Origin of the sequence: Bradyrhizobium sp. WSM1417, from assembly GCF_000515415.1 — a bacterium.
Taxonomy (GTDB): Bacteria; Pseudomonadota; Alphaproteobacteria; order Rhizobiales; family Xanthobacteraceae; genus Bradyrhizobium.
The window spans coordinates 4567951-4625621 of sequence record NZ_KI911783.1; the positions used below are offsets into that span (position 1 = coordinate 4567951).

Sequence of the window (57671 nt, forward strand, 5' to 3'; positions counted from 1 at the left end):
ACTCAGGCGCTATCCTCCACTAATGAACAGGGATCCTGGGGTTTTACAGCCTTAATCACTTGAAGACGTCCTCCTTGGCGCGCTCGGTGAGCGCGATTTCGTGGCCGTTGCGGGTGATTACGCTGTTGTTCTTCAGATTGGTTAGCATCGGCGAGATGCTCGCCATCGGGACCTCGCGGCCCTTGATCTTCGTCAGGAAGGTCTGGATCTCGGCGGCCGTCCACCAGACGTCGCCGCAGTTGCGCATGAGCAGCATGGTCAACTGCTCTAACGTCTCGTTGCCGGTCATGACGTCGCGCACGACCCTGACCAGGCCGGCGCCGCCGTCGTCATCATCCCCGCCGCCTTCTTCGCCCTCGACGTGGTCTTCCTCTTCTTCCTCAGCGGTGGCGAAGTCGCGCTCGGCCTCGACCAGGTCACGGTGGGTGAACTCGCTGGGGTGGAGGCGGGTGGTGATGCCGTAGGAGCCGGAGGAGAGCAGGGCGTTCATCTCGGTCGAGGCCGTGCCCATCTGCGGCGGCAACACCGTCATCGGCAGCGAGGCCTTCTCGGTCGCGCCCGACAAGCGGAGCAGCACCTTCTCGGCGGTGTAGAGGTCGCGGTCCTCCTCGCACAGCGCGGAAATCTGCGACCAGATTTGTCGCCGCCGGTTCCGCACACTGTTGAGGTCAGGGGTGCCCATTCCCCCTATGTACCACGAAACAAAGGTTTTGCAAAACCTAAGCCTTTGTTTTCAGATAAGTTTTAGGAACAAAAGTAGAACATTAAGTATATTCGGTTCTATGCTACCGTCTCGCGGCTGACGCCCAGCCGAGCCAAAGAAGAGAGAGCGCGAATCACCGCACACCGGCTGGCGAGTGGTCAACAAGAAGGGCGGCCTTTCGGCCGCCCTTGGACAAACGACCATTGTGACGCACGTCGCCCCTCACGAACACCCCGTCGTGCTGCCGCACGTATCGCACTTCATGCACGTGCCATTCCGCACGAGCGTGAAGTTTCCGCACTCGCTGCACATCTCGCCTTCGTAGCCTTTTGCCTTCGCTTCCGCGCGGCGCTCGGCCTTGCTGGGCACCGCGACTTGTGCGCTGCCGGCCTTGCTCCACTGCAGGGCCTCGAGCTTCTCGGTCGGCGAGAGGTCGTGGGCCACTTCCTGCTTCAGCGCGACCGCGCCTTCCAGGACGTCGCCGGCACGGCCTGCGCCGTGGGAAGCCAGCGAGGTCACCTTGGAGCCGCCCGCCGGCGCGCTGTCGTTGCCTTGCGCGACCGCGGTCGAGCCGCCGCGCATCACCACGAGGTTGTCGGTGCGGGAGCGGGTGAGGCCGCGCGACACCAGCTTGGAGGCGCGCTGGCCGTGATCATCAGGCTCCTTGCCTTCCTCGACGCCCTTGCCGAGCACGTCGAACCCGGTCTCGCTGGGATCGACATGAGCGAGGTCGAAGCGGCTGAGATAGCTCACAGCCAGTTCGCGGAAAACGTAGTCGAGGATCGAGGTCGCGTATTTGATGCTGTCGTTGCCCTGCACGGGGCCCGCCGGCTCGAAGCGGGTGAAGGTGAAGGCGTCGACATATTCGTCGAGCGGCACGCCGTACTGGAGGCCCAGCGACACCGCGATGGCGAAGTTGTTGATGAAGGAGCGCAGTGCCGCGCCTTCCTTGTGCATGTCGATGAAGATCTCGCCGATACGGCCGTCGTCATATTCGCCGGTGCGCAGATAGACCTTGTGGCCGCCGACGACCGCCTTCTGGGTGTAGCCCTTGCGACGATCCGGCATCTTCTCGCGCTCGCGCATCACGATGATGCGCTCGACCAGCTTCTCGACGATCTTTTCCGAGACCTGCGCGGTGCGCGCCGCCATCGGCTTGTCGTAGAGATGCTCGATCGCATCGTCCTCGTCCTCATCGTCGGCGATGAGCTGCGAGTTGAGCGGCTGGCTGAGCTTGGAGCCGTCGCGGTAGAGCGCGTTGGCCTTCAGCGCGAGCTTCCACGACAGCATGTAGGCGGACTTGCAGTCCTCTACAGTTGCGTCGTTCGGCATGTTGATGGTCTTGGAGATCGCACCCGAGATGAAGGGCTGCGCCGCCGACATCATGCGGATGTGGCTCTCGACCGAGAGATAGCGCTTGCCTACCTTGCCGCAAGGGTTAGCGCAGTCGAACACCGGATAGTGCTCGGCCTTGAGGTGCGGGGCACCTTCCACCGTCATCGCGCCGCAGATGTGGACGTTGGCCGCCTCGATCTCGCGCTTGGTGAAGCCGACGGCCTGGAGGAGGTCGAAGCCCGGCGCGGCAATGGCTTCAGCGCCGATGCCGAGCTGGTCGCGAATGAAGTCTTCGCCAAAGGTCCATTTGTTGAAGGCGAACTTGATGTCGAACGCGGTCGGCAGCGCCTTCTCGACCTTGGCAATGGCTTCGTCGGTGAAGCCCTTGGCCTTCAAGGTCGAGGCGTTGATGCCGGGCGCGTTGGAGAGCGAGCCGTGGCCGACGGCGTAGGCCTCGATCTCCGCGATCTCGCTCTCGCGATAGCCGAGCGCGCGAAGTGCTGCGGGGACCGCGCGGTTGATGATCTTGAAGTAGCCGCCGCCGGCGAGCTTCTTGAATTTCACCAGCGCAAAGTCGGGCTCGATGCCGGTGGTGTCGCAATCCATGACGAGGCCGATCGTGCCGGTCGGCGCGATCACCGTGGTTTGGGCGTTGCGATAGCCGTGCTTCTCGCCGAGCTCGAGCGCCGCATCCCAGGCCGCTTGCGCATGGGTGACGAGGTCTGTCTGCGGACAGGACACCAGGTCCATCGGGACGGGATTGACGCTGAGCGCCTCGTAGCCGTTGGACTGGCCATGGGCGGCGCGGCGGTGGTTGCGGATCACGCGCAGCATGTGCGCGGCGTTCTTCTTGTAGCCGGGGAAGGTGCCGAGCTCGGACGCCATCTCGGCCGAGGTCTTGTAGGTGATGCCGGTCATGATCGCGGTCAGCGCGCCGGCGATGGCGCGGCCTTCCTTCGAGTCATAAGACAGGCCCATGGTCATCAGGAGGCCGCCGATATTGGCGTAGCCGAGGCCGAGCGTGCGGAACTCGTAGGAGAGCTCGGCGATCGACTTCGACGGGAACTGCGCCATCATCACCGAGATTTCGAGCACGATGGTCCAGAGCCGGCAGAGATGCTCGTAGCCTTCGACGTCGAAACGCTTGGAGGGGATATCGTAGAACGTCAGCAGATTGGCGGAGGCGAGGTTGCACGCCGTGTCGTCCAGGAACATGTATTCCGAGCACGGATTGGAGGCGCGGATGTCGCCGGACGCCTTGCAGGTGTGCCAGTCGTTCATGGTGGTGTTGAAGTGCAGGCCCGGGTCGGCTGACGCCCAGGCGGCGTAGCCGATCTTTTCCCAGAGGTCGCGCGCCTTCAGGGTCTTGGTGATCTTCTTCGTGGTGCGTCCGACCAGATTCCAGTCGCCGTCGGTCTCGACCGCGCGCAGGAAGTCGTCCTTGAGCGAGACGGAGTTGTTGGAGTTCTGGCCGGAGACCGTGAGGTAGGCTTCCGAATCCCAGTCGGTGTCGTAGACGTCGAACTGGATGTCCTTGTAGCCCTGCTTGGCAAACTGGATGACGCGCTTGATGTAGTTGTCAGGCACGAGGCTGCGACGCGCCAGCTTGATCTCGCGGCGCAGCGCCGGGTTCTTCTCGGGATCGAAGCAATCGTCGCCCGAGCCTTCGCAATTGACGCAGGCCTTCAGCACGGCCTTGAGGTGCTTCTGGTTGATCTTGGATCCGGTGACGAGAGCCGCGACCTTCTGCTCCTCCTTCACCTTCCAGTCGATATAGGTCTCGATGTCGGGGTGATCGACGTCGACCACGACCATCTTGGCCGCGCGGCGCGTGGTGCCGCCCGACTTGATCGCGCCCGCCGCGCGGTCGCCAATCTTGAGGAAGCTCATCAGGCCGGACGAGCGGCCGCCGCCGGAGAGGCGTTCGCCTTCGCCGCGCAGGCGCGAGAAGTTGGAGCCGGTGCCGGAGCCGTATTTGAACAGGCGGGCTTCGCGGACCCAGAGGTCCATGATGCCGCCCTCGTTGACGAGGTCGTCACCGACGCCCTGGATGAAGCAGGCGTGCGGCTGCGGATGCTCGTAGGAGGATTTCGACCGGGTCAGCTTGCCGGTGAAGGGGTCGACGTAATAATGGCCCTGGCCGGGGCCGTCGATGCCATAGGCCCAGTGCAGACCGGTGTTGAACCATTGCGGCGAGTTCGGCGCGACCATCTGCATGGTCAGCATGTAGCGGAGCTCGTCGTAGAAGGTCTGGGCGTCCTCGTCGGAGGAGAAATAGTTGCCCTTCCAGCCCCAATAGGTCCAGCAGCCGGCGAGACGGTCGAACACCTGCTTGGCCGAGAGCTCGCTGACGAAGCGCTCTTTCTCGGGCAGCAGGGCAAGCGCCTCGGTATCGGGCACGGAGCGCCACAGGAAGGAGGGGACGGACTCTTCCTCGACCTTCTTCAGGCGCGCGGCAACGCCGGCCTTGCGGAAGTACTTCTGGGCCAGGACGTCGGAGGCGACCTGCGACCACGCGGTCGGCACCTCGACATTGTCGAGCTTGAACACGACCGAGCCGTCGGGATTCCTGATCTCCGACGTGGTCAGCCGGAACTCGATGCCGGCGTAAGGTGACTGTCCCGAAGTGGTGTGGCGCCGCTCAATCCGCATGGTCTTGCCCCGTCCTATCTTTGACCGGACCGCCTCCGTTCAGGCGTGCCGGGTCATCATTTCATTTCGCGGCGCTTGAGGGCGGTCGGGCCCCTTGGCATCGCAGCTCAGCCGGTAGACCCGGCCCGTTTTCTCCCGACGCGATTGCTCGATGCGCGCACCGATCACCCGCCGGCACGTCCAGACCCATCCGCCCCAAAGGGATGAGCCCGACATGCGTTCAACGCCCCACAACGTCACGTCTTCAACCATTGCCATCCGGGCCTGTTTCCAGCCCGTTCAGGCGCCCGAAAAATCCGCTCTCGCCGGGCAGACAAGCCCGTATCCCGCTGCCTTTGTCTGGCTTGGCGGAGTGCTGTTTTGCAGACCCTTTGGGGGAGTGCCGGCGGGACGCAAACACACTCGCGCCGAACGGATCGAAAACTAGGACTCTCCGTTACGCCCGTCAAGAACTAGTGCGAGTTCCTGAATCAAATACTAAATATGGTGGATTGCGGGGGATAACAGGGGGAAGCCCGCGCCTGTTGTTGAGCCAAGTATCAGTGAGTCCTCAGGGATTCCCAACCGAAAAAATTTGCATCTTGGAGTGCTGGCGAGGCTTCACCCCGCTGTTCACAGGGCAGGTATATTTTTGAATCGCGGGCTTGCCTCCGGGGGACTCACGTAGGGCTACGGAAGGTGAGGGCAGGCATGCCCGCCGGGGTGGTGGTGGGAGGCCCGAATCCGCGCCAAGCTCGGTCAAATTTTGCCGGACTACCCTCATGCTTGATTCGACTCGGCCGGTGCTGCGACCGCGCATCGCTCCGGCCGGCCTGATGTTCCTCGCCATCACCTCGGTGGGCTGGGGCTTCAACTGGCCGGTGACGAAATTCCTGCTCTCCGAGCTGCCGCCGCTGACCTTGCGCGGGGTCACGGGCGTGCTGGGCGCGGTGCTGCTGGCGGCGCTGGCGCTGATCCGCGCTGACAGCCTCAGGGTCCCGCGCGAGATCTGGCCGCGGCTCGTGACCGCCGCGCTCCTGAACGTCACCGGCTGGATGGTGCTGATGGGGCTGGCGCTGCTGTGGCTGCCAGCGAGCGAAGCCGCGCTGATCGCCTACACCATGCCGGTCTGGGCCTCGCTGATTGCCTGGCCGGTGCTCGGCGAGCAGCCGACCTTGTTGCGGACCATCGCACTGGTGATGGCCTTTGCCGGCCTTGCCTCGATCATGGGCGGCAACGGCTTTGCCGCCACCGCGGACAAGCTGCCGGGCATCATCATGGCGCTGTGCGGCGCGCTCGGCTTCGCGCTCGGCACGGTGTTTTCGAAGAAATATCCCATCCGTCTGCCGCCGATCACGGCCGCGGCCTGGCAGATCGGGATCGGCTGCCTGCCGATCACGATCATCGGCCTCGCCGTCGAGACCACGCATCTGGAGCTGGTGACGCCGGTCGGCTGGTGGCTGCTGGTCTATTCGACCGTGGTGCAGTTCTGCATCGCCTATGTCAGCTGGTTCGCAGCGCTCGCGCGCCTGCCGGCCTCCGTCGCCGCGATCGGCACCATGGCGGTGCCTGTGATCGGCGTCGTGGCATCCGCGATCGCGCTCCACGAGCCGCTGGGAGCAGGGCAGATCGCCGCGCTGGTGCTCACACTGGCGGCGGTGGTGCTGGCGACGCGGTAGGGGCTGGCCGCTCGATGTCCGGTTGCCTATCGCGCCGCGGGCGCCGGAGCGGCGTCGACAAAGCCAATGACTGACTTGAAGCGACCGTCATCGGCAATCAAGGCAAAGTCGGTGCCTTTGATGTAGAGCGGAGCATCCGGAGTGCCGCCCGCGACCCAAGAGAACCGCACATAATCATGATGAGTTTCAATCCCGCTCGCGAGATTGAGCCGATAGCCCGGGAACTGCCCCTGGGCCTTGGCGATCATGCCGTCGATGGACTCATGTCCACGCCCATCACGAACCCTATCGACATAGGTGCCGTCGTCAGTCCACGTCGCCGCTATGAGATCGCGACGTTGCTTCGTGTCCTGCTCGTTCCATGCTGCCAGATATCGCACGACGATGTCATTGACGCTGACCACTCTATTTCTCCCCTCGTCTGCGCGCTCGGCTGCAAGCACACCTGATGAAAAGCGCGCGCCCAATGCAGTCAACGCGATTGCGACCAGAACATTTCGCCTGTTCATTCCATTCTCCTTGAGACCCTCTGAGCTTACTCGCGGCGGGATCCTCACGTCGCCGGCAAGATGCGTCTTACGTCGGAGGGTGTCGATGACCTCGGAAGTCAAAATAGCTTTTCGGGGTGGGAGTATATGTGAACAGTGGTCGCGTGATCGGTGCTTCCTCCCTGTAGCGCCTCTGCAACCGTCAGCGAGAGCATCACCGGGTGTTTTTCTTGAAAGGCGCGGTTCTAAATCGATGGGCCATCTGCCTGGCATGCGGACCAGGCCGATCGATCAGCCCACTCTGGACGCGAGCGGAGCGCCGCTGGCCGACAGTTTGGCGTCATTGACCATGTCCTTCACAATGGCGATTGTGGCCTCGTCGGCCGGAAACAACATTTCGAGGGCAAGCTCCGACAGTGTGATGTCGGCGGGGGCGCCGAAAACGGTTGTGGTGTTCAGGAACGAGACTCTGCCGAACCCGGTCTGAACACGAAGAGGCGTCACATACCGCTGAGGGCCATCACTTGATGCGAGCGCCACGGCACCCTTCGGGGCCGGATACGACAACACCTCGGTCAGCAGCGCCTGAATGACGGGATCCGCTCTTGCCTCAATCTGCTGCTTCAGCACCGTGATGGTGTGGGCGCGCCACTCGACGAAATTGTCGATGCGCGGCCCCATCCCGTCTGGATGCAGGATGAGGCGCACGGCGTTGACGGGACCGCGAAGCAACTCCGGAGAACATCCCTCGTATAGCTGCGGCAGCGCCGCATTCGACAGAACGACGTTCCAATGTCGGTCCAACACATAGGCCGGATAAGGAAGATGGACCCGTAGGATCTGCTCCATCGCGGACGTCGCAGACGACATTTCTTCGAGACACCGTTCGGCGAACTCGGGCGCAAACCCTGCGGCCAACAGAAACGTGTTTTGATCCCGGAACGACAATTTCAGCTGCTCACCCAGGCGCAGGACCATTTCCTTGCTCGGATGAGAGCGACCGGTCTCGAGATAGGACAGGTGCCGCGTCGAGCTGTTTGCGGCCAGCGCAAGCGTGGTCTGCGACATACCCCGGCTGGCGCGCCACCTCCGTAGCAATACGCCAAATTCAACTGCGCGAACGGCCATGTTTCACCTTATGAACTGCCACCCCCGCCAGACTATTACCTCCCACGTCAAATTCGCACCGCAGGTCCGTGTTTCTTTTACCTGCGACGTTATCGACCGACCGCGGTCGCGTGAGGCACCCTTCCGCGTGCGCTAACGAGGGCGCGAGCCGTGCAGCGGCGCCAGCGTCGTTATTTCAAGGAGATGACTATGGAAAGCCCAAGCAGTCTGGCCGACCGCTACGTCGCCGTCTGGAACGAAACCAATGCAGAGCGGCGCAAAAGCCAAATCGCGGAACTATGGATCACCGGGGGCCGGCACTATGTGGGCGATCGGGAGGTCGAAGGGTACGAGGCGCTCGAGAGACGAGTGCGGGAGTCTCATGAGAAGAACGTCAGGGATAACGCCAACCGATTTCGGGCCGCTGATGATGCTCGCCGGGTGCACGACGCTGTGGTCTTTCACTGGGAAATGCTTCCCGCCAGCGGCGACGCCATTCTGGCCCGCGGGCTCGAATTTCTCATCGTGGATGGCAGCGGAAAAATCGTTGCCGACTATCAGTTCTTTCCGGCTTGAGGCCGACGGATCGTCCTGCGGGAGGCCATCCTCCATCCAGCAAGTGCCGCCTAGCGAACACCGAGGCAAATCATCGTGCCAGTCACTTATGTCATTAAATTCAACGTCGTGCCCGAGCAACGCTCGAGTTTTCTGCAACTGCTCGGGACGGTACTCGATGCGATGAGAGATGAGCCGACCTTTCACCAAGCGGTTTTGCATCGCGATACAGCCTCCGAGTATCGCTTCATGCTGTACGAGACGTGGGAGAGCCATGAAGAGGTTTTGAACGTTCAAATGAAGCGGCCGTATCGGGACGCATGGCAACATGCGCTTCCCGGATTGCTCGCGTCAGACCGCGAAATCGAAATCTGGGAGCCGCTGCGGAGCGACCATCCCTGAAGTTTTCTGACGCAGCCCGGCCTGGTGTTTGCAGGCACCGAACGTTGACTCTCATCGGCTTACAGCATTGATTCACATGAGGTCACGTCCCAGGTGAGAGCGGCTCCGGCGTTCGGCTCGGCAAGCCGAGAGCAAGTCAGGAACTCGTCCAAGCGTTGCGGATTAGCTATGTCGGCCAAACTGAGTGCCTCCTGCGAGACCGCTATGGCGAGCGAGCGCAATACATTCCTCGGCGTCGCGGCGTGCGACCTTGCTCTGCCTGTTCCCCTGCCTCCTGGCGAAGCCGACATCGTCATCTTCGGAGCTGCCGACGCAACGCCGCATTTGAAGGGCCGGACCAGCCATGCCGCGAATGGCCCAACGGCCATTCGCAATGCCTTGCGCGTTTACCAGACCGACCTTGCCAGGTGGGATTTCGACCAGGACGGAATCCTGCTCGACCCGGAGCAGATCCGGGTCGTCGATGGTGGCGATCTTGCCACGTCACCCGATGCCCCCGAGCAAAACCGGAAAGCAATCAGGACGGCCACCAAAAAGATACTGAAGTCCGGGGCGGTACCCATGCTGCTGGGCGGAGATGATTCCGTCCCCATACCGTTCTTCGAGGCGTTCGAAGACATGGGCAGGCTGACCATCCTGCAGATCGACGCGCATCTGGATTGGAAGGACCGGCGCGACGGCTCAGCACATACTTTTTCCAGCACGATGCGGCGCGCCAGCGAGTTGCCTTGGGTCGAACGCATTGTGCAGGTTGGTTTGCGGGGTGTCGGTGGCTCGGGCCCGCAGGAGCTCAGTTGCGCGCGGAATTGGGGCTCCAGGATTTTCACAGCACGAGACGTGAGAAGCCTGGGCGTTCAAGCTGTCCTCAGCGCAATCGAGGACAACGCGAATTGCCTGATCACGATCGACTGCGACGGCTTGGATCCGTCCGTCATTCCGGGTGTGCTTCTGCCGCAGCCCGGCGGTCTGTCTTATTTCGACGTCGTAGACCTGATCGCGGGCATCGCCTCGAAGGCCAGAATTGTCGGTCTCGATCTGGTTGAGTTGGTGCCAGAGCGTGATCTGCAGAACATTGGGGCGATCTGCGCAGCGCGGATCATCTGCAACGCCATCGGACATATCGCCAAGCAGAAACGCTAGCCGGCCGGCATGTCTCCGAGCGCCTTCCGGATCATCTCGGCGAGCTGGTTGCGGCGGTAGGGTTTTGTCAGGAGCATGACGCCGTCGTCGAGCTTGCCGTGATGGACGATGGCATTGTCGGTGTAGCCGGAGGTGTAGAGCACCTTCACCCCGGGGCGGATCGTCGCCACCTTATCGGCGAGATCGCGCCCGCTCATGCCGCCGGGGATGACGACGTCGGTGAACAGCAGATCGAACGGCTGGCCGGCCTGGATCAATTCGAGCGCGGCCTTGCCGTCGGGCGCGGCGACGGTCTGGTAGCCGAGACTCTGGAGCTGCACGGTGACGAAGTTGCGCACCAGCGGGTCATCCTCGACCACGAAAATGGTCTCGGCGCCGCCTTCGGCCTGCGGCGTCGTGGTGGGGGCCACCTCGGCCATGCCTTCGCCCGGCGGCAGATAGAGCTTGATCGTGGTGCCGTGGCCTTCCTCGCTGTAGATCTTGATGTGGCCGCCGGATTGCTTGACGAAGCCGTAGACCATGGAGAGGCCGAGGCCGCTTCCCTTGCCGACCTCCTTGGTGGTGAAGAACGGCTCGAACGCCTGCTGCTGCACCTCCGTCGGCATGCCGGTGCCGGTGTCGCTGACGGCGAGCATCACGTAAGGGCCGGGCCGCACGTCGGGATTGTTTTGCGCATACGCCTGGTCGAGCACGACGCGGTGGGCCTCGAGCAGCAGCTTGCCGCCGTTCGGCATGGCGTCGCGGGCGTTGATGGCCATGTTGAGCAGGGCATTGGTGAGGCGGGACGGATCGATGTGCGCGGTCATCTGCCCCTGTTCCAGCACGGTCTCGATCTCGATCTGCTCGCCGAGGGTAGGGCGCAGCAGTTTGGCGATGTCGGCGACCGCGGCGTTGATCTCGACGTTGCGCGGCTGCAGCGGCTGCCTGCGCGCAAAGGCGAGCAGATGCTGAATCAGCTCGGCGCAGCGTTCGGCGGCCTCGTCGATCAGGCGCGCCACGCGCTGCAGCTCGGGCTGCTGCTTCAGGCTTGCCACCAGCGTCTCGGTATTGCCGGAGATCACGGTCAGCATGTTGTTGAAGTCATGCGCGACGCCGCCGGTGAGCTTGCCGATCGCATCCAGCTTCTGCGACTGGTACAGCTGCCGCTCGGTCTCACGCGAGGTGGTCGCGTCGTGATAGACCAGCACCGCGCCGGAGACTTTGCCTTGCCCGTCCAGCATCGGCCGGCCGCTGATCATGAGATGGCGGGAAGGATTGCCGCTGTGCGGGCGGACGATCATCTCCATGTTCTCGAACGGCTCACCGCGCAGCACGCGTGCCGACGGCAGCTCGTCGGGCTTGAGCGGGGTGACGCCGTCGCCGTGAAGCACGCTGGACATCGCCCGCAGATTGCGCAGGTTCATGCCGGTCCGGTGCAGCAGCATGCGCTCGGCGGCCGGATTGGACAGAAGGACATTGCCCTCGGCATCGATGACCAGCACTGCCTCCGCCATGCTGTGAAAGGTGCTCTGGAGCACGTTGACCGACAGGCGCAGCTCGTCATGCGCGGTAACCAGATGCTCGGTGCGCTCGGCCACTGCGGCCTCGAGCTGCTGATTGGCAGCCGTGGTCTCCAAGAGCGTGCTCTTGAGTGCGCCCTCGCTGCGCCGGCTCTCGCGCATCATCATCACGACCAGCAGCAGGATCACCAGCGCGCCCGCGACATCGATGCCGAGCAGCACGATGCCGGTGCGGCGCGAATCCTGGGAGCGTGCCGCGAGCAATCGTTCTTGCTCTGCGCTCAAATGATCGAAATTGCCCATCACCGTGTCCATGAGGCCACGGCCCTCGCCCTTGCCCTGGACCGCGGCAATGCCGGCCTGGTCGTTTCCGGCGCGCAGGCGCATCACTTCTGCGGCGATCTCGATCCGGCGCAGCGCCAGCGGCTCGGTGCCCTCGAGCAGCGCGACGTGTTCGGGAGTGTCGCGCACGCTGCGCTTGAGGTCGGCGAGCGCCGGTGCGATCCGGGCGTGCACCGCCTGGAATTCCTCGCTGAAGCTCGGGTTGCGATAGATCTCGTAGCCGCGTGCGGCGCTCTCGGCGCTGCGCATCAGCACGCGCAGGTCGGAGATCTTCTTCAGCACCTGGACGGTGTGATTGACCCAGGCCGCGTCGGACCGTGACTTGACGTCGAGGCCGATCGAGGCTGCGGTGATGATCAGGAGGATGGCAAGTCCAGCACCGAGAATGACGCGCTGCGTTGGGATCAAGGGGCTTCTTTCTTGTCCTTCGGCTGCGAGCCATCGCCCGGCGCGGCGATGCATTCCCGGATCGTGGTCAGCAGCGCGTCCGGCGTGAACGGCTTGCGCAGGCAGCGGGTCGCGCCGAGCTCCAGCGCCATCCGGAGGAAGTCGGGAGAGGGCGAGGCGGATGAGGCGAAGGCGTAGCCGGACATCGCGATCAGCGGAACCGCCGGCGCGCGCTCGTGAAAGATGCGAATGGACTCGAAGCCGCGCATATGCGGCATGAAGATGTCGACCAGCATCACGTCGAAACTCTGAGTTTCGAGCGCAGCCAAACCCGTTTCTCCGCCGTCAGTCAACGTGACGTCGAAGCCCTGGCGTTGGAGGAGGATCTCGATGGTCGCACCGACCATCGGATCGTCATCGACCACGAGAATACGCGGCATGACACTTCCCAGTCATCGAAGTCCCCATAGCCAAGTTGATACAGGTGAATCGCGCGTCGGGTCAATTTGGGATTGGATAAGGGTAGGTATGCACGGTGCGGTGAATAAAGGTCCGCTCGCATCGGTTGTACGCGACAATCGCCGATGGCGAACACGAGGCGAGCGAAACAGGTGAGCCACCCGCATGCGAAAAAGGCGCCGCACCGCTGCGACGCCTTCTTCTTCAGTTGCAGGTCGTGTTACGGGCAGGGATGACGCTGGCCGTCATAGCCGAGATAGGTGCCCGACGCCGGATCGTAGGACTTGTAGCGCTGCGCGCAGTAGCCCGCGGAGTCGCCGCCGCTATCGGGGACCACGGCTACTGACGGCTCATCATAGTAGCTGTCGTCGCCATAGTAGTAGGGGTCGTTGTAATAGCCGCCGCCGTAATAGGCGTAGGATCCGAGGCCGCCGATCGCAGCACCCGTGGCGAAACCAGGCCAGAAGCCGCCGCCGTGACGATGATGCCAGTGACGACCACTCCAATTGCCGCTACCGCCCTGCCAGTTGCCGGCAGTCGCGACGCTGCGTGTACCGCTGTAGGACGGCGAGAAGGCCTGTCGGCTCGCGCCGCCTACGAAGCTCCCACCGCTGGGACGTACCGCTGCGCCGGCGGCGAAATTGCCACCGCCGCCGCCGATCCGCGCGCCGCCGAAATTGCCGCCGCCCATGCGGGCGCCGCCACCGCCAAAGTGAGCCCCGCCACCACCGAAGTGAGCGCCACCGCCACCGCCGCCGAAGTGGGCACCGCCACCTCCGCCGCCAATATGTGCGCCGCCTCCGACAACCGAGGCCCGACTTTGTGCAAAGCTCGGCGTCGCCAACGGGATAACCAACGCGACCGCCGCAGCCGTGCTCAAGACTTTCAGACTTTTCATGATCAAAACTCCTTTTCCCGGAAGCAAACCCCATGAATGGGCTGGAGTTCCTGGGATCACGGGGGTTTGCGTGCGAGGCAGGCTCTCATGGCGACGCTGTATCCGGCATGAACGGATCGCGTCCGATTTGCGGCAGCGTTCCGTGCCGGGAGACCGCATCCGCAGCGGGGCAGCGCCGCCCGCGCCGAACTGGACATTTCGACGTCCGGATGGCATCAGGACCCGACGAAGCAGGGCCCTTGCCGCATGAAACAATTCTTCCTCAAGTTCTTCACCTGGTGGAATGGCCAGACGTTTGGCACCCAACTCTGGACCAAGCGCTACGGCGAGCTGGTCGGCCAGGACGAGCAGGGCAACCTCTATTATCGCACCCGCGGCGGGGTGATCGACCCGGCGCTCGGCTTCGAGCGGCGCTGGGTGGTCTATAACGGTTACGCCGAGGCCAGCCGTATTCCGCCGTCCTGGCACGGCTGGATGCATCACACCGTCGACGTGCCGCCGACGCAGGACAACTACCAGCCGCGCGAGTGGGAAAAGCCGCACCAGCCCAACCTCACCGGCACGGCCAACGCCTACCGTCCCTCGGGCTCGACGCTCGCCAGCGGCAAGCGGCCGAAGGCGACCGGCGACTACCAGCCCTGGACGCCGAGCTAGGCTTCCGATTCCCGTCTCAACCCTTGTCGTGGGAGTGGATGCACCCGCATCCGCCTCGCGCTGCTGTGGACAGCGGGAACAGCGGGGATGAGTCCTGCGCGGGCATTGCAGCCACGCGGGCGATGCGGCTCAATGGTCGCATCTTACGGAGATGGGAGACCATCGCGTTCGGTTCGGGCAACAGTTCGCGACTGTCCCGAAATGCAGCGGCCGCCGACCAGGACTCGATCGGGAGATAGGCCCCCGGTCTGGAAGCTCCAAAATCGCCCGATGAAATGTGCAGCCGCCGTAAGACAGGAAAGGCCGCTCGGGAAACCGGGCGGCCTTTTTCTTTGATCTGCTTTTCGGCTGGCGCGGCCTCTCAAACATAAAGCCGCGGTGAGTTGCCGACCGGCATCATCTCATAGGGCGCCTTCCAGCCAGGCAACGCGGCGACACGCCGGCGCCAGGCATCAATGGCCGGAAAAGCCGCGGCAAGATCGAAACCTGTCTCCTCGGTTGGATAGTACAGGTAACCCAACAGGGAGAAGTCGACGATGGTCGGCCGGTTGCCCAGCATGAAGCTGCGGTCGGAGAGGTGCCTGTCCACGATCGCGAAGGCGCTTTCGGTCCGGGCTCGCAGATAGGCGAGCACTGCGGGATGAGCGGGCTCCGGCATGAAGCAGCGTTGAAACCGATGCTGGGCAAAGCTCGACGTGAATTTGTGGTTGTCGAACAGCAGCCAGCGCGTCGCCTCGAATGCTTCCTCGCGCGTCGGGCCGAACATGTCGTGAGTCTCGGCAAGCCAGGCCAGGATCGCACCCGACTGACTCATTCGCCGGCCGTCGGCCTCGAGGACGGGGACTTCGCCCATGGCGTTGGTTGCGGTCCGCCAGTCCGGTGTGCGGGTTTCGCCGCCGGCGAAGTCGACGCCGACCGGCTCCCAGTCGAGGCCGGCGCAGTTGAGGAACAGCGCGACCTTGAAGGAATTGCCAGAAGCTCCGACGCAGTGCAGCCGGTATCGCGTCATGCTCAAGTCCTCCCGCGCGCCCGACCGGATGGAGGTGCAGGAGCGCGACGTAGATTGTCGCGAAGAGCTGCTGACAGCGTCGTGTCAGCAGTGCGGGTCTATCGGGGCTATAAAGCAGCGCCGCGTTGGGGACACGCCGGCGGAGGCTACATCATCCGCTCAGCCGCACGCTTCACCGCCTCTAGCCGCCGCGCCTGGCCCTGCGCGCCACGCTCTTTCAGCAGCGCCAGCACCTCGGCGGGCGCGGTATCGGGCGAGCCTGCGTTGAACGGCGGGGCCGGATTGTATTCGAGCTGAAGCTGGATCGCCTCCGCGGTGGTGCGATCGACCATGATCGACACCAGGGTCAGCGCGAAATCGATTCCCGCGGTGACGCCGCCGCCGGTGATGCGGTTGCGGTCGACGCAGACGCGCGTCTTGGTCGGCGTCGCGCCGAACTGAGCCGAGCATCTCCATCGCGCTCCAATGCGTGGCGGCGCGGTAGCCCCTCAGGAGGCCGGCGGCGCCGAGCGCCAGCGATCCTGTGCAGACCGAGGTGACGTATTTGGCGCCCTCGGCCTGCCGGCGCAGGAAACCGAGCACCTCCTCGTCATTGAGCAGATCGTTGGTGCCGCCGCCGCCGGGCACGCAGATCACGTCGAGCTGCGGACAGTCGGCGAAGGTCGTGGTCGGCGTCAGCGTCAGCACGGAATCGCTCGGCACCGGCTCGATCCGTTTCCAGATCAAGTGCAGTTTTGCGCCCGGGACGGAGGAGAACACCTGCAAAGGGCCCGTGAAATCGAGCTGGGTGACGCGCGGAAACACCAAGAGACCGATCTGGAGCGGGGATGACATGAGAGCCTCCAATTATGAGCTTGACGGACGCAGCCTGTCATGATGCCCTTCCGTCCAAAATGGCATATTTCCCTCGCTTTCGGACATGACCATGATTGGCATCCTGATTTTCCCGGACTTCCAGTTGCTCGATGCGGCCGGCCCGATCTCGGTGTTCGAGATCGCGGCGCGCTGCACGGGCAAGACGACGACCGGGATCCGCGTGCTGGCGGTGAACGCGGGGCCCGTGCGCAGCTCGTCCGGCGTCGAGATGATGGCGCGCGACTTCAAGTCGGCGAATGCGATCACGACGCTGGTCGTGGCGGGAGGCGCGGGCGTAACGGACGCCGCGCGCTGCGAGGTGACGCGCGCCTTCGTGCAGCGGCTGGCGCGGCGCGGCGTGCGGGTGGCGAGCGTCTGCTCGGGCGCCTATGTGCTGGCCGAGGCGGGATTGCTCGACGGCCGCCGCGCCACCACCCATTGGGGACGCACGCGGGATTTCGTCGCGCGCTATCCCAAGGTGAAGTTCGAGCCGGACCAGATTTTCACGCGCGACGGCGATGTGTGGACGTCGGCAGGCATCACGGCGGGCATCGACCTTGCGCTCGCGATGGTCACCGAGGACCACGGCGAGCAGATCGCGCAGGACACTGCGCGGCAGCTCGTGCTCTATCATCGCCGCAGTGGCGGCCAGTCGCAGTTCTCGTCACTTCTGGAATTGAAGACGCCGAACGGCCGCTTCGGCGTGCTGCTGTCCTGGGCGCGCGAGAACCTTGACGCCCGCTTGACGGTCGAAGATCTCGCCGACCGCGCTGGCATGAGTGCGCGGCATTTTGCCCGCGCCTTTGCCGCCGAGACCGGCACGACGCCCTCGAAGGCGATCGAGCGATTGCGCATCGAGGTCGCGCGCGAGCGCGTGCAGTCCTCGCGCGAGGCGATCGAGCTCGTCGCGGAGGCGACCGGTTTCCGCGATCCCGAGCGCATGCGGCGCGCTTTCATCCGCGCCTTCGGCCAGCCGCCCCAGGCGCTGCGGCGCGCGGCAAGGGCCGGGTAGGGAGACTTCATCGATTTTGAGAGGCCGCTTGAGCGGGTGAGCAGACTTGCATATTCCCCGGCCTTGCGTCACCCGTTGCAGGCGATCAGTACAACACGTACCGTCGCTGATCCCGATGCAAGGAACCCCAATGACTGATCGAGAAAAGATTCTGATTGCCCTTCGCGAAAAACCTCTGAAGACTTTCGACATCATGAAGCGCGTGAACATCAAGAACCAGGACGACTGCCAATCGCTCCTGTTGAAGATGCGCGACGAAGGCGCCGTGAAGTTCGATATTCACAAGGGACATTGGCGCGCTGCGTGACGACATTCGCTTGGTCACCAGCGGTTGACTTGCGGATTGGTTCAGCCCGATGCAGCCTTGCCGCCGGTCGCCGCGGCGCCCAAGGCCTGTGCGCGCGCCGTCAAGCGCCGCGCGATCGGCGTCAGCATGTAGGGCGCCAGGTGAATGGGAAACTGCGTCATCGCGAAGTAAAGCCAGGTGGTGGGCGGCAGCGCGCCGGCGGTCGCGGCGAGCATCAGGCCCAGATTGCGCTGTGACACCATCAGCCCGAGCGCCAGCGCGCGTTCATAGCCGATGCGGCGGAACAGCAGCGTGGTCACAGCGAGCAGCGTGAAATAGATCGCGAAGGCGAGAGCTGCGAAGCCGAGGGTGGAGACCGGTCGGGCGACGAGATCGCTCGCGACGTCGCCCATGATCGCGGTCGCGAAGACGAGCAGGATGACGATGTTGAAGCCGTCGATCGGCTGCCTGTGGCGCTGGATCGCGGCCGCGCCGAAGATCTGTCGGAGCACGGTCGCGGCCAGCAGCGATGCGGCGAGGATGCCGAGCAGCTTCAACCCGAGCGCAGGCGGCGAGATGCTGAGCATGTCGCCGAGGAACAGGCTCGCGAACAGCGAGGCCGTGAACGGCACCAGCGCGGTCGCGCTCACCAGCGTGACCAGCACCAGCGTGGCGTCGAGGCCCATCAGCGCCGCCAGCGCCGGCGCGGCCATCATCGGCGAGGCCATGCTCTGGAGCATCAATGCGAGCGCAAGGTCGGGCGCGCGCGCCGTGAGCCCGGTGACATGGACGATCAGCCCGACGATCACAGGCACGCCGATCATGGTCCAGACGGTCGCGGTCCCGACCAGCGCCGGCCGGCGCAGATGGCCTGAGAGCGCGGCGAGATCGACCCGCATGAAGGAGATGCAGAGCAGAACGAAGATCGCTTCGGTGACGTAGGGGCGCAGCAACGCCCCGAGCGACGGCACCGCGAGCGCGATGAATACGACGGCGGCCACCGCGCGGGTGCCTTGGCCGCCAAGCCATGTCAGCCCGCGCAGGGGGAGGGCGAATATGCTTTGAAGAACGGGCGGCATCGGGAACGGCGTTTCAGCCCAATCCTTTCAGCCACGCGCCGATCTCGCTCACGGCGACATTGGCCTCTCGCAGCAATTTTCCCATCGTGATGAAGCCGTGGAACTGACCGGGATAATGCTTGGTAGCCACGGGGACGCCGGCCTGCTTCAGGCGCTCGGCATATTCGTCGCCTTCGTCGCGCAGGGGATCGGCACCGGCGGTGAGCACATAGGCCGGCGGCAACCCGGCCAGGTTTGTTGCCCGTGCCGGCGAGGCGCGCCAGTCGTGGATATCGGCGGCGCCGTTGAGATAATGGTCGCGGAACCAGCGGATCACCGAATGCGTCAGCAACACGCTGGTCTCGGGTTCGCGGTGAGAGCCGTGCGTCATGGCGAAATCGGTCGCCGGATAGATCAGCAACTGGCCCGCGACCGCGGGACCGTTGCCGTCGTGCGCGGCGAGCGCGACGACTGCGGCGAGATTGCCGCCGGCGCTGTCGCCGCCAACCGAAAGCCGGGAGGCGTCGATGCCGAGCTCGCGCGCGTTGGTGGCGACCCATTTGGTCGCGGCGATCGCGTCATCGGTGGCGGCGGGGAATTTGTGCTCGGGCGCGAGGCGGTAATCCACCGAGATCACGATCAGCGCGCCGGCGTCGGCGAGCTGGCGGCAGACGACGTCATGGGAATCGAGATCGCCGATCACCCAGCCGCCGCCGTGGAAGAACACCAGCGCCGGGGACAAACCATCATGCCGGCGCGGCTCTTTCGGAACATAGAGGCGCGCGGGAATGGCGCCGTGCGGTGCCGGGATCGATAGCGGCGTGACGCGCGCGAGGTCCGGTGGCTCGGGATTGGTCGCAAAGCGCGCCTGCGCGTAATAGGCCCGCGCTTCCGGTGCGGTCAGGGTCTCGTAGGCGGGCCGGCCGGCCTCCTGGAAGGCCTTGTAGACGGCGGCGGCATCGGGATCGAGCACGACGGGCATGGGGGAGTGACCTTGCGGGTTTCGGATTGTTCGTTGGACGTCGTTTTCGGGGGCGATGCCCGCCTGACCCCTGAGAGGAGTGCTCGACTATCCCATCCGGGGGCCGATCTGGCCAGACCGGGCCGGGAAGGGCAGGGATGCCGCCCTTCCCCCGCCGTATTCGCCGTGTTAACCGGATGGCCTGCGAGCGGCGGTATCCCCTGTAGAATGTCCAGCAAGCCCGATTCGCTGTTGAAGCCGCGCGAGATGTTTCGAACATTTACCCTGACAGGCCTTGCGGCGCTTCTGGCCGCCACCGCACTGACGGCTGCGACGCCGGCGCAGGCGCAGATCGGCACGATCTTCTCCGATCCGCCGCCATTGCGGCCGCCCGGCACCATTCCGCGTGGCCAGCCCCAACCGCAGCCGCAGATCCCCGACGACGACGAAGAGGTGCCGGAGCTGCCGCCGCAGGGCCGTGTGCTGCCGTCGCGTCCGATGGCGCCGCCGCCGGGCCGGCAGGGCAATGTGATGCCGGGACCGGTCGAGACCCAGCCTCTGGCGCCGCCGCCAGGGTCTAGCGCCGCTCCGCCAAACCAGCCGCCGTCCGTCGCGGTCGCTCCACCCAATCCGCAAGGCGCGCCGGGTCAGCGCCAGCCGCAGCAGAAGGGCGGGCCGGGCGGCGCAGTCCCGCAGACGCCGGCGAGCCTTCAGCCGGGCGACGAGGTGGTCACCGAGCCGCCGGCCCAGAAGATCGTGAACAAGAAGGCGACCTTCTCCGGCCTCGACAAGATCACTGGGCGCATCATCAATTTCGACGAGGAGATCGGCGAGACCGTGCAGTTCGGTGCGCTGCGCGTCAAAACCGACGCCTGCTACACGCGGCCGGCGACCGAGGCCGCCAACACCGACGCCTTCGTCGAGGTCGACGAGATCACCTTGCAGGGTGAGGTGAAGCGCATCTTCTCGGGCTGGATGTACGCGGCAAGTCCGGGCCTGCACGGCGTCGAGCACCCGATCTACGATATCTGGCTCACCGACTGCAAAGAGCCGCAGCAAACGATTGCGACCGCGGCACCGGATCCCGGCACCAAGCCGGCACCACCGCCGCCGCCTGCCCAGAAGAAGGCTGCGCCGAAGCAGGTGCAGCAGCGTCCGCCGCAGCCGCTGCCGCCGATCCAGCAGCAGCAGCCGGCACCGCCGCCGCCACCTCCGCCGCCCGAGCAGCGGCCGGGTCTGTTCGGTATCCCCGGGTTTGGCCGCTAGGCCAAATCTCCGGGGGGTTGGCCGCTAATATCCCTGATTATTGGCGCGCGGCGATGATCTCGAGCGCGCGTGCACCCGGGATCGCTTCACCGGCGGAGAGCCTCAGGAAATCGCCGGGCTCGCCCGCGAGCGCCTTGTCGAGCAGCGCGGTGTAGCGCCGCCGCGAAATCTCGGCCGCGCCAAAACTCTTCAGGTGCTCCGTGACGTATTGGGTGTCCAGCAGCTCGAAGCCGCCATGGATGAGCCGCGCGACCAGATGAACCAGCGCGACCTTGGATGCATCGCGCGCGGTGTGGAACATGCTCTCGCCGAAAAAGGCCCGGCCCAGGCTGACGCCGTAAAGCCCGCCGACGAGGTCCTCGCCCTGCCAGGCCTCGACGCTGTGGCAATGGCCGAGCTCGTACAGCCCACCATAGAGGTCGCGGATGCGCTTGTTGATCCAGGTGTCCTCGCGCCCCGCCTGCGGCGCGGCGCAGCCGGCGATCGTGGCCTTGAAGGCGGTATTGACGGTCACACGGAATGCATCCGAACGCACGGTGCGCGCGAGCCGCGAGGCCACGCGAAATCCGTCGAGCGGGATGACCCCGCGCAACTCCGGCTCGACCCAGAACAGGGTCGGATCATCGGCGCTTTCGGCCATCGGAAAGATGCCGCAGGCATAGGCGCGCAGCAGCACGGCTGGCGTGATTTCAGACGGGGCAGAGTCGCGCGAAGTCATGGCTCGCCATAATAGCAGGATCGCAACGCGGTTGCGATGGGCGTGCGGATCAGTTCGCTGCGGCAGCAGCCGGCTTGCCGGCGGCAGCCGGTACGCGGCGGAACGTCAACATGATGCGGGTTCCGGAATGGGTGGGGTCGCGCTCGACCGAAGCGTCGAGCTTGGTGGCCATGGCTGCGACGATGCGCTGGCCCATGCCGGTGGAGCGCGGATCGGCCTTGACGTTGTCGCCGACGCCATCGTCGCTGATCGACAGCAGGAGATCGTCGCCCTGCGAGGTCAGCTCGACATGGATCGGGCCGGCGCCGTCAGGGTAGGCGTATTTCACCGCGTTCATCACCAGCTCGTTGACGATGATGCCGACGGCGACCGCACGGTCCGGATCGATCTCGATCGGTTCGGCCTTCAGCGTCAGGCGCGACATCCGGTTGCCCTCGGCCGAACGCCTGAGATCCTCGAGCAGCGAATCCAGATACTGGTTTAGGACCACGCTCTTCAGATCTTGGGAGGTGTAGAGGCGGCGGTGCACCTGTGCGACCGCGGCGACGCGGCCCATCGCGTTGGTCAACGCAGCCTTGACCTCGTCCTGCGCAGCGGAGCTTGCCTGCAGATGCAGCAGGGAGGCGATGATCTGCAGCGAGTTGCCGACGCGGTGGTTGACCTCGCGCAACAGCAGCTCGCGTTCGGCTGCAAGAGCAGCGTAGCGGTCGCGCGAGGCGTGGATCTCGGCTTCGGCTTCCTCGCGCGCCTTCTGCAATTCGGCCTGGCGCAGCGCGCCCTCGGCCGCGACGTGAAGTAGGGGGATGAAGTCGCCCTTGACGTCCTTGACGAGATAATCGGCCGCGCCCGCTTTCAGCGCCGTCACCGCGATGCTGGAATCCTGCGACGCCGTGACGAAGACCACCGGCGGCGCGCCCGGTATCGCCATGATCTGCTCCAACGTCTCCAGTCCGTCGAGGCCGGGCATGTATTGGTCGAGCGCGACGACGTCGATACCGCCGTCAATGCTGTCCTGCGCGCCCGCGCGGCGGATGAGCTCGAGGCCTTCCTCGCCGCTCGCGGCGTGAACGACCTTGTAGCCGCGCCGTGTCAGGCCGCGATCGACCAGGCGCGCAAGCGCCCCGTCGTCGTCGATGTAGAGCAGTGTGGGCATGCGCTGGTTCATGGGGCGGCGGGCGGGACCTGGATGACCGAGAAGAACAAGCCGAGCTGCCGGATGGCATTGGCGAAATTCTCGTAGTTCACGGGCTTGGTGATGTAGACGTTGCAGCCGAGCTCGTAGCAGCGCTTGATTTCCTGGGAATCGTCGGTGGTAGTCAGCACCACCACGGGCGAGGCCTTCAGATATTTGTTCTCCTTGATCTGCTTGAGAATGTCGATCCCGGTCATGTCGGGGAGGTTGAGATCGAGCAGGATCAGGAGCGCATTACCTTTCTGAACGAGCCCGCTGCCGTCGGGTCCGAACAAATGTTTCATCGCGTCCGTGCCGTTGGCAAAGGAGATGATCTCGTTGTTGACGCCGGATCTTCGGATGTTCCGCTCGATCAGCCGCGCGTGCCCTTCGTCGTCCTCGATCATGATGATGCTGACGGGTTGAGTCATTGATCCGCGTTCCGGTTGCTGGCGTTCCAGGTGATGGGCAGCGTGATGGTGAAGGTGCTGCCCGTATTCAGTTCCGATGATACCGACATGGTGCCGCCGAGGCGACGCACAAGTGCACGCACATGCGCAAGACCGATGCCCTGACCGGGCTTGTCCTGGGTTCCGGCGCGGCGAAACAGGTCGAAGATCCGCTGGTGGTCCTTGGGGTCGATGCCGCGGCCGTTATCGCTGATCTCGAAGATAGCGTAGCCGAGCTTGGTGCGCCCGCGAATTCTGATTTCACCGGGGACGCCGGGCTTGAGATATTTGATGGCGTTGTCGATCAGATTGGAGAAGATCTGCTCCAGCGCCAGGCGGTCGCTGACGAGATTGGGCAGGGGTGCGACATGGATCTCCGCCTGCGCCTCGGCGGCCTGATGCGCCAGCGTCGATACGATCGCTTCGATCAGCTCGGCGGTGTCGATCTTTTCCGGCTGGAACTCGCGCCGGCCCTCGCGGGTGAGATTGAGGATCGCCGAGATCAGGCGGTCCATCTTGGCGATCGACGACTTGATGAAGCCCAGCGCTTCGGAGAAATCCGCTGAAAGCTGCTTGTCGGGACCTTCGAGCGCGATCTCGCCGTCCGGCAGCGGCGGCCCGTCGGCCGGGACATGGGTAAGGGTGCCGATACGGCGAAAAATGTCGCCGCCGAGCTCTTCGAGCTCGCTGGTGAAGCCCATGATGTTGACGAGTGGCGAGCGCAGGTCGTGGCTGACGATATAGGCAAAGCGCTGGATCTCGTTGTTGGCTTCGCGCAGATCGGCCGTACGTTCGTCGACCACGCCCTCCAGATTGACATTGGCATCGCGCAGGCGCGCCTCGGCATCGTCGCGGGCGCCGGCCGAGCGCCGCACCAGCCAGATCGAGATGAGGGCCAGCAGCACGACGAGGCCGCAGCCGATGCCGGTCATCGACGCGGCCAGGGTCTGGCTGCGGTCCGAATTGACCGTTCGGAGCCGGAACAGCCGTTCTTCTTCCTGGATCATCCCGGTCGCGACATTGGCGATCGCGGCCGTGGTGTCCGTGGAGGCGATCTCGCGGACCAGCGCTGCGGCCTTCTCCGGCTCGCCCCTCCGGATGAAGTCCATCTCCTGCGCGAACTGGCCGAGCCTGGTCTCGATCGCCGCGCTCAGCTTCTCGATGCTTTGGCGTTGCTCCGGATTGTCGCCGATCAGGCGCGTGAGCCTGTCGAGAGCCGGGATGATGGCCGCGACGGCCTTGTCATGGTCGAGCTTGAAATCCTCACCTTGTGTCAGAAGGTAGCCGCGAGCGGTGCTCTCGGCTCGGCGGATTTCCAGCAGGAGGGCGTTGATCTGGTTCTCCGCCTCGATGGTGTGAACCACCCATTTGCTGTCGTCTCTCGCCTTGTTGACGAGGTAGACGGAGCCGGCGCTGATCACGGTCAGCACCAGGAGTCCCGCTGCGAACAACAGGATCTGCCAAAATCTGCGCCGTCGCTGCGCGTCAGCGGTCACGACGGTCTCGCTCGATCAGGATTGCCGGACTTCAAAACGCCCCCTCGGAACTGTCCCCATCGTCCCAAACGCGATTGGGGCCAAAGGGTTCCATGGGCAGGGACGGCTACTTCGGGGCGGGCTCCGCCTTGCCGGCAAGATATTGTTCCAGCCAATGGATGTGGTAGTCGCCGTTGATAATGTCGTCTTCGCGTACCAGAGCGCGGAACAGCGGCAGGGTGGTCTCGATGCCCTCGACCACCATCTCGTCCAAGGCCCGGCGCAGCCGCATCAGACACTCGCCGCGGGTTTTGCCGTGCACGATCAGCTTGCCGACCAGAGAGTCGTAATAGGGCGGGATCGTGTAGCCCTGATAAACGGCCGAATCGATCCGCACCCCGAGCCCGCCGGGCGGGTGATATTGCGTGATGCGGCCGGGCGAAGGACGAAAGGTCTCCGGATTCTCGGCGTTGATGCGGCACTCGATCGCGTGGCCGATGACCTGGACCTCTTCCTGCTTCGCCGGCAGGTCGCCGCCGGCTGCGATGCGGATCTGCTCCAGCACGAGGTCGATGTCGGTGATGCTCTCGGTGACGGGATGCTCGACCTGGATACGCGTGTTCATCTCGATGAAGTAGAACTCGCCGTCCTCGAACAGGAATTCGATCGTGCCGACGCCGAGATATTTCATCTCGCGCATCGCCTTGGCGCAGGTTTCGCCGATCTTGGCGCGTGCAGCCGCGGTCAGCACTGGCGAGGGGCCTTCCTCCCAGACCTTCTGGTGGCGTCGCTGCAGCGAGCAGTCGCGTTCGCCAAGGTGAATCGCGCCGCCGCGGCCGTCGCCGAGGATCTGGATCTCGATGTGACGCGGCTTCTGCAGATATTTCTCGAGGTAGACGGAGGCATCGCCGAAGGCGGACTTGGCTTCGTTGGCGGCCGTCGACAGCGCGACCTGAAGATCGGTTTCGCTCTCGGCCACCTTCATGCCGCGGCCGCCGCCGCCCGCCGCGGCTTTGACCAGCACGGGGAAGCCGATCTTCCTGGCGATCGCCATCGCGTCGTCGTTGGGGCCGACCCCTCCGTCGGAGCCGGGCACCACGGGAATGCCGAGCTTCTTGGCCGTCCTCTTGGCCTCGATCTTGTCGCCCATCAGGCGGATGTGCTCGGCCTTCGGGCCGATGAAATGCAGATTATGCTCGGCGAGGATTTCCGCGAAGCGCGCGTTCTCCGACAGGAAGCCGTAGCCGGGATGCACGGCATCGGCGCCGGTGATCTCGCAGGCCGCGAGCAGCGCGGGCACGTTGAGATAGCTGTCCTTGGACGCCGGTGGTCCAATGCAAACGCTCTCGTCCGACAGGCGCACATGCATGGCGTCGGCGTCGGCGGTGGAGTGCACGGCGACGGTCGCGATCCCGAGCTCCTTGCAGGCCCTGAGGATGCGAAGGGCGATCTCGCCGCGATTGGCTATGAGGATCTTGTCGAACATGGTGTCCTTATTGGACTGACGCGCGAAAAGCGGCGAGGGCGATGAGACCGCCCTCGAACATCACTCAATGATCACGAGCGGCTCGCCGTATTCGACCGGCTGGCCATCCTCGATCACGATCTGCGTCACCGTGCCGGCGCGCGGCGAGGGGATCTGGTTCATGGTCTTCATGGCTTCTATGATCAGCAGCGTCTGGCCGACCGAGACCTTGCTGCCGACCTCGATGAACGGCTTGGCGCCGGGCTCCGGCGCCCAATAGGCGGTGCCGACCATCGGCGAGGTCACGGCGCCGGGATGCTTCGACAGGTCGGCAGCGGCAGGCGCGGCGGCAGCTGTGGTCGCCGGGAGCGCGGCGGGGGCGGCCGCCATCTGCATCGGCATGGTCGCGGCAACGCTGATGTTGCGGGCGACGCGCAGGCGCAGGCCGGCTCGCTCGATCTCGATTTCGCTGAGGCTGGTCTCATCGAGCAGCAAGGCGAGCTCGCGGACGAGGGCGGAATCCTCGCTGGAAAACTTTGCGGCTGCTTTGTCGTCTGGCTGGCGCGCCATGTTGTTTGATCCGAATGTTCTGTGTGAAGGGGGAGCGTCAGGCTTTGGGCTTGATGCCGAGCTTGGCGGCAAGGCCCTGGATGGCGAGGCGGTAGCCCTCGATGCCGAAACCGCAGAGCGAGGCGAAGGCCGCGCGCGCGGTGTAGGAGTGATGACGAAAATTCTCGCGGGCGTGGATGTTGGTGACGTGCACCTCGACCGTCGGGATCTGCACCGCGAGCAGCGCGTCGTGAAGCGCGATCGATGTGTGCGAATAGCCGCCGGCGTTGATGATGATGCCCTTCATCTTGCGGGCGTGTGCCTCGTGGATGAAGTCGATCAGCTCGCCTTCGCGGTTGGACTGCCGGCAGTCGGCCTTGAGACCGAACGTCGCCGCCGTCTCCCGGCACAGTGCCTCGACGTCGGCCAGCGACGCATGCCCGTATTTCTCGGGCTCGCGTGTCCCCAACATGTTGAGGTTCGGCCCGTTCAGGACAAGGATCGTGTCGGTTGCTGGTTCGGCCATTCCAATCCCGCAAGAGGTGCTTCGGCGTGGCGGGGGTTATAGGTAACAAAGCGCGTGAGGGGAAGCCTTGAAGGACCTCCGAGGGGGCTTCAGATAGCTCATCCGGGGTGCAAAAACCTGTGCGCAAGCTACGGAAATTGCTTGTTAACCAGCCCGAAGCATGGCTGCCGGCCAAACGGCAAAGGGGGCGGGCATTGCTGCCCGCCCCCAGAGCTTGCCGGGTATCGTCTCAGGTGTTCAGGACAGCCACGATCTCATAGGTGTCCGGATTGATGATAACGATCTCGTCCTTGACCAGGACGTAGCGATAGGTCCGCCATTCCGGATAGATCGTCACGACGCGGGACGGCAGGGTGTGCAGCTCGATGCCCTCGCGCGGAATGCGGGTGCCGACCGAGATCGAGAAGTTCACGTTGGTCACCGGACGCACGTGCTCCTCGCGGATCACCGAGGTGATCTGCGTGCGCTGCTCGGTCGAGAGCTTGGCGCCGGCGCCGGCCTGGCCGACAGTCGTGTTGGTGCTGCTCTGACCCTGCGCGTTCTGGTTCGTGCTGGTGCCGGTCTGGCCCTGCGCGTTCTGGTTGGTGCGCGTGTCGGTGCCCTTCTGGTTGTCGGCATTGTTGGTGCTGCTGGCGCCGCTCTTGGTGCCCTCAGCCTTCGTGTCCTTCTGGTCCTTGGTGCCGGACTTGGTCGAGTCCTTGCTCGTGTCCTGGCTCATGCTCTTGGACTTGTCCTGCTGACCCTGCGCGCGGTCGTCAGTGTGCTGGCCCTTGGTGGCGCCGGACTTGTCCTCAGCCGCGTTCTTGTTCATCTCGCGGCCGGAGTGCTCGTCCTTGCTCGCGCCGGAGGACTTGTCCTCGGCGGATGTGCCGGACTTCATGCTGCTGGAGCCGCCAGCCTGGCCGACGGTGCCCTTCTCATGGGCGGAGTCCTTACCCATCGAGCCGCCGCGTTCGGCGGCGCCGCCGGAAGGCTGCGAATGCTGCATCTGCGCACTACCGGCGCCGCCACCGCTGTCGCGGTTCATGGTGCCCTGTGCGTTCGCCAGACCGGTGCCCGCGACGAGCGCGAGTGTGGCAACCGAGATCATAAAGCGGTTAGACATGGAATTCTCCTCACGTGTTCATTTGCGTCATTGCCCGCGCCGACAACGAAAGGAGATTTGAGTAGTTCCGGAACTTCGGTGGTTCCGAGGCTTTTGTTTGTTGAATGCCAGATGAACGCGCGCGCCAGATTTCGGCGCAATGAAAAGGCCGGCGTTTCAGCCGGCCTTTTGCATGCGTGAGTTGTAGACGTGATCCGCAGATCGCTTGTCAGCAAGTCGCCTTGTTAGCAAGTCGCCGTGTTAGCAGGTCGCTTTGCCGCAGCGGGCCACAGCGATCTTTTCCTTCAGGCTATCGACACCGACGGCGCCGACCACGATCTGCTTGCCGATCACGTAGCTGGGCGTGCCGTTCATGCCCATTGCTTCGGCGAGCTTGAAGTTCTCCTCGATGGTGCTGCGCACCTCGGCGCTGCCGATGTCCTTCTCGATCTTCGCGACGTCGAGACCGGCTTCCTTGGCCGCCTGAAGCGCGCGCGCCTTGTCGGCCGCGCCACGGCCGCCGAGCAGCTTCTGATGGAAATCGAGATATTTCTTGCCGGAGGGATCCTGCATGCGCACGGCGACGGCGACCTGGGCTGCTTCGACCGAGCCCTGGCTCAGCACCGGAAATTCCTTCAGCACCACCTTCAGCTTCGGATCAGCCTTCATGAGGGTGAGCATGTCGTCCATCGCCCGCTTGCAGTAGCCGCAATTGTAGTCGAAGAACTCGACGAAGGTGACGTCGCCGTCCTTGTTGCCGAGCACGACCTGGCGCGGCGAGTTGAAGATCGCGTCGGAATTCTGCGCGACGCTGGCCTCGTGCTTCTGCGTCTCGGCCGCGGCCTGGCGCTTGGTGAGCTCGGCCATCGCTTCCTCGAGCACCTCGGGATGGGTGACGAGATAGTTCTTGATGATCACCTCGATGTCCGTGCGCTGGGCATCGGAGAAGCTGTCGGCCGACGCGGGCGCGGCTGCGCCGAACATGGCGAGCGCAAACAGCGCGGGAGCAAGCAGGCGCAGCGAAGGCATAGGCAAATCCTCTTATCCAAAGCAGGTTTCGGAAAACGTCCCGGCGGACTTAAGCGCGGTGTCGTGACGTCGTTTCGTAAGGCGTCGTGGCGGAAGTGTCGTCGTGTAAGGTCGTCTTGGTCTTGTCAGTTGCGTGGCGGTTTCGACGCCACGATGTCGTCGGCCTTGACCCATCCAGGCGTGCCGACGGCGAAACGGGTTTTCGCGCGCGTCGCAAGCTCGCGGGCGGTCTTGTTGTCGCCGCGCAGATAAGCGGCCTGCGCCGACGCCAGATCGGCCTCGGCATAGTCGCCCTTCCGGCCATAGGCCATCGCGAGCTGCATGTAGCCGAGAATGGCCTCCGGTTCCCGTGCGACCGCGGCCCGGAGAATCCGAACGGCGTCATCGGTGTAGGCCTTATTATCGGACCCAACCAGAGCCTGCCCAAGTAACATCTCGATGAGGGGCGCGTTGTTCGAGAGTGCGACAGCCTTGCGCAGGGCAGGGATCGCCTCGGCCGGCTTGCCGCCCTCCAACAGGGCCTGGCCGCGCACCTCGTAAAAATACGCATTGTTGGGCTGGACCTGGATCAGCGCGTCGATCTGGGTGAGCGCGCTGCGCAAATCCCCGTGCAGATAGGTGCTGATGGCGCGGGCGTAGCGCGCCGGCATGCTGTCGTTGGTCAGGGGATAGCGGCGATACACCGTCTCCGGCCGCTCCATGAAGGCGGAGATCTTGGCGCGCACCATGTCGTGGCGGAGCTGGAGCGCGGGATCGTCCTTCTTGTCCCAATAAGGGCTGGAGCTGGCGAACTCTTGCAAGGAAGCGACGCGCTCGGCGGGCATCGGGTGCGACTGGAGATAGGGATCGGCGCCGCGTGCCGCGAACAGGCTCTCGCTGGTGAAGCGCTTGAACGTCTCGTACATGCCCTTCGGCGATTGCTGGGTCGCAGTCAGGAATTTCACGCCGGCGCGATCGGCGTTCTCCTCCTGCTGCCGCTGGTAGGACAGCAACGTCCGGCGGATCATCTCCTGGGGGCCGGCGAGGGCAGCGGCTCCGGCATTGGCAAGGCCATTGTTGCCGGCGCTGCCACTGCCGCGGGTGCTGCCCACGGCCATCGCGCCGGCGCCGAGCAGCATCGCGATGATCATCTGGGTCTGGGCGTTGGCGAGCTGCTCGCGCAGCTTGGACAGATGGCCGCCGGCCAGATGCCCGGTCTCGTGCGCGAGCACGCCGATGATCTGGTTCGGCGTCTCCGACTGGAGGATCGCACCGTAATTGACGAAGATGCGGCGGCCATCGGCGACGAACGCGTTGAACGAGCCCTCGTTGACGATCACCATCTGGATGTTCTGCTTTTCCAGACCGGCGGCGCGCAGGATCGGGCGCGTGTATTCGCGCAGCAACTGCTCGGTCTCGGTGTCCCGCAGGACCGGCGGCCCCTTGGCCTGCGCATGCGCGGCCGAGAACGGCGTCAGCGCGATCGCAGCCGCCGCGACGAGGGAGGTGAGGGCGGTGGCCGTCTTGCGCAATGCGATCTGGAACAACATCAAGCGGTCTGGGTCAAACGGTCTTGTCAGCGGGCTGGTCAAGCATTCTTGGTCGGGCAGTTTCGTGATTGGTTTTGGCGATTGGCGGCGGACCGGATACGCGATATGCCCTTTTGAGCCGTTCCCCTTATGAGCCGTACAATGCGGCCAGTCTGGGGCGCAAGCACCCCGTTTTTCCCGGGTCGGACGGATCGGCCCCGCCAGCGAATAGCAGAAATCGATGCACGATGCGACATTGAGGAACCGGTTGGGGCAGTGGCTCGCGCCCTCCCGCCGCAGTGATGTTCCCCCGTTCATGGTGATGGACGTGATGGCCGCGGCGGCCCGGATCGAGGCGGCCGGAGGCCATGTCATCCACATGGAGGTTGGCCAGCCCGCCGCCGGCGCGCCGAAGACCGCGATTGTTGCCGCCCATGCGGCGCTCGAGGCGGGGCGGATTGATTATACCTCAGCGCTCGGCATCCCCTCCTTGCGCGCGCGCATCGCGCGGCATTATCGCGATGCCTATGGCTGTGACGTCAGCCCCGAGCGGATCGTGGTGACCACCGGCTCCTCCGGCGGGTTCATTCTGGCATTCCTCGCGATGTTCGAGCCGGGCGACCGCGTTGCAGTAACGGTGCCGGGTTATCCGCCGTACCGTCATATCCTCACCGCGCTCGGTTGCGAGCCGGTGCTGATCGAGACCACGAACGAGACGCGCCATGCGCTGACAGGCGAGGCGCTGCTGGCCGCCCATCGCAAGGCGCCGCTGAAGGGCGTGCTGGTCGGCAGCCCCGCCAATCCGACCGGGACGATGATGTCCCGCGAGGCGCTCGCCGGCCTGATCGCTGCGGCGGAAGGCGCGGGCATCCGTTTCATCTCGGACGAGATCTATCATGGGCTCGACTATGCGTTTCCCGCGGTGACGGCGGCGGCGCTGTCGGACGACGCGCTCGTGATCAACTCGTTCTCGAAGTATTTCTGCATGACGGGCTGGCGCGTCGGCTGGATGGTCGTGCCCGAGATTCTGGTGCGGCCGATCGAGCGGCTGCAGCAGAACCTGTCGATCTCGGTGCCGTCACTGTCGCAGATCGCGGCCGAAGCGGCCTTCGATGGCGCGGCCGAGATGGAGGAGATCAAGCACGGCTATCAGGAAAACCGGCGCATCCTGATCGAGGGATTGCCCAAGGCCGGCCTGACCAGGTTTCTGCCGGCTGACGGCGCATTCTATCTCTATGCGGACGTCTCGGACTTCACCTCCGACAGTTTCGAGTTCGCCAAGCAGATGCTCGAACAGGCCCATGTCGCGGTCACGCCGGGGCTCGACTTCGATCCCATTCATGGTCGTTCATTCATACGGCTCTCTTATGCGCGTTCGGCTGCGGAGATGCGGGAAGCAGTTGACCGGATCGCTCACTGGCTTAAATAGCCGCCAGTTTTCGACAGCCTTCTGGAGTGCAATTTGTCTGACCGTTCCGTCCCGTCTACCGCCACGCATTCTCCTCTCGCCGCATTGATGTGGCCGATCCGGCCCGGTGAAACCGTCGGCGCCTTGCGCGCTGTCGTGCTGATTGCGCTCGGCACCGCCTTGATGGCGCTGTCGGCCAAGGTGAACCTGCCGCTGCCTTACGTGCCCATGACATTGCAGACGCTGGTCGTGTTGATGATCGGCGCCGCCTATGGCTGGCGGCTTGGCAGCGCAACCATGATCGCCTACCTCGCCGAGGGCGCAATGGGCCTGCCGGTGTTCGCCGGTCCGGTTGGTGGAATCGCACCGCTGGTCGGCCCGACCGCGGGCTATCTGTTCGGCTTCATTGGCGCCGCCTTCGTCACCGGCTGGCTCGCCGAGCGTGGCTGGGATCGCAGCGTAACGCTGCTGTTTGCGGCCATGGCCGTCGGCCACATCCTCATTCTGGCCGCGGGCTTTGGCTGGCTGGCCTTCGGCCTTGGCGCCGCAAAGGCGTGGCAGGTCGGCCTGATGCCATTCGTTGCGGCCTCGCTGGTCAAGAACGCGCTGGGCGCGACGTTGATGCCGGCGATATGCCGGGTGGTCGATCGCGGGTAAAGCGCGCAATATCGAGCAGTTCCGATTGACAGGGCCGGCCAAGTTGATCTTGGCTGGCCCGGCGTTTTGAGGGGGAGTGAAACAATGACGACGACAACGATGGTGGGGGCGCCGGTCGCGCCGCCCGCCGCCAAGCCGTGGTACAAGGTACTTTATATCCAGGTGCTGATCGCGATCGTGCTCGGCGCCATCGTCGGCTGGCTCTGGCCGTCAGTCGCCACCAACGAGTGGATCAAGGCACTCGGCGACGGCTTCATCAAGCTGATCAAGATGGTGATCGCGCCGATCATCTTCTGCACCGTTGTCTCGGGCATCGCCCATATCCAGGACGCCAAGAAGGTCGGCCGCATCGGCGTCAAGGCGCTAGTCTATTTCGAGATCGTCTCGACCTTCGCACTGGTGATCGGCCTGGTCATCGGCAATCTGGTGAAGCCGGGTGCGGGCTTCGGCGGCGCCGCCGCCAACGCGCAGGCCGTCGCCAACTACGCCAAACAGGCCGAAGGCCAGAAGTCGGTCGACTTCGTGCTGCACATCATTCCGGACACCGTCGTCGGCGCCTTCGCGCAAGGCGAGATCCTGCAGGTGCTGCTGTTCTCGGTGCTGTTCGGCTTCGCCATCATGGGGCTCGGCGAACGCGGCCACACCATCCGCAGCTTCATCGACGACGCCGCGCATGCGGTGTTCGGCGTCATCTCCATCGTGATGCGCGCGGCGCCGATCGGCGCCTTCGGCGCGATGGCCTACACCATCGGCAAGTTCGGCACCGGGGCGATCCTCAACCTGATCGGCCTGATCGCGACGTTCTACCTGACCGCGGCGCTGTTCGTGTTCGTCGTGCTCGGAATCATCGCGCGCTTCGCCGGCTTCTCCATCTTCAAGTTTCTCGCCTACATCAAGGACGAGCTGCTGATCGTGCTCGGCACCTCGTCCTCGGAAAGCGCGTTGCCGTCCTTGATGGAAAAGCTCGAGCGCCTCGGCTGCTCGAAGTCGGTGGTCGGCCTCGTGGTGCCCACGGGCTATTCGTTCAATCTCGACGGCACCAACATCTACATGACTCTGGCGACCCTGTTCATCGCGCAGGCGCTGGGCTTCGATCTCACCTTCGGCCAGCAGCTCACCATCCTGGTAGTGGCGATGCTGACCTCGAAGGGCGCCTCCGGTATCACGGGCGCGGGCTTCATCACGCTGGCGGCGACGCTCGCCGTGGTCGATCCGCGCCTCGTGCCGGGCATGGCGATTGTGCTCGGCATCGACAAGTTCATGAGCGAGTGCCGCGCGCTGACCAATCTGTGCGGCAACGGCGTTGCCTGCGTGATCGTCGCCTGGTGGGAGGGCGAGCTCGATCGCGACAAGCTCAACGCCAACCTCGCCAAGCAGATCGATCCGACCGACATGGAAACGGCCGTCACGACGGATTGATCTGCAAGCTGTCACTGACGGCGCCAGCCGCGCCGTCAGGTCTTGAAATAGCAGGGCTGGTCGAGATCCTCGATCAGCCCTTTTTCTTGCGGCCGCACTCGCGATCCTCGCCGCGTGCGCAGAGGGTTAGAACCGCTCCGGCCGGTACGGCATCGGATCGATCGCCGGCGTTTCGCCGCTCATCATCTCGGCGAGCAGGCGCCCGGTCGCGGGCCCCAGCGTAAAGCCCTGGTGGCCGTGGCCGAAGTTCATCCACAGGCCGGGATGGCGTGGGGCTGGGCCGAGCACCGGCAGCATGTCGGGCGTGCAGGGGCGGGTGCCGAACCATGGGTCGGGCTCGACCCGCTTGCCGAGATCGATCAGCTCGCGCGCGGAGGCTTCCGCGCTGGCGAGCTGCACGGGCGTTGCGAGCGCGTCCAGGCCGGTCAGCTCCGCGCCGGTGGTGATGCGGATGCCTTTGGCCATCGGACCCATGGCGTAGCCGCCGGCTTTGTCGACGAGCGGCAGATCGAGCGAGGCGCCACCGCTGTAATGCATGTGGTAGCCGCGCTTGCGCACCAGCGGGATGCGATAGCCGAATTTGAGCAGGAGATCGGGCGACCACGGCCCGAGCGTCACCACGGCATGGGTGGCGTCGACGTGTCCAACGTCGGTCTTGACCGACCAGCCGGTGGCGGTCTGCTGCAGGCTTTGGGCATCACCGAGCACGATGGTGCCGCCGAGGCGCTCGAACAGATCGGCATAGGCCGTGACCAGCGCGCCGGGATCGGACACGGTCCAGGTGTCGAGCCAATGGATCGCGCCGGGCAGGTCGTCGCGCAGGACAGGTTCGGCCTTGGCGAGCTCGGCGCCGGAGAGCGCACGAAACCTCACGCCGAATTCGCGCTGGTCCTCTTCCGCCGCCTTGACGGCGAGATCGAACGAAGCTGCGTCGCGATGCAGGTGCCGGTATCCCGCGCGGCGGATCAGATTATCGGCGTGAGCTTCGCGAATGAGGATGTCGTGCTCCGCCGTCGCGTAGGCGATCAGCCGCGCCCAGGCGTCGATCGCCTCGCGATGCCGCTTCGGCGCCGAATGCCACCAATAGCGGAGCAGGGGCTCGATATGGAGATGAAGCGACGAGAGGCTGTAACGCACGTCGTTGGTGCGGCCGGTCGCGATCTTCAGGAGCGTGGCGAGGTCGCGCGGCATCGGATAGGGGCGCACCGCTTCCGCCTGGATCATGCCGGCATTGCCGTAGCTGGTCTCGCGGCCCGGCTCCCTGCGGTCGACCAGCGTGACGGACCAGCCGCGCTGCTGGAGGTGCAGCGCCGCGCTGACGCCGATCATGCCGCCGCCGAGGACGATCGCGCTTTGCATTTGAACTGACCTCTCCAAATCAAAACCGCCCGGCTTGGCCGGGCGGTTTCGACTGTCTTGTTCGCTCTATTCGCCGCCGCCGAAGCGGCGGGACCACCAGCCGGCACGACGCGGTGCGGCCGACGTTTCGCTTGCCGCTGCGGGCGCGGGCTCCGGAGCCGCTGCGGGCGGGGCAACCGGCTCGGCCGCCTGAGCAACCGGTGCCGGTTCACTCTGGCTGCTCGACAGGAAGCTCACCTTTTCCCGAACCGTCGAACGGCGTCGTGCGGCCTTGTCGTCGGCGTGCTCTTCGTCCGCGGCAGCAGGAGCCGGCTCAGGCTGGGCCGTTGCCTCGATCTTTGACTCGGCGCGCGGCTCTGGCTGGGTGACCTGCGGCTGCGAGGTGTGCTCGGCCTGTGCAATCGAGGGCGCAGCCTCGCCGCCAAAACCGTCGAAATCGGCGACTGCGTCGGTCGCTTCCGACGGCGCATTGGCAGTGAGCTCGTCGCTGATGGAGCCGGCGAGACCTTCCTCGCCAGGACCACGACGGCGGCGACCGCCACGGCGCCCACGCCGGCGCCGGCGATCGGCGCTGCCCTGCTGCTCGCCACGGGCTGCCTGTTCCTCGCCTTCCTCGCCTTCTGGCTCGGCCTCGGCATCCTCTTCGCCTTCGCCGGCTGCCATGGCCGTCTCGGCAAGAGCGGGAGCGCCATCCTCGCGCATCTCCTCGTCGCGCGGGCCACCGCGACCGCGGCGGCGACGGCGACGCTTGCGGCGCTGGCTGTCCTGTTCGGTCGCGGCGTCGCCTGCGGCCTGCTCCTCGACGAGACCCTCGGTCTCCTCGGTCTCGACCTCGGATTCGGTCTCGGGATCGAACTCCTCGTCGTCATAAGCCTCTTCGACCAGGGGCGGCGGGCTTGCGGCCGCCTGCGCCGCCAGCAGAGCCTTGGCGGCTTCAAGCGTATGCACCTGCTCGCCGCGGTCGATGACATAGGCCTGAGGCCCGTTGACGCTCGGGTCGGCGATGACCGACAACGTGACCTTGAAACCGTTCTCGAGGTCGCGCAGATGGCCGCGCTTGTGGTTCAGCACATAGAGCGCGACGTCGGTGCGGGTGCGGACCACCAGATTGTGGGTCGCGCCCTTCATCAGGATCTCTTCGAGGCCGCGCAGCAATTGGAGCGCAACCGAGGACACCGAGCGCACATGGCCGGTGCCGCCGCAATGCGTGCAGGGATCGGTCGAGGATTCCAGCACGCTGGCGCGGATGCGCTGGCGCGACATCTCGAGCAGGCCGAAATGCGAGATGCGTCCGACCTGGATCCGCGCGCGGTCCTGCCGGAGGCAATCGGACAGCTTGCGTTCGACCGCGCGGTTGTTGCGCTTCTCGTCCATGTCGATGAAGTCGATGACGATCAGGCCGGCGAGGTCGCGCAGCCGAAGCTGACGCGCGACCTCCTCGGAAGCTTCGAGATTGGTCTTGAGCGCGGTGTCCTCGATATGATGCTCGCGCGTCGAACGACCGGAGTTGACGTCGATCGAGACCAGCGCTTCGGTCTGGTTGATGACGATGTAGCCGCCGGAGCGCAACTGCACGGTCGGCGAGAACATCGCATCCAGCTGGCTTTCGACGCCCATGCGCGAGAACAGCGGCTGGCCGTCGCGATACTGCTTCACCGCGCTCACATTGGCTGGCATCAGCATCTTCATGAAGTCGCGCGCTTCACGGTAACCAGATTCACCGGCAACTGAGATCTCGTCGATCTCCTTGTTGTAGAGGTCGCGCAGCGAGCGCTTGATCAGCGAGCCTTCCTCGTAGACGAGGGTCGGGGCCTGCGACTTCAGCGTCATGTCGCGCACCGTCTCCCACATCCGGATCAGGTACTCGAAATCGCGCTTGATCTCGGGCTTGGTGCGGGCGGCACCCGCGGTGCGCAGAATGATCCCCATGCCCTCGGGCACGTCGAGATCCTGCACCACTTCCTTCAGGCGCGAACGGTCCTGCGCGCTCGTGATCTTGCGGCTGATGCCGCCGCCGCGCGCGGTGTTCGGCATCAAGACGGCATAGCGGCCGGCGAGCGAGAGGTAGGTCGTCAGCGCCGCGCCCTTGTTGCCGCGCTCTTCCTTGACGACCTGCACCAGCATCACCTGGCGGCGCTTGATCACTTCCTGGATCTTGTACTGGCGGCGGGGACGGAAGGTGCGTTCCGGCACTTCCTCCAGCACATCGTCGCCGCCGACGGATTCAACGACGTCCTCTTCGGCTTCCTCGTCGTCCTCGTCTTCGTCATCATCCTCGGCCGTCGCGTCGGAGTCGTGATGCGAAGCCTGCGCACTCTCGCCGGGGGCGTACACGGCGTCGGCAGGCTCAGTAGCCGATGTCACGGCCTCGGCAAGATCGTCGGCGTGTGCGTCGGAGGCAACCTCCTGCGGCTCGGCAACGGCCTCGGTGGCGACCGCGGGCTCGGCGCCGATCGCTGCGACAGGCGCCGGTGTTTCCTCGGCATGGTCGTGGCCGTGATGATCGTGCTCGCCGTGATGATCGTGGTCGTGATGTTCGTGCGCGTGATGATCGTCACCATGGGCATGATGATGGTCGTCGTGGTCATGCCCTTCGTGGTCATGCGCTTCGTGGCCGTGATCGTGATGATCGTGGCCGTCGTGCTCGCCGTGATGCTCTGCGCCGGCGTGCAGGTGCTCGCCCTGGTGCGAAGCGCCCTCGGGCAGGGCCTCGCCCTGGACCTGCCGGGTCGCGGGATCGGTGCCTTCGACGATTTCGCTGCGGACGCGCTCGCCATGGCTACGGCGGCGGGAATTGCGGTGGCGGGAGCGGCGGCGGCCCTGGGAGCGGTTCTCGCTCTCTTCCTCGGCCTCGCGATGGGCCTGCTCCTCGGCTTCGATCAGCGCCTGTCGGTCGGCAACCGGGATCTGGTAGTAGTCGGGATGGATTTCGCTGAAGGCGAGGAAGCCGTGGCGGTTGCCGCCATATTCGACGAAAGCGGCCTGGAGCGAGGGTTCGACCCGGGTGACTTTGGCGAGGTAGATATTCCCGCGCAGTTGCTTGCGTTGCGCGGTCTCGAAATCAAACTCTTCGACGCGATTGCCGCGGACCACGACGACCCGGGTCTCTTCCGGGTGGGTGGCATCGATCAACATCTTGTTGGGCATGTCTTAACTCTTGGCGGCGGCGGGCGCGATTCACCGTGGGCGCCATCAGCGCTGCCGGGTGACGCGACGGTCCACCTGATTCGGGGGTGAGGGGAAGGCCGAAACGCTGTCTCTCGCGCCTTGCCGAACCGGAAGCCGGAGGACCAAAGTGGCGCGCGGAATTTTCACTCCGCAGCGTCGCGAATGGTCCTTCAGAATTGGTCGGCACAGTCTGGCGCATCAAGCGTCGGCCCGTATGAAACATTGGGCGGCGGGGCCGCCCCTCAATCAGTTGCTGTTGGCCAGGCATGGCGCGAGCGCGCTCGCCTTGGGTATTACGAACCGCTCCCTTGGGATTAAGGGACCGGGTAACGGGTTGCGCCGCTGTCAGAACCGTCCCGGAAACGTGGTGGTAACCGGGGACCGTCCGCCGCCGGGGCTTGCCCCGTCCACCTCGCTGCCGCGCACCGCGCTGGACTTAGAGGGGAACGGAAAAACGCTGGAATTCCCAAACCTTGAGAGTTCCGGCGCTGCACCGGGAGGCTGAATGCGACACAACCGGAAATATCGGCCGTCAGCATTCCGTACATACGTGGATTGGGCCATCCGTGCAAGGAGCGTCGCACGGCGGTCACAGTCAGCGAGTTTCGCGTGTCCGTCATTAAGGATCGTTTAACCCTGTGGTTCTATTGCGTTAAAGAGGCTGCTCGGAGGCACGGAATCGGTGGCGAGCCGCGCAAATCAAAGGATCTTGCTGGGATGCGTGCTGCTCTGCGCGGCGGCATTGCCGTGTGCTGATTCCTCGCGCCTGAAGGCCGCGGAAAGTCAGCCTCAACTCCCTGTTGCATCAGCGAATTTCCCGACGGCCTCGGCCGCCCGGCTTGCCGGTGACGGCAGGCAAACTCGCTTTGTCCTCGACATCGACCAGACCGTTACCTTCCGCGCCGTCACCCTGGCCGACCCGTATCGGGTGGTGGTCGACGTCCCCCAGGTCAATTTTCAACTTCCCGCCGGCACCGGGTCGGGCGGACGCGGACTGGTCAAGGCCTTTCGCTATGGGCTGGTGATGCCCGGCGGCTCCCGAATCGTGTTCGACCTGACGGGCCCGGCCAAGATCGCCAATTCCTACGTGGTGGAGGCCGCCAACGGCCAGCCGGCGCGGCTGGTGCTCGAAATGGAGGAGGTCGAGCGCGCCGCCTTCGTGCCGTCGCTGGCCCCGGAAAACCGTCCTGAGCTGCGGCCGGCAATTGCCGATCCGCCGCCTGCGACGGTTCCCGCATCTGCACACCCTGAAGCCGGGCAGAAGGCCGATGGCCGCGCGGTGGTCGTGATCGATCCCGGCCATGGCGGCATCGACAACGGCACGCAGTCGAGCGGCGAGAGCGAGAAGAATCTGGTGCTGGCCTTTGGCCTGGCGCTGCGCGAACGGCTGGAAAAGACCGGCAAATATCGCGTGGTGATGACACGGGACGACGACACCTTCATCCCGCTCAACGACCGGGTCAAAGTGGCCCGCAGCCTCAAGGCGGCGTTGTTCGTCTCGATCCACGCCGACGCGCTGCCGCGCGCCGAGGGCGATGCGCAGGGCGCGACCATCTACACGTTGTCCGACAAGGCCTCCGACGCCGAAGCGCAGCGGCTGGCGGATGCGGAAAACCGGGCGGACGCCATCGCCGGCTTCAACCTCGCGGAGGAGCCGACCGATGTCGCCGACATCCTGATCGATCTGACCCAGCGAGAAACCCGCACCTTTTCAAGTCGTTTTGCCCGCCTGTTGATGGGCGAAATGAAGTCGACCGTGCGGATGCACAAGTATCCCCTGAAGTCGGCGGGCTTCCGGGTGCTGAAGGCGCCCGACGTGCCGTCGGTCCTGGTCGAGATCGGCTATGTCTCCAACAAGGGCGACCTCGAGCATCTGGTCTCCGAAGGATGGCGTTCGCGTGCCGTGGGCTCGATGGCACAGGCGATCGACGGGTTTTTGGCCAAGCGGATGGCCACGGCAGGGTCTTCGAATTGAGAGTGATTTTCCGTCCCGCCGCAAAAGCCCTAGTTTGGCCACAGCGGGCGCTTTATAAAAACGCCGCAGGGGGTTCCGGAATCGGCGAGAATCCCGCTCGGCAAGCGTCTTGAGTCCGGCACTGATAGTATTGAGTAAGGCCGCTGAATTCGCGATGGTTTGGTGCCTGTTTTCGGTGCCGAGGGCTGATCTTTAGCCGGTCTTGGGCTGATCTTTGGGCTGATCCAGAGTTTGAACGGATAAACAGATAATGCGCTTGCTGGTGCGGTTCATGGGCTTCCTGTTCGCCGCGGGAACGGTGTTGTTCCTTGTCGGGGTCGGTGCCATCGCAGGCCTGATCTGGCATTTCTCCAAGGACTTGCCGGACTATTCTCAGCTTCAGGATTACGAGCCGCCGGTGATGACCCGGGTGCACGCGACCGACGGCTCGCTGCTCGGCGAATACGCCAAGGAGCGGCGGCTTTACCTGCCGATCCAGGCGGTGCCAAAGCTCGTGATCAACGCTTTCCTCGCGGCCGAGGACAAGAATTTCTACGAGCATGGCGGCATCGACTACACCGGCATGGCGCGCGCCGGCGTGGTCTACATCCAGAATTACGGCTCCAACCGCCGTCCGCAGGGCGCGTCCACGATCACCCAGCAGGTCGCCAAGAACTTCCTTCTGACCAACGAGGTCTCGTTCGCCCGCAAGATCAAGGAAGCCTTGCTGGCGATGCGGATCGAGAAGACCTACTCGAAGGACAAGATCCTCGAGCTGTATCTGAATGAAATCTACTTGGGCTTAGGTGCCTACGGCATCGCGGCTGCGTCGCTGGTTTATTTCGACAAGTCGGTGAACGAGCTGACGGTGGCGGAAGCGTCCTATCTCGCAGCGCTACCGAAGATGCCCGCGACGCTGCATCCCGTCCGCAACCGCGACCGCGCCATCGAGCGCCGCAACTACGTGATCGATCGTTTGGTTGAGAACGGCTGGGTCAAGCAGGCCGACGCCGACAAGGCGCGCAAGGAGCCGCTGGCCGTGACCAGCCGTTCCAACGGCGCCCACACCTTCGCCGGCGAATATTTCGCCGAGGAAGTGCGCCGCGATATCTTCGAGCGTTATGGCGAGAAGAAGCTGTATGAGGGCGGTCTCTCGGTCCGCACCACGCTCGATCCGAAGATCCAGGTCATGGCGCGCAAGACCATGGTCGCCGGTCTCGTGAACTATGACGAGCAGCAGGGCTATCGCGGTGCCATCAGCAAGCTCGATATTTCCGGCGACTGGGGCGTGAAGCTCGCCGAGATCAAGTCTCTGTCCGATATCTCGCCATGGCGCATGGCGGTGGTGCTGGAGACCAGCGACCAGTCGGCGCGCATCGGCTTCCAGCCGAGTCGCGAACTCGGCGGGGCCATCAGCAAGCAGCGCGAGACCGGCCTCATCACGCTCGATGGCATCAAATGGGCAAAGTCGGCTTCCGGCGCCACCAAGGGCAGGGCGGCGAGCGCGGTGTCGCAGGTGCTCCAGCCCGGCGACGTGATCTACGCCGATCCGCTGTACAAGGACGCCCAGCCTGTCGAAGGCCAGTACCGGCTGCGCCAGATCCCCGAAGTGTCCGGCGCGATGGTGGTGATGGACCCCTGGACCGGCCGCGTGCTGGCAATGGTCGGTGGCTTCTCGTTCGACCAGAGCCAGTTCAACCGCGCCACGCAGGCCTATCGGCAGCCCGGTTCGTCGTTCAAGCCGATCGTCTATTCGGCCGCGCTCGACAACGGCTATACGCCCTCGACTGTCGTCCTCGACGCTCCCATCGAAATCGACCAGGGCCAGGGCGCGGGCGTGTGGCGGCCTGAAAACTTCTCCTCGGGCAAATTCCAGGGGCCGGTGACGCTGCGCAATGCGCTGCGGCAGTCGCTCAACACGGTGACGGTGCGCCTCGCCCAGGACATCGGCATGCCCCTGATCGGCGAATACGCCCGCCGCTTCGGCGTTTATGACGAACTGCCGAACTATCTCTCCTACGCGCTCGGCGCCGGCGAGACCACGGCGATGCGCATGGTCACGGCCTATTCGATGCTCGCCAATGGCGGCCGCCGGGTGAAGCCGACTCTGATCGACCGGATCCAGGATCGCTACGGCCACACCATCTTCAAGCACGACCAGCGCGAATGCCGCGGCTGCGACGCGCCGGGCGGCTGGAAGAACCAGAATGAGCCGCAGCTGATCGACCGCCGCGAGCAGGTGCTGGATTCCATGACTGCCTATCAGATCACAGAGCTGATGGAAGGCGTGGTCCAGGCCGGTACCGCGACCGTGGTCAAGCAGGTCGGCAAGCCGATCGCCGGCAAGACCGGCACCACCAACGAGGCCAAGGACGCCTGGTTCGTCGGCTTCTCGCCCGACGTCGCCGTCGCCATCTATATGGGCTACGACAAGCCGCGTCCGCTCGGCAAGGGTAACGCCGCGACCGGCGGCCATCTCGCAGCTCCCATCGCACGCGACTTCCTCCAGCTCGCGCTCGCCGACAAGCCCGCGGTGCCGTTCAAGGTGCCGGCCGGCATCAAGCTGGTGCGGGTCGTCGCCAAGTCCGGCATGCGCGCCGGTCCGGGCGAGACCGGCGGAACCATCCTCGAAGCCTTCAAGCCGGGCACGGCGCCGCCGGATAATTATTCGGTCATTGGCGTCGCCGATGCCGACGGCCGCACGCCGGCATCGCAGCAGCAGCAGCCGGATTCCGGTTTCTTCATGCGGCCGGGCACCGGCGGGCTGTACTAGGGCTTAGGACAAGACAGACGTTCGTCGCCGCGGCGGTTGCGCTTTGCAGCCGCCGCCGCTACATCCCGTTGTCATTAGACGCGGAACAATCCCGCGAGACCAGAGAATCACATGCGCGCCGAAGTCGAACGGTTGGTAGAAGAGATCAAGCAGTCTGTCGGGCTGCTGAGGAGGCATCTTTGACGTCGAGAAATCGACGGCGCGCCTCGCTGAGCTGAACAAGCTCGCAGAAGATCCCAACCTCTGGAACGATCCCCAGAAAGCCCAGAAATTGATGCAGGAGCGCACCTCGCTTGAGGATGCGCTCTCCGGCATCGGCAAGGTCGAGCAGGAGCTCGAAGACGACATCGGCATGATCGAACTCGGCGAAGCCGAGGGCGATGAGGGCGTCGTCAAGGAAGCCGAAGCCGCGCTCAAGGCCCTCAAGAAGGAAGTTGCCCGGCGCGAGCTCGAGGCGCTGCTGTCTGGTGAGGCCGATAGTTTCGATTCCTATCTCGAAGTGCATGCCGGCGCCGGCGGCACCGAGAGCCAGGACTGGGCGCAGATGCTGCTCCGCATGTATTCGCGCTGGGCCGAAACCCACGGCTTCAAGGTCGAGATGCTGGAAGAGTCCGAGGGTGAAGAGGCTGGCATCAAGTCCGCGACCATCCAGGTCTCCGGCCACAATGCCTATGGCTGGCTCAAGACCGAGGCGGGCGTGCACCGCCTGGTGCGGATCTCGCCGTTCGATTCCAACGCGCGGCGGCACACCTCGTTCTCATCCGTAGCTGTGTTTCCGGTGATCGACGACACCATCAAGATCGACATCAAGGAATCCGACGTCCGCGTCGACACCATGCGCTCCGGTGGTGCCGGCGGCCAGCACGTCAACAAGACCGAGTCCGCGGTACGGCTGACGCATATCCCGACCGGCGTCGCCGTGGTCTGCCAGGCCGGCCGCTCGCAGCACAAGAACAAGGCGCAGGCCTGGGACATGCTGCGCGCCCGGCTTTACCAGATCGAGCTGAAGCGGCGCGAAGAGAAGGCCGCCGCCGACCAGGCCGCCAAGACCGACATCGGCTGGGGCCACCAGATCCGCTCCTACGTGTTGCAGCCCTACCAGATGGTGAAGGACCTGCGCACGGGTGTGCAGACCTCCGACACATCAGGCGTGCTTGGCGGCGATCTCGACGACTTCATGGCCGCGACCCTGGCGCAGCGCGCCTTCGGCACTCCCGGCGCCGACATCGAGGACGTGGACTGATGCCCCGGATCGCCTTCATCGGGCTTGGGCGGATGGGCCACGGCATGGCCGGGCGCTATCTCGATGCCGGCTTCACGGTGACCCTGTGGAATCGCACCAAGGCCAAGGCGGAAGATCTGCTTGCGCGCGGCGCGCAGTGGGCGACCTCGCCTGAGGACGCGGCGATCGACGCCGACGCCGTCGTGACCATGGTCGCCGATGACGAGGCCTCGCGCGCAGTCTGGCTCGGGCCCAAGGGCGCAGCCAAGACGGCCAAGGCCGGCACCATCGCCATCGAATGTTCCACCGTCTCCTATGACCATGCGCGCGAGATGGGCCGCGAAATGAACGCGCGCGGGCTGATCTATATCGATTGCCCCGTGACGGGATTGCCGGATGCTGCCGCCAGCGGAAAGCTGACGCTGCTCGTTGGTGCCGATCCCGCCGATCTCGAACGCGCGCGGCCTTATCTGACACCGATCGGCTCGACCATCCGCCACTTCGGCGCGGTCGGCGCCGGCACCGTCTACAAGCTGATCAACAATCTGATGGGCGCGATCCAGATCGCCGGCCTCGCCGAGGGACTCGCCATCGCCGAGCAGGCCGGGCTCGACATGAATCTGGTGCTGGACTCGATCCAGGCTGGCGTCGCCGCAAGTCCGCAGGTGCAGCGCCACTCCAAGCGCATGGTCGCCCGCGATTTTTCCGGCGCAACGTTCACGGCGGCGCTGCGGCACAAGGATGCCGCCTACGCGGTGAAGCTCGCCGAGAGCCTGCTGGCCGATAAGCCGCTGGTCGCGGGCGCCGCGGTGGAGGCCTACGCGCAGGCCAAGGCTGCGATGCCTGACGACGACGAAGGCAAGATGATCGAACTGGTGTCGCGGCCGAAGAAACCGTCCTAGCGGATCACATCGACGTGGGGCAGCCTCGTTTACCTCCTTCGAGCATCGGTCTTGTAAACCGGTGCGTCATCGGAAATCGGGTGGCGCTGTTCGCCGCGTTGTCTTAGGCGGCTGTGTCGCCCACCGACATGGGACGCCATGCCCCCGAACGACAACCGGATTGACGCGCGAGACTGGTCGCTGCTCGCTTTGCTCTCGGTGCTCTGGGGCGGCTCGTTCTTTTTCAACGGCGCGGCGCTGCGGGAATTGCCGCCGCTTACGCTGGTGCTTTTGCGCGTTGCACTCGGATCGGCCATTCTGCTGCCGCTGATCCGCATGCACGGCATCGGTTTTCCCAAGGGCATCGCCGGTTGGAAACCGTTCTTTGCGATTGGGCTCCTCAACAACGTCATCCCGTTCTCGCTGATCGTGGTCGGCCAGACTTTCATTCCAAGCGGGCTGGCGTCGGTCCTGAATGCCACCACGCCGCTGTTCACGGTGATCGTGATGGCCGCGGCGGGCGAAGAGGCCTTACGGCTCCGCCGCGTCGCCGGCGTAGCACTGGGCCTCGCCGGCGTGATCATCCTGCGCGGATGGGGCGTCGAGACACGGGCGGGGCAGGGGCTGGGCATCCTGCTCTGCCTCGGCGGCGCCTTCAGCTATGGCTTTGCGGCGTTGGCGGCGCGGCGGTTGTTGAAGGACTCTCCGCCGCTGGGGACGGCAGCATATCAACTGATGGCTTCCACGGTGATGATGTCGATCGTCGCCGGCGCAGTGGAGCAGCCCTGGCGTCTGCCGGTGCCGGGCGTGACGATTTGGCTCGCGGTGCTTGGCCTTGCCGGCCTGTCGACGGCACTCGCCTATATCGTCTTCTTCCAGATCCTGCGGCGCTCGGGCGCGACCAATGTGATGCTGGTGACGCTGCTTATTCCCGTCACCGCCATTCTTCTGGGATGGCTTGTGCTGGGCGAGCCGATTTCCATGCGCGAGATCGCGGGCGCACTTGTCATCGGCAGCGCATTGCTGGTGATCGACGGACGCCTCGTGAGCCTGCTGCGGCGCGGCACATAGTTCGAGAGCCGCCGTTTCACCTCACGGAAAATCGCGGTGCTTGCCAGTCGCAGTCGGCCTTGCGACACTCTCGACAAAACAAGACTACAAAACACAGGGGAGAGAACGATGCCGGGTCGTCGCAATAACCTTGCTGCCCTCGCCATTCTTGTTGCCGGCGTGCTCGTCACGACACCGGCCCTGGCGCAGAAGAAATACGATCCCGGCGCCACCGACACCGAAATCAAGCTCGGCAATATCATGCCCTATAGCGGGCCGGCATCGTCCTACGGCGTGATCGGCAAGACCGAGGCCGCGTTCTTCAAGATGATCAACGACCAGGGCGGCATCAACGGGCGCAAGATCAATTTCATCAGCTATGACGACGCCTATTCGCCGCCGAAGGCGATCGAGCAGGCGCGCAAGCTGGTCGAGAGCGACGAGGTCTTGCTGATCTTCCAGCCGCTCGGCACGCCCTCGAACTCCGCCATCATGAAATACATGAATTCCAAGAAGGTGCCGCAGCTCTTCGTCGCCTCCGGCGGCACCAAGTTCGGCGACCCCAAGAATTTTCCATGGACCATGGGATTCCAGCCGAACTACCAGAGCGAGGGGCGGATCTACGCAAAATATATCCGTGACAAGTTTCCGAACAGCAAGATCGCGGTGTTCTGGCAGAACGACGATGCCGGCAAGGACCAGTTCAAGGGCCTGAAGGACGGGCTCGGCGACAAGGCCAATATGATCATCGCCGACAAGTCCTATGAGGTCAGCGATCCCTCGATCGACTCGCAGATCGTCGCGCTTCACGATTCCGGCGCCGACATCTTCTTCTCATGGGCCGCGCCGAAAGGCTCGGCGCAGGCGATCCGGAAAGTCGGCGAGCTCGGCTGGAAGCCAAAATTCTTTCTGGCCAACACCGCGACCTCGGTTGCCTCGGTGCTCAAGCCAGCCGGGCTCGACTATTCCAAGGACATCATCTCGACCGTCTATTTGAAGGACCCGACCGATCCGACCTGGGACAAAGATCCTGCGGTGATCAAATGGCGCGAGTTCATGGACAAATATTACCCTGACGGCGACAAGGCGAATTCCAACAATGTCTACGGCTACGTCCAGGCGGAGGCGATGGCGCAGGTGCTGAAGCAGTGCGGCGACAACCTCACACGTGACAACGTGATGAAGCAGGCCACGAACCTGAAGGATTTTCACACCGACCTGATGCTGCCCGGCATCATGGTCAACACCTCGGCCGACGATTATTTTCCGATCGAGCAGATGCAGCTGATGCGCTTCAACGGGCAGGCCTGGGAGCTGTTCGGCGAGGTCATCACCGGTGAGGTCGGCCACGAGCGGGGCCAGTAGTCAGCCTCATTTCGGCGTCTCCCGCTTATTCGGTGACGAGATCGGCGGCGCGTTTCGCCTTCTTGCCGGCATTCTTGACTGTCTTTTCTCCGACCTTTTCGGCCTCGGCGCGAAGCTCACATTTGGTACGGATCTCGTCGAGCTCGTCGTCGGTCAAATGCTCAATTCCCACGAATGAATTGTGCGCCGCGCTCACCCGGATCAGTTCGTCGAGCTTCACCTGGATGGCCGCGCTATCGCGATTCTGGGAATTCTGAATCAGGAAGACCATCAGGAACGTCACAATTGTGGTGCCGGTGTTGATCACCAGCTGCCATGTGTCGGAGTAATGGAAGACGGGACCGGTGACCGCCCAAACCAGGACGATGCCGGCGGCAATCATGAATGTCAGCGCGCGCCCGGCAGCTTGAGATGTTCGGTTAGCAATATCGCTGAAGAGTTGAGCCGCGCTGTTACGTGGCTGGTCCGCTTTACCCTTGGCCGGACGAGCTTTCTTATCGGTCTGTTGCATCAGAAGATCGCGCCATTGAGGACCTGCGACCTAACGCGGAGGGAACTCCGAAGTTCCGCCATGTAAACCCGGACTAGGCGAGCGCGCTCCCAACGAGCCTAGCCCGCGCTGAGTCGCACGCCGGCGCGCAAGAACTTCTGCGGATCGACCGCTTCGCCGTCGATACGGGTTTCATAGTGCAAATGCGGGCCGGTGGATCGGCCGGTCGACCCGACGAGACCAACGACTTGGCCGATCTTCACGATCTCGCCGACCCGGACATTGATCTCGGAGAGATGGCCGTAGCGGGTCGCAAGGCCATTGCCGTGATCGACCTCGATCATGCGGCCGTAGCCGCCGGACCAGCCGGCGGAGACGACCTTGCCGTTGGCGGTGACGCGAACGGGATCGCCGCTCGCGGCGCGGAAGTCGAGCCCGGTGTGCATCGCGGGCCGGCCGAGGAACGGATCGCTGCGCATGCCGAAGCCGGAGGTGAACTCGACCTCGCCGATGACGGGCTTGCGATAGGGCACGAGTGCCAGCGTGCGATTGAGCCGGTCCATCTCGGCGCGGGTGCTGTTGATGCGGTAGAGCTGCTTCTCGAACGGCCCCGAACTGGCGGTGAGCTTCACGGGTACGAAAGGCCCGCCCATCGCCGTGCGCGGCACGGCGGCTTCGAGATTTGCGAGGTTCAGGCCGAGATCGCTGACGACGCCGCGCATCCGGCGCATGCGTGAATCCATGCCTTCCTCGACGGCGTTGAGCGCTGCCATCTGGCGACGCTCGACCTGGTCCAGCGAGGTCGTGAGCCGAACGACGATGTTGTCGAACCCTTGATTCTTGGCGAATTGATTGACGGATGGAGCTGCAAGGGTCGGCGCGCGCGACTCGAGCCGCGCTTCACGATCCGGCGGCGCCACGAAGATCACGGTGTCGCTGATCGGCGAGGGCTTTGGCGTGCCCTGCGTCGTCTGGCTGGCATCGCCACGCTGCGGGGTGGAGCGGGGAATCGATCCGGTCACGTCCGGCATGGACCCGAGCGCCGTGGCACGGGACTCCAGCGCCGTCTGGCGCTTCATGATCTGGTCGAGCTTTTGGTCGAACTGCTCCTGATCGAGCAGCTGCCGACTGGTGGTGCGGTCGACCTTGGCGCGGAGCTCGGCGATGCGGTCCTCATAGGCGTATTGCATCTCGGCCTGCCGGGCGATCAGCCGGGTGAGGACGTCGTCGCGGAAGGCGAAATAGGTCGCGGTTGCGGCCGACCATAGCCCGAGCAACACGACGGTGCCGACCACGATCCAGAACACCACAGGCCCCAGGCGAACCTGCTTGCCGTGATGCACGATGGTGTAGGCGTCGTCGGTGTCCGGAAGGGGAAGTGCGGTTGCCACCGCGGCAGCACGGCGATGAAAGGCTCGGCCGTGGTCGTGGGGGTGATGTTGGGGGTACTGCGAGAACTGGGCAGAACTTTTCGACATCGGCACTCCCGCGCCGATCGGATGAGTCCGTGCGGCCTAATTGCCGCGGCAATCTGGGCCGGTCATGGTTAATTTTCCGGAAACGGAACCGCTTGAATTTAAATGATTGGTTAAAGGCTCCTTGCGGCTTCCAGCACCTCGTCGGCGTGGCCGTCGACCCGGACATTGCGCCAGATCCGGGCGATCTTGCCGTCGGCGCCAAGCAGCATCGTGGTGCGAAGAACTCCCAGGAAGCTCTTGCCATACATGGACTTTTCGCCCCAGGCGCCGTAGGCCTCCAGCATCTCGTGCGTCTCGTCTGAAATGAGGGGCACGCCGAGACCGTGCTTGTCGCGGAATTTGTCCTGAGCCTTGACCGGATCGGCGGAGATACCGAGCACGGCGGTGCCAGCCGCGGCGAAGGCGCCGGTCAGCCGGGTGAAATCGATGGCTTCCCTGGTGCAGCCCGGCGTGTCGGCGCGGGGATAGAAGAACAGGACCAGCTTCTGCCCCGCATAATCCGACAGCGCGACGACACCGCCACCGTCGCGGGGCAGGCGGAAGGCGGGGGCCTTCTGACCCTCGGCCAAGCCGGCCTTCGCCGTCGCTTTGAGCGCTGCTGCCGATTTGGAAGAATTTAACCGTTTCGATGCGGCCTTATGCGATGCTGTCTTTGCTATGGTCCCAGTTGATTTGCTCGCCGGTGTCCGCTGTGTTTTCGCGGACTTGGTTTGAGTCGCAGCCCGCACTTTCACGGGTGTCTTTTTAGCCGTCGGACTGCCGGAGGGCGTTTTGGACGATTTCTTTCGGGATTTCTTAGACATACGCCTTCCTTTCGTCGCTTTCGGCGGGTCAACCAAAGCAGTATTGCAGCCCTCTTCCGGTCTGCCGGAATCGTGCCCTCGGCTGGGCGAGTCTGACGACGCCGGAGTCTGGTTACAAGGAATTCCACGCACCACCCCACTGCTCGTTGAACGCGCTCCCGGGGCGACATGACGAACAGAAGGAATATTCGAGGTATGGCGGCAATGCCGGCGCGGGAAGCTTCGCTTCCCGTCGACGGCTGCGGCCCCGGCGGCGCTCAATCCCACGACGGGCGCCTGTATCGAGAGGCAATGGCAAGGAATACGTCGCCCCAGGATTACAATCGGGATTCGGATCGGCGCGGCAGCCAACCAGAGCAGCAGCAATGGGACGACGCCGATTGGGATCCGGATCAGGAAGCGGCGGCGGGCTATCGGGCGCGCCGGCTGTTGTCGCGTTCCAATTCGGGCTTCCATCGATTCGCTGACGGGTTTGGTCCCTTGCGCCGCTGGCTGGGCGGCGGTCGCTGGCTGAGGCGCGTGGCCGTCGTCGTCGGTGCCCTGATCGTCATCTTCGTCGGCTGTTTCGGCGCGCTGTGGTGGCGGCTCGGCGCCGGTCCCATCAATCTCGACATTGCGACGCCATGGCTCGCGGCCGCGATCGAGGACAATATTGGTCACGGCAACACGGTGGAGGTCGGCGGCACGCAGATCGAGCGGGCCGGGCGGGTCCGCATCGCGGTGCGCATCCGTGATATCGTCGTGCGCGACCACGATCACGTCATTGTCGCCACCGCACCGAAGGCCGAGGTGAAGCTGTCGGGCGCGGGCCTGCTGATGGGGCATCTGCGCGCCGAAAGCCTCAACCTCGTCGATGCCGAGCTCGCGATCCGGATCGCACCTGACGGCACCGTCACGGTATCGGCTGGCGACACCGCAAAGCCGCTCGCAACCGGCGTCGCCTCCAAGAGGGACGCGGGGCTGCCGCCGACTTTCCCGCGCAACGGTGTCCCACCGCCGCCATTCGGCACCGGGCCTGCGACCCCCGACGCATCGCAAGCCACGACCCAGGCCACCGCCCCGACCGGCATTCTTCAGGGTCTCGACTGGCTCGACAGTCTGAGCATGACCGGCCTCGACGGCCAGAATCTCAACGAGATCGGCCTGAAGAACGGCAATCTGATCGTCGACGATCAGCAGCGCGGCAGCAAATGGACGTTTGAGAATATCACGCTCAGCCTACGTCGACCGAGTCGTGGTGGCGTCGCGCTTAGCCTCGGCGAGGAGGGCGCGCGTCCGTGGTCGTTGCGTGCCACGATCGGCCCCACCGAGAACGGCGTGCGCTCGGTCGATATCCGCGCCGACAAGGTCTCGACCGCCAACATCCTGCTGGCGCTGCGGGTGAAGGACCTCACCTACACCGCCGACCTGCCGCTGACGGGCGAGCTCAAGGGCGAGCTCGGCCGCGACGGCGTGCCGACCTTTTTTCGCGGCAAGATTGCGGTCGGTGCGGGCAACATCATCGACACCGATACGCCCGACTATCCGATGGCGATCGACTCGGCCGAGATCAATGTCGAGTGGGACGCCAATCGGCGGGTGCTGGTCGCTCCGTTCAAGGTCCTCTCGGGTGCGAACCGCCTGACGCTTCTGGCTCATGTCGAGCCGCCCAACGGCACCGTCAACGACTGGCAGCTCGGTTTCAGTGGCGGTTCGATTCTGCTCGGCGGCATCGACAACGAGCCGCCGCTGGTCTTCAACCGTATTGCGATCGGCTTCCGCTTCGACACCGACCACAAGAGGCTGCTGTTGACGCAGGCCGATATCTCCAACGGAGAGATCGGCGTCGCCGGCACCGGTGCCATCGATTATTCGGGCGAGCCGCGGCTGACATTGGGTTTTGCGGGAACGCCGATGTCGGCCTCCGCGCTCAAGCGGATGTGGCCGACGCTTGTCGTTCCTGAGTTGCGCGAATGGGTGATCGAGCGGATCGAGCGTGGAACGCTCCAGCGCATCGAGATCGGCGTTAATTCACCGACGAAGAATCTTCCGCGCAAGGGCCCACCCATTCCCGACGACGGGCTGTCGGTCAATATCGTGGCGAGCGGTGTCACGGTTCGCCCCGTCGATGGCCTGCCGGTGGTGCATGATGCCGATTTGAAGGCGCGCGTGACCGGGCGCACTGCGACGGTGAATATCGGGCAAGGCATCGCCGATACGCCAGCGGGCCGCAAGATCACGATTTCCGACTTCGTCTTCGAGGTGCCCGATATGGCGCCCAAGCCGTCGCCGTCGCGGACCAGGTTTCGTGTCGAAGGCCCGGTGCCTGCGGCCGCCGAAATGCTTTCCAATGATCGCCTGAGCGATCTGTCGTCGACCGTCATCGATCCCAACACCAGCAAGGGGACGTTCTCGGCGAACGTCCAGCTTGGGTTGCCGGTCAAGGGTGAGCTGACCAAAGCCGACACCACCTACAGCGTTACTGCCGATCTCAATGGTTTTGGTGCCGACAAGCTGGTGATGAACCAGAAGCTGGAGGCCAACAACCTCAAGATCGTCGCGAGCAACCAGGGCTATCAGGTCAAGGGCGACGTCAAGATCAACGGGCAGGCGGCCTCGCTCGACTACCGCAAGCCGGCCGAGGGCGATGCCGACGTCAAATTGCAGACCACGCTGGACGATGCGAGCCGCGCGCGCCTCGGATTCGATCTGGGTCCCGCCGTCAGCGGATCGGTGCCGATCAAGCTGTCGGGCAAGATCGCCGGGGGGCCCGACCAGACGACGAAGCTCGGCATCGAGGCCGACCTGACCTCGGTCAAGCTCGACAACATCCTGCCCGGCTGGGTCAAGCTGCCGGGCAGAGCGGGCAAAGCCAGCTTCAAGGTGGTACCGACGGCGCAATCAACGCGTCTGGAGGACATCGTCATCGAAGGCGGCGGCGCCTCGATCAAGGGGTCGCTCGAGGTCGATGCCAACGGCGATCTCATGAACGCAAACTTCCCGACCTACGCGCCGTCCGACGGCGACAAGGCGTCGCTGAAGGTGGAGCGCAGCCAGGACGGCGTGGTCAAGGGCACCATGCGCGGCGACGTATTCGACGGCCGCGGCTTTCTGAAATCGGCGATCTCAGGCAATTCCAAGGACGACGCCAAGAGCAAGACGAAGAACGTCGATTTCGACATGGACGTGAAGCTCGGCGCCGTCATGGGTTTCAACGGCGAGGCGATGCGCAGCGTCGAGGCCAAGATGTCGCGGCGCAATGGTGCGGTCAAAGCCTTCACGCTGAGCGGCAGGATCGGAAAAGACACGCCTGTGGCCGCCGATTTGCGCGGCGGCCGCGCCCAGGGCAACCGCGAGGTGATCTATCTCCAGACCAGCGATGCCGGCAACTTCCTGCGCTTCACAGACACCACCAACAAGGTCTTCGGCGGCCAGATGGTGGTGGCCATGGAGCCGCCGACGTCAGAGCCTACGACGCGGGAAGGCCTGATCAACGTGCGCGACTTCTCGGTCAAGGGCATGGATCAACTCGATCGCGTCGCGGCGGGCGCCCCCAACGGCGCGCAGAGCGGCGTGGCCTTCACGGCGTTGCGCGCGGAGTTCACGCGGCAGAACGGCGCGCTCACGATCCGCGACGGCGTGGTCAAGGGGCCGATGATCGGCGCCACCATCGAGGGCTCGATCGACTTTCCCGGCAATCAGGTCTGCATGAGCGGCACCTTCGTGCCGATGTATGGCGTCAACAACATCTTCGGCCAGATCCCGTTGTTCGGCATCTTCCTCGGCGGCGGCAACAATGAAGGATTGATCGGCGTGACCTACGAGGTCGTCGGCACGCCGGCCGCGCCCGTGATGCGCGTCAATCCGATTTCGGCGATGGCGCCCGGTCTGTTCCGCAAGATATTCGAATTCAACACCGGCAAGCAGAACTCGCCGTTCGAGGAATTCCCGTCGCAGTCGAGCGATGGCTCGACTGGAACGACGCGCCAGCTCTCGAGCGGCTGCACCCTCGCGCGGCGATAGCGGCGAGGCTGCCGAGCTCCTTTCATAAGCGCGCAGAACGTGGATGGCGGGACAAGCCCGGCCATGACGACGTGCTGCGTTTGATGCCGGCCGTTTACGCCGCGCGCACGCCGGCCAGGAAGGTCCCGACTTCGCCGGAAAGCTGTTCGGCCTGCTTGGAGAGGTTTGACGCAGCTGCGAGCACCATGCCTGCGGCATTGCCGGTCTCGTTCGCTGCCGTGCTGACGCCACCGATATTGGTGGTGACTTCCTGGGTCGCCTCGGCCGTCTGCGAGACGCTGCGAGCGATCTCGGCGGTGGCGGCGCCTTGCTCCTCGATCGCGGCGCCGATCGAGGTGGCGATCCGGCTGACTTCCTCGATCGTGGCGGTGATGCCGCCGATGGCGTCCACCGCTTCCTTGGTTGCGCCCTGGATCTGGGCGATCTTGTCGCCGATCTCGCGGGTGGCTTCCGCGGTCTGGCTCGCCAGCGACTTCACCTCGGAGGCGACGACAGCAAAGCCGCGTCCGGCTTCGCCGGCGCGTGCGGCCTCGATGGTGGCGTTGAGCGCGAGCAGATTGGTCTGCGCCGCGATGCTGGAGATCAGCTCGGCGACGTGCTCGATCTGCTGGGCGCCGTCCGAGAGGGCACGCACGATGGTGTCGGTGCGGCGTGCGCTGTCCACGGCGCGGCCGGTGACCACGGCGGACTGCGCGACCTGACGGCTGATCTCGGTGATGGAGGAGGAGAGCTCCTCGGCGGCGGCCGCGACCGTCTGGACGCGCTGGCTGGCTTCGGTGGCGGCCGAGCCGACGACGGCGGCGCGTCGGTTGGTGCCTTCCGCGGTCGACGACATCGACTTGGCGGTGACCTCCAGCTCGCCGGATCCCGAGGCCATCAGGCCGACGAGCTGGCCGACGGAGGCATCGAAGCGATCGGCGAGCGAGATCAGAGCCTCGCGCTTCTCCTGCTCGCTGCGGGTCTTGGTGGCGACCTGCTCGGCTTCCAGCTTACGCGCCGTCAGCGCGGTCTGCCTGAGCACTTCGAGGGTCTCGGCCATGCGGCCGATCTCGTCGCCGCGACCGGTCTCCTCGACTGCCGTGTCGATGGCGCCTTCGGAAATGGCCTGCATGCGGTTCTTCTGGCGGTCGAGCGCGCCGAGCACGTCGCGCGCGATCAGCCAGGACAGCGTCGCCATCAGCAGCATCAACCCGATGCCGATCGCCCCCAGCTCCAGCGTCAAGGCTCGCACGTCGGCGTCGATATCGTCGACATAGAGGCCGTAGCTGATCGTCGCGTTCCAGGGCGCGAATTTGCGCGCGAACACGGTCTTGCGGACCGGCTCGGTCTGGCCGGGGCGGGGATAGAGATAGGAGGTCACGCCGCCCTGTGCGGTCTCAGCGCCAGCCTTGATAATGGCGTCGGCGATCAGGACGCCATTGGAGTCCTTCGCACCGGTGATCTTGCCTTCGAGTTGCTGGTTGGCGCCGTTGACGATGAGGGACGTATCGGCGTTGTAGACCACCGGATAGCCTTGGCCGCCATTGAAGCTCATGCGGCGACCGCGCAGATGAAACTGGATCTTCGCTTCGGCCTGCGACAGCTTGCCGGCGCCGACCTCCTCTTCAAGGGATTGGGCGAGGTTGTGGAGCATATCGACCGCGGTCCGCATCTGCTGGACGCGGTCCTCCAGCATGCGGCTCTTGCTGAGCACGGACGACACCCCGATGATGGCCGTGACCGTGAGCGCCGAGAGACAGACCATGCTGGCGAGCTTGGTGCGGATCTTGAGGTGACTCAGCAGCTTCATCACGGCCTCGACGGAATGGTTATTGTTGCTCGCGTCGGTAGCATGAAATTCTTACCAATCATGAATGGACGCGTGCGACGGCTGCCGCGCAAGCGGCGTCCGCGAGCCGCATGCGCAAACATCCACACGGAAATGCGCAGCGTCGGCGCTTGGCAAGTCAACTCGGAGAAAAATTGTGTGGGTCTTTAGTGGCGACCGAATCCGTTGGGAGCGGCAATGAACCGATTCGTTCACCGCTTCATCATGTCGATGCTGCTGGTCGCGGTCCTCGTCCTCGTCTGGAACGTGCTGGGCTCGCGCTGAGATGGCACCCGTAAATGTACGGGTGCCACCCCTTTATTCGCATCAATTGCTGACGCCTCAGCGCCGCGCGAACGCGCCGCCGATTGTGCCGCTAGTCCTTGCCCATCGCGGCATCGGCGCTGACCGAGCCGCCGCCGGCTGCCGAGAGATAGAGGCAGGCGAAGCAGAACAGGATCGCCGCGGTGCCACCATTGAGCAGCGGCAGGAACACCGGCGTCTCGCCCTTGAACATGTGGCCCATGAAGTAGGCGAAAGCCATCTCACCCGACAGGATGAACGCCGCGAGGCGGGTGAACAGGCCGATCATCAGCAGCGCGCCAAGCACGAGCTCAAGCGTACCGGCTGCGTAGATGATCGGCGGGATGTTTGCGAAGTAGGGAAGCACCGGAAACTTGAACAGCTTGGCGATGCCGTACTGGAGCAACAGGAGTCCAGTGATGAAGCGAAACAGGCTCAAGAGAACCGGTTGAAAGCGAACGAGATAGGGAAAGTTCATTGGTTTGTGCCCTCCATCCAATGCTTGCGACTAGGACCGCATTCAGTTCTGCCCTGCAAGCCGCCCAAGGGCAATTTGCGCTGACATTTTTGTCATGTCGGACAAAACACCGCAGCAGGGACTTTCAGCCACGCGCCATCCACATCTTTTCCAGCTGTTCGCGTCGTGCCCATCCGTAATTTCCCGGTGACGCGAATGTCCGCAGGTTACCTTCGGGAGACCTAGCGCCGCAAGGCGGGCACGACCAGGAACGGGATCATCCCGAGCACCACGCTCGCAAGCGCGAAGGCGAGCAGCGCGTTGTAGCCGTGGGTCGCGTCATGGATCAGGCCGCCGCTCCAGGAGCCGAAAGCC

The 57671-nt window shown here is 64.6% G+C and carries 47 protein-coding genes and 1 pseudogene (1 of these 48 running past the window's edge); 18 read left to right on the forward strand and 30 right to left on the reverse strand.

The window, feature by feature from the left end; translation table 11 throughout:
* Positions 1-55 precede the first annotated feature (55 nt).
* The 3 genes from BRA1417_RS0121950 to BRA1417_RS42925 form a co-directional block, all read right to left on the reverse strand.
* Positions 56-682 carry a hypothetical protein gene (locus BRA1417_RS0121950; RefSeq protein ID WP_027517665.1) on the reverse strand — a complete coding sequence of 209 codons (627 nt, stop codon included), beginning with the start codon at positions 680-682 and terminating at the stop codon, positions 56-58.
* A 243-nt stretch (positions 683-925) separates the two neighbouring features.
* Entirely contained in the window at positions 926-4690 is a 3765-nt protein-coding gene (locus tag BRA1417_RS0121955; RefSeq protein WP_027517666.1) for a vitamin B12-dependent ribonucleotide reductase, read from the reverse strand.
* A 39-nt stretch (positions 4691-4729) separates the two neighbouring features.
* Entirely contained in the window at positions 4730-4948 is a 219-nt protein-coding gene (locus BRA1417_RS42925) for a hypothetical protein (RefSeq protein ID WP_084462270.1), read from the reverse strand.
* 503 nt (positions 4949-5451) lie between these two features.
* On the opposite strand from BRA1417_RS42925, the gene BRA1417_RS0121960 reads away from it, so the two are divergent.
* Positions 5452-6348 carry a DMT family transporter gene (locus BRA1417_RS0121960; RefSeq protein ID WP_027517667.1) on the forward strand — a complete coding sequence of 299 codons (897 nt, stop codon included), beginning with the start codon at positions 5452-5454 and terminating at the stop codon, positions 6346-6348.
* A 26-nt stretch (positions 6349-6374) separates the two neighbouring features.
* Here BRA1417_RS0121960 and BRA1417_RS0121965 read toward each other — a convergent pair whose 3' ends face one another.
* Positions 6375-6857: a nuclear transport factor 2 family protein gene (locus tag BRA1417_RS0121965; protein ID WP_084462496.1), complete on the reverse strand. Its 483-nt coding sequence runs from the start codon at positions 6855-6857 to the stop codon at positions 6375-6377.
* Between the two features lie 270 nt (positions 6858-7127).
* On the reverse strand, positions 7128-7964 hold the full coding sequence (locus BRA1417_RS0121970; protein WP_051448360.1) for a helix-turn-helix domain-containing protein: 837 nt from the start codon (positions 7962-7964) through the stop codon (positions 7128-7130).
* A 189-nt stretch (positions 7965-8153) separates the two neighbouring features.
* Here BRA1417_RS0121970 and BRA1417_RS0121975 point away from each other — a divergent pair, with 189 nt between their 5' ends.
* The 3 genes from BRA1417_RS0121975 to BRA1417_RS0121985 all read left to right on the forward strand — a co-directional run bounded on the left by BRA1417_RS0121975 (position 8154) and on the right by BRA1417_RS0121985 (position 10040).
* Positions 8154-8519: a hypothetical protein gene (locus tag BRA1417_RS0121975; protein ID WP_210164825.1), complete on the forward strand. Its 366-nt coding sequence runs from the start codon at positions 8154-8156 to the stop codon at positions 8517-8519.
* Positions 8520-8594: 75 nt separating this feature from the next.
* Positions 8595-8900 carry a putative quinol monooxygenase gene (locus BRA1417_RS0121980; RefSeq protein WP_027517671.1) on the forward strand — a complete coding sequence of 102 codons (306 nt, stop codon included), beginning with the start codon at positions 8595-8597 and terminating at the stop codon, positions 8898-8900.
* Positions 8901-9068: 168 nt separating this feature from the next.
* Complete coding sequence (locus tag BRA1417_RS0121985) at positions 9069-10040, forward strand: arginase family protein (RefSeq protein WP_245286260.1); 972 nt, start codon at positions 9069-9071, stop codon at positions 10038-10040.
* Here the strand turns inward: BRA1417_RS0121985 and BRA1417_RS0121990 are convergent.
* The 3 genes from BRA1417_RS0121990 to BRA1417_RS0122000 form a co-directional block, all read right to left on the reverse strand.
* Positions 10037-12289: a CHASE3 domain-containing protein gene (locus tag BRA1417_RS0121990; RefSeq protein WP_027517673.1), complete on the reverse strand. Its 2253-nt coding sequence runs from the start codon at positions 12287-12289 to the stop codon at positions 10037-10039. The genes BRA1417_RS0121985 and BRA1417_RS0121990 overlap by 4 nt on opposite strands.
* Positions 12286-12708, reverse strand: coding sequence for a response regulator (locus BRA1417_RS0121995; protein WP_027517674.1), 423 nt, complete (start codon positions 12706-12708; stop codon positions 12286-12288). Before BRA1417_RS0121995 ends, BRA1417_RS0121990 begins: the two co-directional genes overlap by 4 nt.
* A 239-nt stretch (positions 12709-12947) precedes the next feature.
* Positions 12948-13625 (reverse strand): BA14K family protein, encoded by a 678-nt coding sequence (locus tag BRA1417_RS0122000; protein ID WP_027517675.1) that lies wholly within the window; start codon positions 13623-13625, stop codon positions 12948-12950.
* Positions 13626-13871: 246 nt separating this feature from the next.
* On the opposite strand from BRA1417_RS0122000, the gene BRA1417_RS0122005 reads away from it, so the two are divergent.
* Entirely contained in the window at positions 13872-14279 is a 408-nt protein-coding gene (locus BRA1417_RS0122005) for an NADH:ubiquinone oxidoreductase subunit NDUFA12 (RefSeq protein ID WP_027517676.1), read from the forward strand.
* A 361-nt stretch (positions 14280-14640) separates the two neighbouring features.
* Here BRA1417_RS0122005 and BRA1417_RS0122010 read toward each other — a convergent pair whose 3' ends face one another.
* Entirely contained in the window at positions 14641-15288 is a 648-nt protein-coding gene (locus tag BRA1417_RS0122010) for a glutathione S-transferase family protein (protein ID WP_027517677.1), read from the reverse strand.
* A 146-nt stretch (positions 15289-15434) separates the two neighbouring features.
* A pseudogene (locus tag BRA1417_RS40665) lies at positions 15435-16122 on the reverse strand (DJ-1/PfpI family protein).
* A 91-nt stretch (positions 16123-16213) separates the two neighbouring features.
* Between BRA1417_RS40665 and BRA1417_RS0122030 the strand changes: the two are divergent.
* Both BRA1417_RS0122030 and BRA1417_RS44885 read left to right on the forward strand, forming a co-directional pair.
* Complete coding sequence (locus BRA1417_RS0122030; RefSeq protein ID WP_027517680.1) at positions 16214-17155, forward strand: GlxA family transcriptional regulator; 942 nt, start codon at positions 16214-16216, stop codon at positions 17153-17155.
* 130 nt (positions 17156-17285) lie between these two features.
* Positions 17286-17462, forward strand: a complete 177-nt coding sequence (locus BRA1417_RS44885; RefSeq protein WP_198034848.1) for a hypothetical protein — start codon at positions 17286-17288, stop codon at positions 17460-17462.
* A 41-nt stretch (positions 17463-17503) separates the two neighbouring features.
* Here BRA1417_RS44885 and BRA1417_RS0122040 read toward each other — a convergent pair whose 3' ends face one another.
* Entirely contained in the window at positions 17504-18520 is a 1017-nt protein-coding gene (locus tag BRA1417_RS0122040; protein ID WP_027517681.1) for a hypothetical protein, read from the reverse strand.
* Positions 18521-18533: 13 nt separating this feature from the next.
* Positions 18534-19481 (reverse strand): alpha/beta hydrolase, encoded by a 948-nt coding sequence (locus BRA1417_RS0122045; RefSeq protein ID WP_027517682.1) that lies wholly within the window; start codon positions 19479-19481, stop codon positions 18534-18536.
* A 207-nt stretch (positions 19482-19688) separates the two neighbouring features.
* Here BRA1417_RS0122045 and BRA1417_RS0122050 point away from each other — a divergent pair, with 207 nt between their 5' ends.
* Positions 19689-20726: a DUF2155 domain-containing protein gene (locus BRA1417_RS0122050; RefSeq protein ID WP_027517683.1), complete on the forward strand. Its 1038-nt coding sequence runs from the start codon at positions 19689-19691 to the stop codon at positions 20724-20726.
* Between the two features lie 37 nt (positions 20727-20763).
* Here BRA1417_RS0122050 and aat read toward each other — a convergent pair whose 3' ends face one another.
* From aat to BRA1417_RS0122100, 10 genes are all read right to left on the reverse strand, one after another.
* A complete protein-coding gene (aat, locus tag BRA1417_RS0122055; RefSeq protein WP_027517684.1) occupies positions 20764-21444 on the reverse strand; it encodes a leucyl/phenylalanyl-tRNA--protein transferase in 681 nt (226 codons plus the stop codon).
* A 49-nt stretch (positions 21445-21493) separates the two neighbouring features.
* Positions 21494-22609, reverse strand: a complete 1116-nt coding sequence (locus BRA1417_RS0122060; RefSeq protein ID WP_027517685.1) for a sensor histidine kinase — start codon at positions 22607-22609, stop codon at positions 21494-21496.
* Complete coding sequence (locus BRA1417_RS0122065) at positions 22606-23046, reverse strand: response regulator (protein ID WP_007609730.1); 441 nt, start codon at positions 23044-23046, stop codon at positions 22606-22608. The genes BRA1417_RS0122060 and BRA1417_RS0122065 overlap by 4 nt, the downstream gene beginning before the upstream one ends.
* Positions 23043-24560 (reverse strand): CHASE3 domain-containing protein, encoded by a 1518-nt coding sequence (locus tag BRA1417_RS0122070; RefSeq protein ID WP_027517686.1) that lies wholly within the window; start codon positions 24558-24560, stop codon positions 23043-23045. Before BRA1417_RS0122070 ends, BRA1417_RS0122065 begins: the two co-directional genes overlap by 4 nt.
* Positions 24561-24666: 106 nt before the next feature.
* Positions 24667-26025, reverse strand: coding sequence for an acetyl-CoA carboxylase biotin carboxylase subunit (gene accC, locus BRA1417_RS0122075; RefSeq protein WP_027517687.1), 1359 nt, complete (start codon positions 26023-26025; stop codon positions 24667-24669).
* A gap of 60 nt (positions 26026-26085) precedes the next feature.
* Positions 26086-26574 carry an acetyl-CoA carboxylase biotin carboxyl carrier protein gene (accB, locus tag BRA1417_RS0122080; protein ID WP_027517688.1) on the reverse strand — a complete coding sequence of 163 codons (489 nt, stop codon included), beginning with the start codon at positions 26572-26574 and terminating at the stop codon, positions 26086-26088.
* A 37-nt stretch (positions 26575-26611) separates the two neighbouring features.
* The gene (gene aroQ / locus BRA1417_RS0122085) at positions 26612-27079 is read right to left on the reverse strand and encodes a type II 3-dehydroquinate dehydratase (RefSeq protein ID WP_007591609.1); all 468 of its coding nucleotides are present in this window, start codon (positions 27077-27079) and stop codon (positions 26612-26614) included.
* A 229-nt stretch (positions 27080-27308) separates the two neighbouring features.
* Positions 27309-28184: a DUF1236 domain-containing protein gene (locus BRA1417_RS0122090; protein ID WP_027517689.1), complete on the reverse strand. Its 876-nt coding sequence runs from the start codon at positions 28182-28184 to the stop codon at positions 27309-27311.
* Positions 28185-28424: 240 nt separating this feature from the next.
* A complete protein-coding gene (locus tag BRA1417_RS0122095) occupies positions 28425-29192 on the reverse strand; it encodes a DsbA family protein (RefSeq protein ID WP_027517690.1) in 768 nt (255 codons plus the stop codon).
* A gap of 125 nt (positions 29193-29317) precedes the next feature.
* Positions 29318-30721, reverse strand: coding sequence for a M48 family metalloprotease (locus BRA1417_RS0122100; RefSeq protein WP_027517691.1), 1404 nt, complete (start codon positions 30719-30721; stop codon positions 29318-29320).
* A 220-nt stretch (positions 30722-30941) separates the two neighbouring features.
* Between BRA1417_RS0122100 and BRA1417_RS0122105 the strand changes: the two genes are divergently transcribed.
* The 3 genes from BRA1417_RS0122105 (at position 30942) to BRA1417_RS0122115 (ending at position 34184) form a co-directional block, all read left to right on the forward strand.
* Positions 30942-32129: a pyridoxal phosphate-dependent aminotransferase gene (locus BRA1417_RS0122105; RefSeq protein WP_027517692.1), complete on the forward strand. Its 1188-nt coding sequence runs from the start codon at positions 30942-30944 to the stop codon at positions 32127-32129.
* A gap of 87 nt (positions 32130-32216) precedes the next feature.
* Positions 32217-32765 (forward strand): biotin transporter BioY, encoded by a 549-nt coding sequence (locus BRA1417_RS0122110; protein ID WP_027517693.1) that lies wholly within the window; start codon positions 32217-32219, stop codon positions 32763-32765.
* A gap of 84 nt (positions 32766-32849) precedes the next feature.
* On the forward strand, positions 32850-34184 hold the full coding sequence (locus BRA1417_RS0122115) for a dicarboxylate/amino acid:cation symporter (protein ID WP_027517694.1): 1335 nt from the start codon (positions 32850-32852) through the stop codon (positions 34182-34184).
* A gap of 126 nt (positions 34185-34310) precedes the next feature.
* On the opposite strand, the gene BRA1417_RS0122120 is transcribed toward BRA1417_RS0122115, so the two are convergent.
* On the reverse strand, positions 34311-35543 hold the full coding sequence (locus tag BRA1417_RS0122120; RefSeq protein WP_027517695.1) for an FAD-binding oxidoreductase: 1233 nt from the start codon (positions 35541-35543) through the stop codon (positions 34311-34313).
* A gap of 66 nt (positions 35544-35609) precedes the next feature.
* Positions 35610-38690, reverse strand: coding sequence for a ribonuclease E/G (locus BRA1417_RS0122125; RefSeq protein WP_027517696.1), 3081 nt, complete (start codon positions 38688-38690; stop codon positions 35610-35612).
* A gap of 703 nt (positions 38691-39393) precedes the next feature.
* Between BRA1417_RS0122125 and BRA1417_RS0122130 the strand changes: the two genes are divergently transcribed.
* The 6 genes from BRA1417_RS0122130 (at position 39394) to BRA1417_RS0122155 (ending at position 47956) form a co-directional block, all read left to right on the forward strand.
* Positions 39394-40686: an N-acetylmuramoyl-L-alanine amidase gene (locus tag BRA1417_RS0122130; RefSeq protein ID WP_027517697.1), complete on the forward strand. Its 1293-nt coding sequence runs from the start codon at positions 39394-39396 to the stop codon at positions 40684-40686.
* A 250-nt stretch (positions 40687-40936) separates the two neighbouring features.
* Positions 40937-43438, forward strand: a complete 2502-nt coding sequence (locus tag BRA1417_RS0122135; RefSeq protein ID WP_027517698.1) for a penicillin-binding protein 1A — start codon at positions 40937-40939, stop codon at positions 43436-43438.
* A 111-nt stretch (positions 43439-43549) separates the two neighbouring features.
* Positions 43550-44681, forward strand: a protein-coding gene (gene prfB / locus BRA1417_RS0122140) for a peptide chain release factor 2 (RefSeq protein ID WP_156948847.1) whose coding sequence is annotated in 2 segments (ribosomal slippage) — positions 43550-43618 and positions 43620-44681 — 1131 coding nt in all. Because the reading frame shifts where the segments join, the coding sequence is not laid out codon by codon here.
* Positions 44681-45562 carry an NAD(P)-dependent oxidoreductase gene (locus BRA1417_RS0122145; protein WP_027517700.1) on the forward strand — a complete coding sequence of 294 codons (882 nt, stop codon included), beginning with the start codon at positions 44681-44683 and terminating at the stop codon, positions 45560-45562. Before prfB ends, BRA1417_RS0122145 begins: the two co-directional genes overlap by 1 nt.
* A 138-nt stretch (positions 45563-45700) precedes the next feature.
* Complete coding sequence (locus BRA1417_RS0122150) at positions 45701-46612, forward strand: DMT family transporter (protein WP_027517701.1); 912 nt, start codon at positions 45701-45703, stop codon at positions 46610-46612.
* A 108-nt stretch (positions 46613-46720) separates the two neighbouring features.
* On the forward strand, positions 46721-47956 hold the full coding sequence (locus BRA1417_RS0122155; RefSeq protein WP_027517702.1) for an ABC transporter substrate-binding protein: 1236 nt from the start codon (positions 46721-46723) through the stop codon (positions 47954-47956).
* Positions 47957-47981: 25 nt separating this feature from the next.
* Here the strand turns inward: BRA1417_RS0122155 and BRA1417_RS0122160 are convergent, their stop codons facing one another.
* From BRA1417_RS0122160 to BRA1417_RS0122170, 3 genes are all read right to left on the reverse strand, one after another.
* Positions 47982-48467: a low affinity iron permease family protein gene (locus tag BRA1417_RS0122160; RefSeq protein WP_027517703.1), complete on the reverse strand. Its 486-nt coding sequence runs from the start codon at positions 48465-48467 to the stop codon at positions 47982-47984.
* 98 nt (positions 48468-48565) lie between these two features.
* Positions 48566-49924, reverse strand: a complete 1359-nt coding sequence (locus BRA1417_RS0122165; RefSeq protein WP_027517704.1) for a M23 family metallopeptidase — start codon at positions 49922-49924, stop codon at positions 48566-48568.
* A 110-nt stretch (positions 49925-50034) separates the two neighbouring features.
* Positions 50035-50727, reverse strand: a complete 693-nt coding sequence (locus BRA1417_RS0122170; protein ID WP_084462273.1) for a peroxiredoxin — start codon at positions 50725-50727, stop codon at positions 50035-50037.
* Positions 50728-50931: 204 nt separating this feature from the next.
* Between BRA1417_RS0122170 and BRA1417_RS0122175 the strand changes: the two genes are divergently transcribed.
* Positions 50932-54729, forward strand: a complete 3798-nt coding sequence (locus BRA1417_RS0122175; RefSeq protein WP_051448493.1) for a DUF3971 domain-containing protein — start codon at positions 50932-50934, stop codon at positions 54727-54729.
* A 94-nt stretch (positions 54730-54823) separates the two neighbouring features.
* On the opposite strand, the gene BRA1417_RS0122180 is transcribed toward BRA1417_RS0122175, so the two are convergent.
* From BRA1417_RS0122180 to BRA1417_RS0122195, 3 genes are all read right to left on the reverse strand, one after another.
* Complete coding sequence (locus tag BRA1417_RS0122180) at positions 54824-56518, reverse strand: methyl-accepting chemotaxis protein (protein WP_027517707.1); 1695 nt, start codon at positions 56516-56518, stop codon at positions 54824-54826.
* Between the two features lie 394 nt (positions 56519-56912).
* Complete coding sequence (locus BRA1417_RS0122190) at positions 56913-57317, reverse strand: DoxX family protein (RefSeq protein ID WP_007609771.1); 405 nt, start codon at positions 57315-57317, stop codon at positions 56913-56915.
* A 221-nt stretch (positions 57318-57538) separates the two neighbouring features.
* On the reverse strand, positions 57539-57671 hold the end of the coding sequence (locus tag BRA1417_RS0122195; RefSeq protein ID WP_027517708.1) for an MFS transporter. Its footprint extends 1139 nt past the window's final position; 133 of the gene's 1272 nt are visible here — the last part of the coding sequence; its start codon lies off the right edge, out of view — the gene reads right to left on this strand; the stop codon is at positions 57539-57541.

Coding starts and splice junctions, on each gene's coding strand:
- BRA1417_RS0121950 (WP_027517665.1), bottom strand. CDS start 682: ATGGGCACCCCTGACCTCAACAGTGTGCGGAACCGGCGGCGACAAATC.
- BRA1417_RS0121955 (WP_027517666.1), bottom strand. CDS start 4,690: ATGCGGATTGAGCGGCGCCACACCACTTCGGGACAGTCACCTTACGCC.
- BRA1417_RS42925 (WP_084462270.1), bottom strand. CDS start 4,948: ATGGCAATGGTTGAAGACGTGACGTTGTGGGGCGTTGAACGCATGTCG.
- BRA1417_RS0121960 (WP_027517667.1), top strand. CDS start 5,452: ATGCTTGATTCGACTCGGCCGGTGCTGCGACCGCGCATCGCTCCGGCC.
- BRA1417_RS0121965 (WP_084462496.1), bottom strand. CDS start 6,857: ATGAACAGGCGAAATGTTCTGGTCGCAATCGCGTTGACTGCATTGGGC.
- BRA1417_RS0121970 (WP_051448360.1), bottom strand. CDS start 7,964: ATGGCCGTTCGCGCAGTTGAATTTGGCGTATTGCTACGGAGGTGGCGC.
- BRA1417_RS0121975 (WP_210164825.1), top strand. CDS start 8,154: ATGGAAAGCCCAAGCAGTCTGGCCGACCGCTACGTCGCCGTCTGGAAC.
- BRA1417_RS0121985 (WP_245286260.1), top strand. CDS start 9,069: ATGTCGGCCAAACTGAGTGCCTCCTGCGAGACCGCTATGGCGAGCGAG.
- BRA1417_RS0121995 (WP_027517674.1), bottom strand. CDS start 12,708: ATGCCGCGTATTCTCGTGGTCGATGACGATCCGATGGTCGGTGCGACC.
- BRA1417_RS0122000 (WP_027517675.1), bottom strand. CDS start 13,625: ATGAAAAGTCTGAAAGTCTTGAGCACGGCTGCGGCGGTCGCGTTGGTT.
- BRA1417_RS0122005 (WP_027517676.1), top strand. CDS start 13,872: ATGAAACAATTCTTCCTCAAGTTCTTCACCTGGTGGAATGGCCAGACG.
- BRA1417_RS0122010 (WP_027517677.1), bottom strand. CDS start 15,288: ATGACGCGATACCGGCTGCACTGCGTCGGAGCTTCTGGCAATTCCTTC.
- BRA1417_RS0122030 (WP_027517680.1), top strand. CDS start 16,214: ATGATTGGCATCCTGATTTTCCCGGACTTCCAGTTGCTCGATGCGGCC.
- BRA1417_RS44885 (WP_198034848.1), top strand. CDS start 17,286: ATGACTGATCGAGAAAAGATTCTGATTGCCCTTCGCGAAAAACCTCTG.
- BRA1417_RS0122040 (WP_027517681.1), bottom strand. CDS start 18,520: ATGCCGCCCGTTCTTCAAAGCATATTCGCCCTCCCCCTGCGCGGGCTG.
- BRA1417_RS0122045 (WP_027517682.1), bottom strand. CDS start 19,481: ATGCCCGTCGTGCTCGATCCCGATGCCGCCGCCGTCTACAAGGCCTTC.
- BRA1417_RS0122050 (WP_027517683.1), top strand. CDS start 19,689: ATGTCCAGCAAGCCCGATTCGCTGTTGAAGCCGCGCGAGATGTTTCGA.
- aat (WP_027517684.1), bottom strand. CDS start 21,444: ATGACTTCGCGCGACTCTGCCCCGTCTGAAATCACGCCAGCCGTGCTG.
- BRA1417_RS0122060 (WP_027517685.1), bottom strand. CDS start 22,609: ATGAACCAGCGCATGCCCACACTGCTCTACATCGACGACGACGGGGCG.
- BRA1417_RS0122065 (WP_007609730.1), bottom strand. CDS start 23,046: ATGACTCAACCCGTCAGCATCATCATGATCGAGGACGACGAAGGGCAC.
- accC (WP_027517687.1), bottom strand. CDS start 26,025: ATGTTCGACAAGATCCTCATAGCCAATCGCGGCGAGATCGCCCTTCGC.
- accB (WP_027517688.1), bottom strand. CDS start 26,574: ATGGCGCGCCAGCCAGACGACAAAGCAGCCGCAAAGTTTTCCAGCGAG.
- aroQ (WP_007591609.1), bottom strand. CDS start 27,079: ATGGCCGAACCAGCAACCGACACGATCCTTGTCCTGAACGGGCCGAAC.
- BRA1417_RS0122090 (WP_027517689.1), bottom strand. CDS start 28,184: ATGTCTAACCGCTTTATGATCTCGGTTGCCACACTCGCGCTCGTCGCG.
- BRA1417_RS0122095 (WP_027517690.1), bottom strand. CDS start 29,192: ATGCCTTCGCTGCGCCTGCTTGCTCCCGCGCTGTTTGCGCTCGCCATG.
- BRA1417_RS0122100 (WP_027517691.1), bottom strand. CDS start 30,721: ATGTTGTTCCAGATCGCATTGCGCAAGACGGCCACCGCCCTCACCTCC.
- BRA1417_RS0122105 (WP_027517692.1), top strand. CDS start 30,942: ATGCACGATGCGACATTGAGGAACCGGTTGGGGCAGTGGCTCGCGCCC.
- BRA1417_RS0122110 (WP_027517693.1), top strand. CDS start 32,217: ATGTGGCCGATCCGGCCCGGTGAAACCGTCGGCGCCTTGCGCGCTGTC.
- BRA1417_RS0122115 (WP_027517694.1), top strand. CDS start 32,850: ATGACGACGACAACGATGGTGGGGGCGCCGGTCGCGCCGCCCGCCGCC.
- BRA1417_RS0122120 (WP_027517695.1), bottom strand. CDS start 35,543: ATGCAAAGCGCGATCGTCCTCGGCGGCGGCATGATCGGCGTCAGCGCG.
- BRA1417_RS0122125 (WP_027517696.1), bottom strand. CDS start 38,690: ATGCCCAACAAGATGTTGATCGATGCCACCCACCCGGAAGAGACCCGG.
- BRA1417_RS0122135 (WP_027517698.1), top strand. CDS start 40,937: ATGCGCTTGCTGGTGCGGTTCATGGGCTTCCTGTTCGCCGCGGGAACG.
- BRA1417_RS0122145 (WP_027517700.1), top strand. CDS start 44,681: ATGCCCCGGATCGCCTTCATCGGGCTTGGGCGGATGGGCCACGGCATG.
- BRA1417_RS0122150 (WP_027517701.1), top strand. CDS start 45,701: ATGCCCCCGAACGACAACCGGATTGACGCGCGAGACTGGTCGCTGCTC.
- BRA1417_RS0122155 (WP_027517702.1), top strand. CDS start 46,721: ATGCCGGGTCGTCGCAATAACCTTGCTGCCCTCGCCATTCTTGTTGCC.
- BRA1417_RS0122160 (WP_027517703.1), bottom strand. CDS start 48,467: ATGCAACAGACCGATAAGAAAGCTCGTCCGGCCAAGGGTAAAGCGGAC.
- BRA1417_RS0122165 (WP_027517704.1), bottom strand. CDS start 49,924: ATGTCGAAAAGTTCTGCCCAGTTCTCGCAGTACCCCCAACATCACCCC.
- BRA1417_RS0122170 (WP_084462273.1), bottom strand. CDS start 50,727: ATGTCTAAGAAATCCCGAAAGAAATCGTCCAAAACGCCCTCCGGCAGT.
- BRA1417_RS0122175 (WP_051448493.1), top strand. CDS start 50,932: ATGCCGGCGCGGGAAGCTTCGCTTCCCGTCGACGGCTGCGGCCCCGGC.
- BRA1417_RS0122180 (WP_027517707.1), bottom strand. CDS start 56,518: ATGAAGCTGCTGAGTCACCTCAAGATCCGCACCAAGCTCGCCAGCATG.
- BRA1417_RS0122190 (WP_007609771.1), bottom strand. CDS start 57,317: ATGAACTTTCCCTATCTCGTTCGCTTTCAACCGGTTCTCTTGAGCCTG.